Here is a 57671-nt window from a genome sequence, read left to right on the forward strand (position 1 = left end):
ATATTACACAAAGAGTCCATGCCAATAAAGGCACTTGTGGATACTTGGCTATGGAGAGCACGTTTGTATTTTTCAAAGCTTTGCTCTGCAATTGCCTTATCTATTATTCATGTAAATAAGGAAAGACCATCTTGACATTGTCACGTGGTAACCATTTTCTCATCAGTTGCTGGAGATCATTTACTTCATAGGGTTTTACTAGAAAATCGTCCATGCCTACATCCAAGCATTTCTGTTTATCTTCTTTCATCGCGTTGGCTGAGAGTGCAATTATCGGAATGTAGTTTAAACAGCCATTCTTTACTTCTAATGCCCTAATCATTTCAGTCGCCTGAAACCCATCCAGACAGGGCATCAGGCAATCCATCAGTATAAGATCAATTTGTTTAGTACTCCACAGCCCAATAGCCTCTTTTCCATTTTTTGCAATCTCCACATCTAAACCCATTTTATTAAGCATCACCGTTGCAACCAATTGATTAGCTAGAATATCTTCTGCCAGTAGAATTGCTCCTTTAAATTCATATGATTGATCTACTTCACCGTTCATGAATCCAGACAGCTTTTTAGCGGATATGAACGGCTGTTTCCTGACTTCTCTTTTTTCCATCGAACCTAATACCGATTTCATCATATCATACAACTGTTCAGTAATAATCGGCTTTTGTAGAATGCCATTGATACCAATTTTCTCAGCATACCCAGAAACACTCCCCTCATAAGAGGAGGTCATAATAATGATAGCAACCTGACAAATCTTTTCGTCTTTTCTAACTAATTGTACAAGTTCTTCTCCTTCCATATACGACATCTGAGAATCAGTCAAAATTAGATCAAAGGGTTTCCCACTCAGGGCAGCTTGTTTTAGCAGAGAAATAACAGACCTAGGATCTTGTATAGACGTCACCTCTGTACCAAACTTTTCTAACATCGACCTTATAATGCTTAAGTTCACTTGATTACCACTAATCACCATAACATTGCTGGATAATAAACTTTTCTTAGAAATTATTTTTATTACGCCTACCCTAGGCAAAGTTAGCCTAAACCAAAAGGTGGCGCCAAGCCCAAGTTTACTCCTAACACCAATTTCTCCATCCATCAAAGAGATTAGTTTGTTACAGATAGACAAACCCAGACCAGTTCCTCCATATTTACGTATCGTTGAAGTATCAGCCTGAGTAAATTTGTTGAAGATTTTTTTCTGCTGCTCCACTGATAAACCTATACCTGTATCTATGACTTTGCAGTCAATATTTACGTTCTCTTCATCCATTTCCGTAACTACAGCTTGCACAATGACATACCCTTTTTGTGTAAACTTAATAGCATTCCCCACAAAATTTACCAATATTTGTCGGATACGAACAATGTCACCTTTGATCATCCTCGGACTGTCTGCATCATAATGCAAAATCAGCTCTACATCCTTAGCGGTGGCTTGAATCATCATGGTTTTACATACCTCGTAACACAACTTCTCAAGATTAAAGTCAATGGCTTCTAATTCCATTTGATTTGCTTCAATTCTCGAGAAATCAAGAATATCATTGATAATGGTGAGCAATGATTTACCAGAACTCGCAAGAACAGTGAGATACTCTCTTTGGAGTCCGGATAGTTCGGTGGCTTCAAGCAGTTGAACCATACCTAAAACACCGTTCATTGGCGTGCGAATTTCGTGACTCATTATCGCTAAGAATTCACTCTTTGATTTCGTACTCGCAATCGCATTTTCTCTGGCAACCTCGAGTTCCTTAGTTCTTTCCCTCACCTTGTCATCCAACGATAACTTTTCTTCTTCTAGGCGGTTAATCGAGTATTGTAATTCTGCTGCAATAGCATTAAAGCTATTATCGAGTTTGCCAATAGCATCACCAGCCAGATCAGCCTCTATCAATTTAATATCACCGCGTTCAATCCGTTCTGTTCCTTCCATTAAAACTTGTATCCGCTTAAACAGACTCAATTTCAACGCAAAGGCTAAAATTATCACCATTAATAAAATACCCACGGTAATAGCTACAAACATCATATTTCTAGCCTCATGTTAGTACTTGATACGTCTCTTTACCGTCATTAAAGATTATCTTCTTTGTTTGGAATTTATTAAACGTCACTGGCAATTTGTTTTCTATGACCGAATCATTTAGCACGATCCTAGATCTTACTAGTTTTGGCTGACTACTCACAATCACCTGTTTTTTTCATCCACTCACAGAATTTCAACAATCTCACCTCCTAGGTGGTATTGTTTTAAGACGATCTTTTCCAATATTTCTTGTATCAAATTGTGCCAAAAAATACACCACAAGCCACCCAAGCAATCACCCTTATTTAACAATTTATTTGATAACCCATTATAATTTTATTTCTGCATTCATTGCTACAGAGCCATAAGGATCGATCTTGGTCAAAACTACAAAAGTAATTAATGCATTGGATTGAGTATTGATCTGATTAATAAGAATAAACTTACCTAGTAGGTTTTCACTATTGATTAGTATGTCTTCTTTTTTGTGACGTTTTCGCAAAAATATTTTGCGTACTGTATCAAAAATAAGAAAGTAATTGATATATGGATCACTTTCCATTAAGCGGTTTAATGTTTGACTAACACTGCGCTTGATCTGCAAATACAAAAACTTGGCAAGATCAGGATTTTTAACAAAAATTTCCAAAGTATCTTCGATGTATTGCTTACGCATTTCCAGTTCATCTGCGAAAAAGTTAATGTAACTTTTTTGACGTAATTTTATTTCTTTTATAAGTGCGAATTGCATTACCATATTAGTGTAGGATCCTACACTGACCATCACAACCACCTCAGTAATCCTGATAATCAGTATTACCTGTGCTGCTAACGGCAGCTTTCTCAAAGAAAAACATCTAATCGACATATTTTACGTTACGACTCCAGTCCTTCGACATTTCAATACCCAGCTTTTTTATGCTGATTCGATTAACAATCGTCAGTGGTGCATCAATTAAACAAGACTTAATTTTGTAAAGCTTAACACCGTCTTTCAGAGATATTTACCAGAATTTTAGCCAATAAAGCACCCAACGTATAGAAATACTATTACAGATCTAAATATAGACTTAGCCTCAATACCTTTTCTCTTAGAACTCAGAATGGATGTACTTATTGCAAATGATATAGGAATAATAGCAGCTTCTTCTCCCCTTGGTATAAGGTATCAAGAGTGGTCATGAATAAGCTCAGATCTGCATAGGCGATAAGCCACGCTTATGCAGATCTGAGCTTAATTAAGTCTTGTTGGTATCTATTTAGCGAAAACCTGTAGCTTAATACTCTTAGGCTACGCTGTTCAAATAAGCACAGCCTATATTAAATGCTTGTTCCTGAAATTGCTTCAAGCCAACATCTTTCCCCATCACCATCACTGGAGTTTCTTTTATCGATTGTTTCATTTCTCTTGATGTGAAAATGACACTATCAAAATTCTCGATCAATTGTAGTGCTGCTTCGAGCTTGAAACTAATAGCACCTCCTGAGAATTTACCTTTCATAGGCCGTTCTCGAATAACAATCTTATCAACTTTGTAGTCATCCATTAGTTTTGCAAAAGACTGCTGGAATTGTCGTATTTGTCCTGCGTTAGCTGCGTTCATAACAGTAAATTTACGTGTGCGACAATCAGGCACGTCAAACAGGCCATGGGTCAGTTCAATCAGACAGATGTTCGCCTCGTTGCTTTTGAAATCGACAGCACAAATTCGCATATTTCTTATTCCATAGGTAAATGAGTGCACTATTATAGTTAAATCACAAGTTATGTTCATGAAGAAAAATAGAATGGTTGGATGTTTTATTAATTTATATAGGTATTGTCGCAAAAAGTGTTTCATAAAACTAAATTCTGTAAATGAGATTTTAAAGTTGATTCCAATTAAACTCGGAACGGTCTTCAGATCAGGTTGTTTCCTCAGAAAAGATGGCCTCTACTTTGCGAAAAGGGTCATGTAATCAACTTACTGGATACATTACTGAAAGTAAGATAATGCTCGGACTCGGCGAAAAAAGCCGTAAAAATCCTGTCTAACATAAATTATTTAGAATTGAACTTACTAAATGTAAAAACAAGTTTTGAGGCGAAAATAAGGAGATAAAAAGAGAGGCGGAGTGGAACTCAAGCTACTTTGCATTGGTTCTTATTGGGCAAGGTACTTCGTAAGTTTTCCCTAAATATGTATATATAATATCTTTCGTTTATGATAATGAAAGCTGGAAGGATCATCTGTTCAATCAGTTGGTTTTCGTACAGAAAAGATAAATCTTTGACGAACCACCACCACTATTTTTTCATATTTTCTCCTAGTGCTGGGTGGTTATCCCAGTACCGAGTTGATGTGTTCGCACAATTAAATCCTCAATAAAGATCCATTCAAAGTCGGCAATTTTAGATAACTCCTTAGAAAATTTTACGGAAATTCCTTTTTTAGACCAAAAATTAAATCGTCGATACACGCTGCTCCACTTTATAAATGAACGTAGTAAATCTCACTATGGAAGACTAGTTTCCCCTCCGTCAGGTAAAATGCACAACCTAGAGGAGACTCAGACAGACTAAAGTGCACTTTCCGCGTCCTCTTTTAGTTTGGAGATATGCATGGTTCATAACCAGTTAAATGACAATGACCAATTTTATATTAAGCAACGATTTGCTGAAGGTTATTCCTTTAGTCAGATTTTTCGAAGAGTTAGCTGTATTCACTCAACTATCAGTCGAGAAATAAAGCGCCATATCCCAAATAATTTTTACGGCATATACTGTCATCACCTTGCATCAGCAACATGCCCAATAAACAGGCGAGTACAGAGTTCGCCGGTCATGAATAAGTTGCTGAAATAACAGACGATATTTTTCATTTTGCTAGACCTTATCGGTCAAGTAATCGGGGACGGAATGAGTAAACCAAGGATCTGACAAGGCGACGTTTATTCAATGGAATTGACCTCAACGAGGTCAGTAATGAGAAAATTACCAAGATAAAACACATACACAATACATGTGGTAGAGCGCGTCTCAGGTATATATCTCCTAACGCGATTTTTTAGAGTATTTGATGGCGGCTTAAGATATAACACCTGTACATTTCACCTAACGGAGGGCGGTTTACATCCGATAAATAATACCTTAGAAAGTCATCATATGTTTTAGCTTGTCATAAACACGACCAGTGCCCTTCGTTAATTAGATTAACAGTTTCCAGTAAATATCAGTTCTCATGGTTCTAGGTATGGTGTTATAGGATAGGTTATTTTGGCGAAGTGGTATAATACTTCACCCTCCTGTTCAGAAGATACTCATCACAGATCAACACGTCCTAACACTTTGATAAATACAGCTTCCAAGAAAGTCAACAAATGTGAGTTCGTTATGTTCAACCAATTTCGGAAACATGGAGATTGGTGTCATTCCTGGGAAGGTATTTATTTCGTTCAATAGCACTTCCCCGTCTTCGGTCAAGAAGAAATCAATCCGAGAGAGGTCTTTGAGTTTTAAATGCACGAAAGCTTTTTTTGCGTATTTACGCATTAGCGTGATCTGTTTGTCTGTTAGATTTTCAGGTTTGACGCTCGTTGAGCTGTGGCTTCTAGCACTATACTTCTCCTCATATGTGTAGAAAGTTCCTTCAGACCAGCTGATTTCACCTGGATTTGTTACGACTACATTGCCATCATAATGATATACTGCAATTTCTAATTCACGCGGTATTACATTTTTCTCGACCAGTACTTGCTTTGAAAATGTAAATGCGTTTTCTACGGCTTCTTGAATCGCCTCTTTATCGGTCACTTTGTAACAGCCAATAGATGAACCTTGGCATGCAGCTTTTATAAATATTGTACCCCAAGATTCAAGAGCAGCTTCCACCCTAACCATATTATCATTATTATTTTCAGTCAGGAAAACATAAGGTGTATTTGGGATACCAATTGCGTCAAACCAGAGTTTTGATGTTATTTTGTTGAAACACAAGATGCTGGCTGATGCATCACAGCCCATAAAAGGCAAACCAGACAACTTAAGCAATGATTGGATGTCACCCGTTTCTCCAGGAAATCCGTGAATGCATGGGACAACATAGTCAATGGCAATAATGTTATCGCCAACATCCAGAGTTTTATTAAGATTCAAACGGCAACTTCTCCCATATGTATCCGTCCACCCAGAGCATTTGGTAAGCTCCACACGTATAACAGATACCGACTGCAATTTATTTAGTTCAGATTCGATATAATCCGCGGAAATCAAGGAAACTTCGTGTTCTGCACCGCCACCGCCACACAGTAATAATACTTTAGTTGGGTTCATGACCTTTAACGCTCCATATGAGAAACTACCTAAGTATAACAAAATCACAATTTATAAATTAGATGAATAATATGGAAATCGAGAGGGTAAAACAAAGAATCGAGTGTACATTTCCATCTAGCCTGAAGACAAACATCCCTAGAAATTATGGGTTGTTGATCTTTGCTATACAAAATGCGTGCAACAATATGACGGCAGCAACATTAACATGAATGACAGTGATACTATACTTGTCGTAATGCCTTTACGATTTGTCATGGAATTGTGTCCCAAACATCTGAACTAATCGCAATTCCTACGATTAGATCATCGATGGAGTTAAACAGGAGGTGATGATGGGAACGGCCAAGCACAAGATCAGCAACTGGAAACGATACAAACAACCTGAGTTGCGCATAGAAAATAAACTTAATACCAAAGTCGTAAGATAATCGTTTAAAAAACTATCGACTGCATAAAGACTTTGGCATGAATAACTTAGACGCTGTTTTCGTTGATGTCGACGACTTCTGCCAGATTTCCCGCCCTGCATGGGAAAAACTTAATGTCTTACGGTATTAAACAAAGAAATAAACCTTCTCGCCTCTCAGTTAGCAAAGTGATGACGATAGTGATATCTTTCCATCAATCTTGGTATCGAGACTTCAAAACCGATTATCCTGAATTCGTCAGCTAAACTCGAATGCTCAGGCTCATGCAAGGTATTCTGGTTCCGCTTTTTTTTACCTCACTCACCGACAGGGATTGCCTTCTTTGATTCGTTCAAGCTACAGGTTTATCATAACCTATGCATTCTCAGACATCAGGTTTTTAAAGATACCGCAAAGCAAGGAAAAGGAACGATGGGCTGGTTCCACAGCTTTAAATTATACCTTATTATCAAGGACCAAAGTGACATTATCTCAGTCAAAGTGACGACGGCTAACGTGGATGATAGGAAGCCTGCTCCGGAAACGATTTATTATTGAGACCATTTTAACCAACTAAAAAACATATCCCAAATCGAGCATTTTCGGCACCGTAGTTATATCAACTTTATGGTCAATTTGCTGGGGGGCTTATCACGTATTCATTTCAACCAAATAAACTGAGCAGCAAGATGATTCGGCTTGATAAGCAAGCTCTTATACAGATCTGAGGTTGATTAAATCAGGCCTATGACGCACTGATCACAATCTTTTTTATAGTCTTAATTTCTCTGTTGATGAACATGAATACCAAATCTTATAACTTTGTTCATCGCTTTCACATTTGCAGTACTTCACCAACTTGAGTATTGTAATCACGAAGAGTGCGTTTAGGGTTAAACAACTGTTTATAGCGAAAAATTGCTGTCTCTGCTAATGATTGTTTGTGATAACCCCTGTCCTTCTTCCACTCCACCAATTTATCTTCTTCTAACGCCTATACAGCTTTATTTCTAGGATGCCCTTCCTCCCAATACCCCGCGTTGCTTCAAGGTGGAATACTGGGCGTTATTCTTTTGTTTTTCAGTCCGTGGGAACATATTTTTGTGTCATAGGTTTCCTCAGCACTGACTTGATGTATCTTTCGTCGTAATGGATTAAGCAATTTAGGTAAAAACTCATTGTCACCCACAGAAACTAGACTAACTTCTGCAGCAATAACCTTATAAGTAGGCACATCAACGACAAGATGAAGTTTGCACTAGATGCGCTATTTCTCCTTACCGTATTTACGCGTTCTCCCTTCGCCTTAGCCGTATACCTTTAGGCCTCTAGCGTCAATAACAACATGGGTGACAGCTTCTAGATTTGGCAAACGGTACTTAACTTCTACGGTCTTCGACCGTTTACTAATGCAAGTGTATATAGGGAATTTCAGAGGGATATTCATCAACGTAAAAACAGAATAAGAGAAAGCCTTCTAATCCACTAAGAGTGAGTTTAAAAATACTTTTCACCATCAGTGCCTTGTTAATCGCGGTATCCAAAAATATAAACCCACGTCCACGATGACCCTTATGCTTTAGATAATGAAATACCTGAATGGCAGCGTCATTTCTCCAAAAAGTGACTGAGCCTCGGTTTACTAATGCTTGATTATATTGTTTCCAGTTTCTTATCTTATTCTTGCCCTTTTCCATCATAACCTCCCACTTAACTCCATGAGGATCTGATCGTAGAAATTGCCATTAGTTCAGATGTTTTGGAAATAACGCCTTTTTCAACTGATGTTTTGATTCACATGATTAAATCTCGACTTAGGCATTTAGTTCATTTCTCATGCGCAGCTCAGGTTGATTACGAATCCAGCATTGAATAACAAAGGCATGTTCAAAATGCAAGAATTTTAAGGAGTCCTTTGATAGCCACGAATTTACACTGTAAAATGACACGTATTCGTTCCTTGAACTAATAAGTTTACCTCGTTGCGTCGTAAAAACACTCTATTTGTTTTGACATAGATATGTAAATAAATGTTATTTTTTATCATGACGCGAAATGGTATCCAAGATACAAAATACGATTATTTTTATATTTTTTAGTGCTCTTAAATTTAGATAATAACTGCAACACTTATGGTCTAGCGTATTAAGGAGGTAGCTAACTATCGAAAATGGTACGCTCTTCTTTCTAAGAAAATATGCGACGGTACCATGAATTATCAACAACAACCATGGTTAGTGAGTGACCACTTATATCAGCAACCCCTGAATTGCTAATTTTGCAGTTCTAAATTGGATTTGGTTCATATATTTTCTGATGATTAATGGTAACCGAGTAGATAAATTCACTTGAGAAGTGAAGTAACCTGCAGCAAAATGTCAAAAAATATTAGTTGGAGCAATACGTGGATTTGTTCGATATTCGTAGAGAATATAACAAAGGTGGACTGAGACGCAAAGACCTACCTGAAAACCCTGTTCAATTATTTGAACGTTGGCTTAAACAAGCCATTGATGCTGAATTACCTGACCCGACGGCAATGACAGTTGCTACTGTCGATGAAAATGGTCAACCATTCCAGAGAGTCGTTTTGCTTAAACACGCCGATACAGATGGATTCGTATTTTATACCAACCTTGGAAGTCGTAAGGCTAAGCAGCTAGCAGACAACACACGTATCAGCCTGCACTTTCCTTGGCATCCATTAGATCGTCAAGTCCACATTACAGGTATAGTAGAAAAACTAAGCAAGATAAAAGTAATGACATACTTCCTTTCACGACCAAAAGAAAGCCAACTTGCTGCGTGGGCGAGTCGTCAAAGTGAGCGTATGACCACGCGTTCTGTACTTGAAAGTAAATACATGGAACTTAAAAAACAGTTTGATAAGGGTGAAGTACCATTACCGACATTTTGGGGGGGATTCAAAGTCAAAACTAATTCTCTTGAATTTTGGCAGGGTGGCGAATACCGACTTCATGACCGATTTATTTATCAGATTGAAACAAATGGAAAATGGAGTATTGAGCGCTTAGCGCCCTAGTCGATATTTTCCATTCATTGAACCATATTCTGAAACAGACTAGTCCTACTTTTCTAAGTTCTGTCGCAAAGTTAACGAAATGGGCTAACCTGTTCATGATGCTCCAATATTTCCAAGGCGCATTGCACCCCATGGAACTCAATTTCAACGGCAGGCAATATCATGACATACTGATCCTCCACTGCGGGCTTTTGGCATATGCACCTCAGTTGGAGAAGACTTTCAGGAAAAGAAAAAATGCTGTATCGACTTCCTAGTGAATGGATGAAACCTAGGTGAAAATCAAGGGTGTATAGTATTACCTGTATCGCGCTGTCGATAAGCACTGAGACACTGTGGATTTCTATCTCTTTGAAACCCGCGATGAGTCTACCGCCTTGGCCTTCTTCGACAAGATCATCGGATCTGCATGGAGTCCCTAAAAAAGTGCTCATAGACCAGAGCGATGCAATGCATTGGCACTGTTCAACCTCAATTGCGTCATCTGGTTTTAGCGTTGACCGAGATGCTCTATCATAGAGGCAATCGAGTTGAAATATCTGAACAATTTCGTGGAATAACGCCATCATCCGGTGCAATTGAAGAAGCACCAGTGCCTAGGATAAAGATCCGTTGATGATATCAAGACCATGATAGCCGTCGTCACTTTGACTGAGATAATGCCACCGTGTTCATTGATAATAAAGTATAATTTGAAGCCGTAGAACCATCCCAGAGTTCCTTTTTCTCGCTTCGCAGTACCTTTAAAAACCTGATGTCTAAGAATGCGTAGGTTGTTACAAACCTGTAACTTGGCCGAATCAACGAAAGCAATCCATGTCGGTGAGTGAGGTAAGAGTAAAGCGGAACTAGGATACCTAGCATGAATTCGAGCATTCTCGTGTAACTAACTAATTTAGGAAATTCATGGGTGAAGTAACGGCAAACAAAGTGAATGTAATAAGTTTTGAAGTCTCGATACCCAGATTGATGGAAAGCTATCACTATCGTCATCACTTCGCTAACTGAGAAGCGAGAAGGCTTGTTTCTTTGTTGGATACCGGAAGCGATTAGGTGTTTTTCCCATGCAGGGAGGAAAGTTTGGTAGAAGTCGTCGACATCGACGAAAACAACGTCTAACTTATTCACGCTCAAGTCCTCATGCGGTCGATAGTTCTTTTCAAACGATCAGATCGAGACTTGGCATTCAGTTTATTTCTTATTCGAATCTCAGGTTAATTAAGTATAAAATGATCCAATGGCCCACATCCGGAACCAAGTCGTTGGTTTTGTGCTCGGAGTAAGCAATCACTGAGGTAATGTTTTGCCTTTGTGACTGAATCGAGCATGTTTTGACCGTGTGCGAGATAAGTAGCAATTGCTGAAGAGAGGGTACAACCAGTACCATGGGTATTCATTGATGTAATTCTTGGTGATGTTATTGAATAAACCCCAGATGTATGAACTAATATGTCTGTGCAGTACTTCTCATCATCACTATGACCACCTTTAACCAACAACCATTCACAGCCAAACGTTGTAAGAGCAAGGTTTAAAATATCTCGCTTAATCTTGATGTCGTTACTTATAGATAAAGCGTAAAACTCTGGTAGATTCGGGGTAACAAGGACAGAAAATGGGAAGAGTTTGTTTTTACAGAGGGTGATGGCAGCCTCACTAAGGAGCACTTGACCTTTAGTTGATAATAGGATGGGATCAACAACAATGTTTTTGGCATGATATTGGATTAACTTATCTATCACGACCTGTGTAATTTCAGGGGTCGCTAGCATCCCAATTTTCACAGATGAAACATTAAAGTCATTAAAAATTGCATCGATTTGCGCAGCAACAATTGAAGTATCAAGTGGCGTGATATGGGTTACACCTTGAGTATTCTGAGCCGTAACAGCAGTAATAGCAGTACATGCATATGCGCCATTAGCAGTAATGCTCTTAAGGTCTGCTTGAATACCGGCACCTGATGAACTATCAGACCCTGCAATGGAGAGTACAACTGGGGGGGTATTGGTGCGAAAGTCCGTCATCGTGAGGATGATCCGTCATAAGTGTGTTTGGTAAACCTTGGTGATTATATCACGGATATAGCTAGTTTATCGATGTTTTACAGGTCCTGACGGTGTTGTTGATTAAATCAGGCCTATAGAACCCACCAACAATGTATTTATTTTCGGGAAGATATATCATACACATAGAAACCGACTGTGCTCCAAAATACAACATTAAATATGGATAACAGATTAAAAAGTAGATTGAAGGTTTTTTCTACGATAACCAAATTAATGCTGATGTGTAGTAGTCAAGAGGTGTCACGGATACCAGCATTATTAACAGCCCGTTTAACAATTTGCTTTTCCTCCCAGCCAAGCAAGCCATGTGTGTGTATTAAAGCTGAAAGGTTCGGCAACATGCCTAGCATGTTTCCCCCATGGTTAATATTAAGCGCTTTAACTGTTCTTGTGTGCGGGCAACATCGACATTTAACGTCAACGGTAGCTATAATGATCACAAAGCCCGCTGCACCAAGTATGAAACTACTCCATTTATTGACGTCGTCAATTTAACACAAGCGACAAAAATCATCCATAAATGGATACGCACGGGACAATATAACATACTTAAAAATCACAGGGAGCCTTAGTCGCCTGAATGTTATGGACGTGATCAATTTTTCTGATATTGAAAGTATGTACCAGAATAACTGGAAGTTACTCAATTTTAGAGGTCATAAATGTGTTTAGTTCAAGGTAAGTCCTCATAGGAATAATCAGTCCCTTTTACGGAATTTTCACGTCAAAATTGGCGCATTGATGCCCTCAAATAGGGTGAGTTTGCTAACACCATGCTCGGTGCTATCCTTTTTTGATGGAATTCACTACATCTACAAAGGAATGCCACAATCATGACACCAGTAAAGCTCGCTAAAACCTGCACCTTTAATTTGTTTAATTATATTAGTCTCCTATTTTCATAGCGGTTGGCGAGTAAATATAACTCAATGACTCCCTTTATAAAAAGAACACATTGGAGTATCACCTTGAAATTCGAAGACTTAGGTTTAAACAGGCGCCTGATTAAAACGATTGAACATTGGGGATTTGACACCCCAACTAAAATTCAAGTTGTAGCCATTCCTGTTGTTAATTCAGGACAAGATCTGCTTGCATCTTCTAAGACAGGTTCAGGTAAAACACTAGCATTCCTTCTTCCAGCGATGCAACGCGTCATGCGTAATAAAGCTTGGAGCCGTCGTGATCCACGTGTTGTAGTTCTTGCACCAACTCGTGAGTTGGCAAAACAAGTTTTTGGCAAACTTCGTCAACTTACTGGGGGCACACAGTACAAAGGAATATTAATTCTTGGCGGTGAAAATTTTAACGATCAAGCAAAAGATTTTCATAAAGATCCAGTGTTTGTTGTTGCGACGCCAGGTCGTTTAGCTGACCATCTCGAGCATCGACATTTGAGACTATCTGGAGTAGAGCTGTTAATTGTAGATGAAGCTGACCGATTATTTGATCTTGGCTTTGAACCACAACTAAAAATCATTAATGTGGCTGCAAACCACCGCTGTCGTCAAACCTTAATGTTTTCTGCAACTCTTGATCATCAGCAAATAAATAATTTTGCTGCAGATATGTTGAAGAATCCGCGCCGTATTGCAATTGGCTATGTAAATGAAGAACACAAGGATATTGAGCAACGTCTGTATCTTTGTGATCACCTAGGTCATAAACAAGCACTTCTTGACCGTATTCTGGACGATGAGAACTATCAGAAAATGATGGTATTTACCGCAACACGTGTAGATACTGAGCGTCTAGCAGCTTTATTTCTTGAACGTGATATCAAAGCGGTTGCATTGAGTGGCAAAGTGAACCAAGCTTCACGTAGCCGTATCATGAGCGAGTTTATGTGTGGTGTGCATGCAGTATTAGTCACTACCGACCTAGCTTCTCGTGGTTTGGATATTTCTAACGTATCACACGTTGTAAACTTCGATATGCCGAAACATCCTGAAGAGTATGTTCACCGTATCGGGCGTACTGGTCGCGCAGGTAACAAGGGCACTGCAATTTCATTTGTAAGTCCGAAGGACTGGAATAGTTTTAAAGCTATCGAAAGTTTCCTCGAAAAGAAGATTAAATTGGTAATGTTTGAAGGGTTAGAAGGTAAATTTAAAGGCCTTGTAACAAAACCTAAAAAGATCTTCACGAAAATATCACCACAATCGGGAAAATTTCAAAATAAATCTGCGAAGAAACCGATACCGAAAAAACGTAATAAGAGTTTTTATAAAGGTGTGTCGGTGGGTGATCACTTGTTTGCTTCTAAAAATAAATGGACGGACATCGGGGAATAATATCCGCAAAACGCGAAAAAAGTTCTCCGAATAAGTATTCCTTTGTCTGTTTATAATTCCACAACTTAAACGTGGCATTCAGATAATAACTGAGACACTTATAGTTTAACCTCAGATCTGCATAAGCACTTGCTTATTAAACCTAATAAGGTTGATGCTCAGCTTCTTTGGTTGAAATGAATACGTGATGAGACTAGCCAGCAAGTTAACCATAAAGATGATACAACTACGGTGCCGAAAATGCTCGATTTGGGATATATTTTTTGTTGATCAAAAACGGTTTCAATAATAAATTGTTTCCGGAGCATCAAACGATTCCAAAGTTTCACCACTTTGGATTTCATGTTTTTTCATACCAGTTATCTGTGTCACTCCCTTGTCTGCAAGTTCCCGCTCCAATAGACCAGAGATATAACCTTTATCTCCGTATAAACACCCCCAAAACTCGTCAACCCTTTCTGATACAGGCTTTCTATCATCCACGTTATCCTTCGTCACTTTGACTGAGATAATGCACCTTGGTCATTGATAATGAAGTGTAATTTAAAACCGTAGAACCACCAAATTGTTCTCTTTTCTTCACTTCTCGGTACCTTTAAAAACCTGATGTCTGAAAATACGTAGGTTGTGACAAACCTGTAGCTTGGACGAATCAACGAAGGCAATCACTAACGGTGAGTGAGGTAAGAGTAAAGCGGAACTAGAAAACTTTACATGAACTTAAGCATTTTCATGTAGCTGGCTAATTCAGGAAATTCGTTGATGAAGTAGTGACAACTAAAGTGGATGTACTAGGTTTTAAAGTCTCGATACCCAGATTGATGGAAAGCTATCACTATTATCATCACTTCACTAACATAAGAGGCGAGAAGGCATCTTTCTTTGTTTGATACCGGAAGCAATTAGGTATTTTTTCCATGCAGGGAGGAAAGTTTGGTAGAAGTCGTTGACATCGACGAGAACAGCGTCTAAGTTATTCATGCTCAAGTTCTTTTGTAGTCAATAGTTTATTTCCAACGATCAGATCTCGACTTGGACATTTAGTTCATTTCTTATACGCAGCTCAAGTTAATGTCAAGCCTCGTAAGCTATACCAATTAACCTAAGCGGTTCACATCAGTTTGAAGGCCATTTCCAGTGTCGTTTTTTTGACTTTCACAATTCTTAGTTTTGTTCGTTCTTAACCTCCCCGTTGCAAACATTGATTCAATAGGGTTTATTTTTTGAATATATGTCCAGTGCTCAGCGTGAAAATTGTAAAATGCTAGCATTTCCACTTTGTCTTTGGTCAGGCACTCCGCTGCTTTGGGATATTTAACACCATATCGTATTTCGAACTGTCTGAAGGCTTTATGTGCCTCTTGTTGTGTCTCCGCCATCCCGATATCGTGAAGCGATTCTTTCATTTTTAGTTGAATAGATTTTGGGACTTTCTTTAATAAATTGGCCGTTTTGTGTACCCAGTAGCGCTAATGACGCGTCGTTGGCCAATACTTTGTCACTGCATTCCAAAAATAGAAAGCGCCATCACCAATGGCAAGTTCAGGAGCGGTACTGATACCTTAGTACGTTAGCGGTGACAGAACTTCAAGCCAACTAACCTCTGACTCCCTATACCCATCGACAACAGATAGCACTTCCTTGCGACCGAAATCCTCGATACCGATGACAACAAGCAGGCAAAGTTTATCATCCATTCAAACTTTGCAGTAAATACCATCAGCCAAAATCTAGACATACCTCCGTTTATTTAGGTTGCGCTTACGCCACTAATCGTATTTTTCCTCCCACTGCTGCTTGAGTCAAGAAACACTGTTTGCTAATAACCACTTGGCTTGCTTACCTAAGATCAATTCTAGGGCTGGCTGCATATTGCCCGTGGAGATCCCCCGCAGGTAAAACCAAGGGCTAATCTCTTCTATGTTTTTGGTTTGCTTGAGATAGGGTGGAACAAGTCTGTTATTTAATTTGATTCCGCTCCCTGTTTTATCTCGAACTTTTGGAACCTTGACGGTAATGTCGCCGAGCCAAGTTTATTGGTGATGCTCAGGCAAATGATCATTGCGAACCACTCCCTGCTTTCCGTTAGCTTGGAGTGATGTAAAATTATCGAGCAAGGATTAAACCTCAGCTTCTATAGCTTGAGCCTACAACTGATGTACGCCTTGTTTCAGCAGTTAATTAAGCGGGTTTTCTAGTTTATGCAGCTCGGTAACGTTATGATTATTGTCCATGCGGTGTATTCCTTGTTGGTTGTTGGTATGGTGAGATCAATTAACAGGTTACACAGCATTATTTCCTACCCATACAACAGAAATCACTATATCTCACGGGAAATTCCAATCACCTATATCGCAAAGACAATCAAGTATCATCGTTCTTCAGTTTAGCGAGAGTTAAAAAGATACCATCATAACAGCACTTATTGTCCTAAAATTGCTCAAGATCTATCGGCTCGCAATCTAGCAAGTAAGTAGGTGCTTTCGCAAACAGGAGATCTGAGGTTAATCAACGAAATTTGAGTTTTAAAATACCTTTCACTATCAATGCCGTTTCAATCGCGGTATCCGAAAATATAAACCCACGCCTACGCTGACCATGATGATTTAGACAATGCCATGCCTTAATAGCAGAGACATCTATCCAAAAAGTCACTAAACCACAGTTTCACTAATGCTTGATTGTATTGTTTCCAGTTTCTGACTTTGTGCTTGGTCTTTCCCATCATCACCTCCCGATTAACTCCATGATAATCTGATCATAGGAATTGTGATTAGTTCAGATATTTAGGGAAAAAATGCCCTTCAGACTTGAATTTAAGATTTCTGAGAAAACAGTAGGAATCACACTAATTTCAATTAGGCTAAGAGGTTCCAAGAATTTTATGGGATTACAATAAGGATACTTTACCCGCCATGATATTTGGTCGTAATAAATCAAAAAAAATAGATTTACTGGCTGCTGCTGATTTTCTTAATAGATTTAAACATCCGTCCTTAATCAATCTCTGGGCGAATAAACCAGGTATTGTTACTCAATCGAGTACTAGCACCAAGGAAGTAACAGTTATCTTTCCTTTTGCAGCTGGTACATTGATCTCCGAACTTAATATGTGGCTTGAAGATAAAATGGAACAAAATACCTCATTACCTAGTTTTAATATCATTCAACGCGTAGCGATAATAAAGACTGGAATGAGACCACACCTCAAAGGTGTAAAAAATATCATTGTCGTTAGTTCAGCGAAAGGTGGCGTTGGTAAATCAACGACGTCCGCGAATCTCGCTCTATCCCTTCACGCGCAAGGAGCAAAAGTAGGATTGGTCGATGCGGACATTTATGGACCATCTTTACCTTTAATGCTTGGAACTAAAGGTAAGCAGCCTATTACATTAGATGGAAAAACCATGGAGCCAGTAGAGGCATATAATATCTACAGTAATTCAATTGGTTATTTAGTATCTGATGAGAAAGCCATGGTATGGCGTGGGCCAATGGCATCAAAAGCCTTCGCTCAATTAATCAATGAAACCAATTGGCCAAATCTAGATTATCTTATTGTCGACATGCCACCAGGCACTGGTGATGTTCAATTGAGCTTGGCACAACAATTCCCAGTTAGTGCTGCGATTGTTGTTACGACACCGCAAGACTTAGCGCTTGCTGATGCGATTAAAGGTATAGTAATGTTCGAAAAAGTTTCGGTACCCGTATTGGGAATAGTCGAAAATATGAGTTATCATATCTGTAACAAGTGTGGTCATCATGAAGCTATTTTTGGTGAAGGGGGCGCGCAAAAAATTGCATCTCAATACGGATTGTTACTTCTGGCTCAAATACCGTTGCATATAGGTATTCGTGAAGACATTGATGCGGGAATGCCGACTGTTGCGAGTAGACCGGACAGTGAACATTCTGCAATATATCGTCAGATGGCGTTACGTATAGCTAGTCAGCTGTATTGGAACTGTGAAGGTGTATCTACGCAAATATTGATTACTACTATAGAGTAAATGATCGTGAGGGAGCTATACTAAAACAAGTTAAAATACAGCCCACAGCTAGCTTTACTGATCGCATGATCAAGGCATCCCTTTGTAGGTTTAGTGCGTTCCATTAAAAATGGATAACGTCGAGCATAGAGTCAGTAAACACTCCCTACTGGAGTGTAGGGGTGTGCTTATTTCATCGTTAAATCCCTGTAAAATAGACTGATTAACCTTTGCATATGTATAAACTCGGCTTTCTTTTGGTGGAACATATCAGTAACCTCAGATCTGCATAAGTGTTTGCTTATGCAGATCTGAGGTTCATAAGGTGTAATTTGAAACCGTAGAACCACCACATCGTTCCCTTTCCTCGCTTTACGGTACCTTTAAAAACCTAATGTCTAAAAATACGTAGGTTGTAACAAACCTGTAACTTGGACGAATCAACGAAGGCAATCCCTGACGGTGAGTGAGGTAAGAACAAAGTGGCACCAGAACACCTTGCATGAGCTTATCCTCGTGTAGCTAACTAATTCAGGAAATTAGTTGGTAAGGTAGCAGAAAATAAAGTGGATGTAATAGGTTTTAAAGTCTCGATACCCCGATTGATGGAAAGCTATCACTATTGTCATCACTTCGCTAACTAAGAGGCAAGAAGGCATCTTTCTTTGTTGGATACCGGAATAAATTAGGTGTTTTTCCTATCTAGGGAGGAAAGTTTGGTAAAAGTCGTCGGCATCGACGAAAACAGAGTCTAAGTTGTTCATGCTCAAGTCCTTGTGTAGTTAATAGTTTATTTCCGACGATCAGATCTCGACTTGGACATTTAGTTCAGATCTTTTGGAAATAACACCGCTGTGGATGACAATGAGGTTATACCTATATTGCTTAACCCATTACGACGAAAGATATAGCAAGTCAGTGCTTATGGAGCCTATGACACAAGAGCATGTCACCCAGTACTGAAAAACAAAAGAATAACACCCAGTATCCCACCTAAAAGCAACGCGGTATACTGGGAGGAATGGCATCCTAGAAATCAAGCTGTAAAGGCTTTAAAATAGGACAAACTAGCGGAGTGAAAAAGAACAGGAGTTATCACAAATGATCATTAGCAGAGACAGCAATGTTTCGTTATAAACAGTTACTCAACCTTAAACTTACTCTTCGTAATTACAAGGCTCAAGTTAATGAAGCGCTAGCAAATGTGAAAGCGATGAATAAAGTTCTAAAACTCAGTATACCTGTTCGCCAGCAGACAAATTAAGACATGTAAAAAATTGGGATTAGTGCATTATAGGCCTAGTTTAATCAACAACGCCCCGTAGATGCATAAAATACACATTCCAACGCTCTGGGGTGTATGATGTTACCTTTAATCTAAAAAGGACATATGATTCTCAGCATTGTCGTTCATATAGCACAAATCTAGAAAACATAAGGGAGATTGAAAGCACCATGATCGAGACGGAATTACAGATGAAAAAACGGATTGATTATCTTGAAATGAAACTAGCGTTTCAGGATCTGACTATTGAAGAACTGAATGGTGCAATGATCCAACAGCAAATATCTCTAGACAAAATAAACGAGAGAATTACCTTCATCATTACTGAGTTGAGAACAATGGAACCTGAGAATATTGCAAATACGAATGAAGCTCCTCCACATTACTAAAACAACTATATTATGATCTTAAAGATCAGTAGCCTATTATCCATTCTATATCCGTATTAATTTTACATCCACAAAAAACACCACTAATATATTAACTTGATCTGCGCAGAAAAATGAACTAAATGTACAAGTCTCAATCTTATAATTTAATTAAAACTATTAGTCAACCTCAAATCTACATAAGCGCTTGCTTATCAAGCTGAGTTATCTTGATGCTCGGCTTCTTTGGTTGAAATGAATACGCGATGAGCCCTGCCAACAAGTTGGCCATAAAGCTGATGCAACTACGTTGCTGAAAATGCTTAATTTGGGATATATTTTTAGTTGGTCAAAAATGGTTTCAATAATAAATCGTTGCCGGAGTATCAGGCGGTCCCAAAATTTCATCACTTTGGGTTTCATATTCTTTTTTACACCCGTTATTAGTGTTACTCCCTTAGTCTGCAAGTTCCCGCTCAAATGGATCAGAGATATAATCTTTATCTCCGTATAAACACCCAGAAGTTCATCAGATATTTCAGACACAGGCTTTCTATCATCCACGTTAGCCCTTGTCATTTAGACTAAGAGAATGCTACCTTAGTCATTGATAATTAGGTATAATTTGAAGCCGTAGACCCACCACATCGTTCCTTTTCTTCACTTCTCGGTACCTTTAAAAACCTGATGTCTGAGAATACTTAGGTTGTGACAAACCTGTAGCTTAGACGAATCAACGAAGGCAATCACTAACGGTGAGTGAGGTAAGAGTAAAATGGAACCAGAAAACCTTACATGAACTTGAGCATTTTCATGTAGCTGACTAATTCAGAAAATTCGTTACTGAAGAGGAGATAAGGCTTGTTTCTTTGTTTGATACCGGAAGAAATTAGGTATTTTTCCCATGTATGGAGGAAAATCTGAAAAAGTCGTCGACATCGACGAAAACAGTGTCTAAGTTATTCATTCTCAAATCCTTGTGCAGTCAATAGTTTATTTTAAACAATTAGATCTAGACTTTGTCATTTAGTTCAGATCTTATGTGCAGCTCAGGTTTATTACAATGTTTAAGTTGGTGAAGCGTTGGCAAATATGAAAGCGATGAATAAAGTTATAAGACTCGATATGCCTATTCGCCAGCAGATAAATTAAGACTGTAAAAAATTGGGATCAGTGCATTATAAGCCTGATTTAATCAACAGCGCCATATATTACCATTCACAATTAGAAAACACCCTCCATCAAGTAAAATACACAACCTAGCGGAGAGTCAGCCAGATTAAAGTACATTCTCCGTATCCTATTTTGGCTTGGAGATCTGCATGGCTCATCAACAGTTAAATGACAATGACCGATTTTATATTGAGTAACGATTGGTGAAGGTGATTCCTTTAACCAGATTTCTCGAATACTTGGCGTAGCTCACTCTACTATCAGTCGAGAAATAAATCACCATATCCCAGATAATTTTCATGGCATATACTGTCATTGCCTTATATCAAAACAGGCTAAAGAAACCTGCTACAACACCAAGAACTTGTGTATTTCAGAAAGAACTAAAATGTTCATTCATGAATGTCTCAGCACGCATACGTCACCCAATATGGTTAGCCAAAAACTGGCTCTAAAGCACGATATACTGCTAAGTTAAAGCACGCTTCCCGGTATATAAAATGACAGGGGTAATGGTAGAATTCTCTACAAGGATCTTCCCCATCATGGCACACCCTACAGAATTATAAGGTTATAAATAGATTGCTGAAATCACAGACGCTGATTCCTATTTTTTTAGACCTTATCGGTCAAGTAATCGGAAGCTGAATCAGCAAACCAAGGGTCTGATAGGGTAATTTTTACCCAAGTAAACTGACCTCAACGAGGTCAGTAATAAGGAAATTACCAAGATAGAACATCTGTGCATTTCAGATGACGGAGGGCAATTTAATATCCGTAAAAGTAAGTTTGCACTCGATGTTGATTGGCGATAAGTTAGCGGCACATGTAAGTAGCCTGCATTACTTGGTAGAAACAAAGCAGTCGTGAGTAAAAATAGTAAGGTAAAATGATGAGTATTTATAAAACAGACGACATCCGTATTAGAGACATTAAAGAACTTTTGCCACCGGTAGCAATTTTAGAAAAGTTTCCGGCTACATACAGTGCATCTGAGACTGTGTTTAATGCTCGTCAGACTATTCACGATATCCTAAACGGTAAAGATGACAGATTGTTAGTTATTATCGGCCCGTGTTCTATACACGATCCAAATGCTGCTATTGAATACGGGAAAAAGCTTAACGTATTACGTAAAAAACTAAGCGCTCAACTAGAGATCATCATGCGTGTTTATTTTGAAAAACCACGTACAACAGTAGGATGGAAAGGTTTGATTAATGATCCGTATATGAACAATAGCTTCAAACTCAATGACGGTCTTCGTATGGGTCGTAAATTACTACTTAATATTACGGATATGGGTTTGCCTACCGCGGGTGAGTTCTTAGACATGATCACACCGCAGTATATGGCTGACTTAACCAGTTGGGGGGCAATTGGTGCCCGTACTACGGAATCTCAAGTCCATCGCGAGCTGGCATCAGGTCTATCTTGTCCAGTAGGTTTCAAAAATGGCACCGACGGTAATACAAAAATTGCTATTGACGCCATTCGGTCTGCGGAGTCACCTCATCATTTTCTGTCAGTGACGAAACATGGACATTCAGCAATCGTTAAAACTGCAGGCAACAAAGACTGCCATATTATTCTACGTGGTGGCAAAGAGCAGAACTATTCCGCTAAACATGTATTTGCAGTTTTGGAAGAACTGCATGCAACAAAACTGCGGAAAAAGCTAATGATTGATTGCAGCCATGGAAACAGCTGCAAGGATTATAAACGTCAATCTGTCGTGGTGAATGATGTTGCAAATCAGATTGAAGGTGGGAACAACGCGATTTTTGGCGTGATGATTGAAAGCCATCTGGTAGAAGGTCGTCAAGATTTAGTTAATGGCAAAGCGCTTGTTTACGGTCAAAGTATAACTGATGCATGCCTTGGTTGGGAAGATACCAAGAAGGTATTGCAGCGCCTGACTGATGCTGTTCGTGAGCGTCGCGCATCAAAATAACGATACCATTTTAATTCTTATACTGTCTCTTATCAGAGAAAACATCTTGGATACCTCGTCATTTCATCGTTCATTTTTTATACTTAACCTAGGCGGCGTATAAGAAATGAATTAGGTACCCAAGTCGTGATCTGATCGTTTAAGTCGAACTATTCGTTGCATAAGAATCTTCGGATAAACAATTCAGACGTTGTTTTCACTGATGTCTATCAAACTTTATTTCCTCCTTGGAAAAAATCCCGGATTTCATGTTCCAAAACAAAAAATAAACCTTTTCGCCTTGCATTCAGTGAAATAATGACAATTATTATATCTTCTCATCAATCTAACCTCAGATCTGCATAAGCGCTTGCTTATCAAGCCGAGTTATCTTGATGCTCGGCTTCTTTGGTTGAAATGAATACGCGATGAGCCATACCAACAAGTTGGCCATAAAGCTGATGCAACTACGTTGCTGAAAATGCTTGATTTGGGATATATTTTTAGTTGGTCAAAAACGGTTTCAATAATAAAGCGTTTCCGGAGTATCAGGCGATCCCAAAGTTTCATCATGTTGGGTTTCATATTCTTTTTTACACCCGTTATTAGTGTCACTCCCTTATTTGCAAGTTCCCACTACAATAGATCAGATATATAACCTTTATCTCCGTATAAACACCACAAAGCTCGTCAGACATTTCAGATACAGGCTTTCTATCATCCACGTTAACCGTTGTCACTCAGACTGAGATAATGCCACCTTGGTCATTGATAATAAGGTGTAATTTGAAGCCGTAGAACCACCACATCGTTCCTTTTCCTCGCTTCGCGGTACCTTTAAAAACTTGATGTCTGAAAATACGTAGATTGTAACAAACCTGTAGTTTGGATGAATCAACGAAGGCAATCCCTATCGGCCTTGCCTGACGGTGAGTGTGGTAATAGAAAAGAGAAACCAGAACACCTTGCATGAGCCTGAGCATTTTCATATAACTGACTAATTCAGAAAATTCAGTGGTGAAATAGCAGAAAACAAAGTGGATGTAATAAGTTTTAAAGTCTAGATACCCAGATTGATGGATAGATATCCCTATAGTCATCACTTCGCTAACTAAGAGACGATAAAGTTTGTTTCTTTGTTTGATATCGGAAAGAATGAGGTGTTTTTCCCATGTATGGAGGAAAATCTAGAGAAGTCGTCAACATCGACGAAAACAGCGTCTAAGTTATTCATACTCAAGTACTTATGCGGTCGATAGTTTTTTTCAACGATCAAATCTTGACTTGGGCATTTAGTTCATTTCTTGAGCGCAGCTCAGGTTAGTTATTGGCAATAATGTTGGGAAATCCAATCTCGAATCATCATTTCCGTATCCCTACGTCCCTGACAACCATACTGTCGAGCTACTTTTTCCCAGCCTTGTCGTTGTAACAAGCGCTTCACTAATAGCAGGCACTCAAGGTCGTATGTATACTCTCTATCTCTATTCATTAGCCAATGTTTAAACCAAATAACGAGACTACCAACAACCAGATCATACCCCAACACCCCGTGTGCAAATAACTCAACTTGTCGACGTTCAGGTTTTAACAGCAGCAACGCATCAGCATCCATATTCGTGAATAACATAGCAACGAGACAGGCATCCATATTTTCAAACTGTTCTGATACTTGATATAGGAAATTCGTTGAAAATAACGTAAATATATCATCAAGCCAATGAGGTGCATGGATGAGATATTTCACTAATTGAAGTGAATAGGTACCACTCGCAGCATTTCTCTGGACGCCCATGCGAGCTGGACGATAACCTTTAGATAACCAAAACCGCAAAAGTACTGGCGTTGCACCAAAGCTCGTACCAACCATAAATGTTCCACATGCCTTAGCTATACGTTCTAACGCGGAGATTAAGGCAGATCCTGCGCCTTGTTGTTGACACTGTTTCAACACCGCGACACGAGAAATTCGTAACAGAGGTGATGACAGAACCTCAACAATTCCTGTGTGGAAAGCTAAACTTTGCAAAAGCAAATGCCCTCGTATACGCCTTTTTCCCATCACCACATCAGAAGCCAACGCCATATCATCTCCCCCTTCTTGTTTAGCCAAGAGAGCACCTACCAATATCTTCCCAGAATACGCGCCTAATATGCTCATAGAATCGTCATCAAGTAACGGCATCAAATCGTTAGGCGATGTTTGATAGTGCGTCGAGACAAGAATTCCGAATAACTGACGCAGTAACACTTCATCTTGAATAAGAACATCTTGGTCTATAATACGTATATCAATGTCATTGCAACCTGAAGGAAAAGTAGGCTCCACATCAAACAGAAACGCATCAAATAACCAATTTTCAAGGGGATCTCCTTCCTCCCAACGTACTGGATGAACAAGCTTTATTTCTTTCCAGCCTTTGGTTTTTTCATTCAGTAGAGTACGAAATAGGGTACTGAATGCACGCCCAGTTCCCTCGTAGCCATGTTCAGTTGAGGAGAAACAAATACGGCTATACTTCACGACCATACGATCCAACATTGGCATTGGTATCGCGGCGGCTTCATCGACAAGCAATAAATCACATTTTGGTAGCTCTCGTAATAACGCATCAGGTGCTACAAATTGGAGCACACTATCATTATTAAAGACCAGCCGATACTTGTTTTCACGTCGGCAAGGAACGTTAGCGGCAGCATGCTTAAACACAGTCTCAACATTTGAGATTGTTGGCGACGTCACCAATATCCTTTTCTTACCTGACTGTAGAATTGATTGCGCCACCATCCCCATCGCAGCCGACTTACCACGACCACGATCCGCAATTAACAAAACAGGTCGACGTCGATGTCCACTAAACACATGCTCCACTGCGGCAATCGCTTGTGATTGACATAAGGTAATACCAGCAGATTTTGTTGAGGTTAGGACATTCTTACTACGGATTGTTTCCTCGGTAGAATATCGACAGAATTCTGGTAAATGAACATCACCATCTTCGTTGATATATGCGGTGCTCGGGTGACGGAAAAATCGCATAAACCGCTGATAAAATCGGCTTGGACAAAGAGAAAGATCAGTACCAAGGATAAAGAACAACAAAGCCCCTCCCCTAACACATCCCACTAGTGCACAGAGTTTTTCAACATCCATCCCTTGTCGGATATCAAGCGCAAGCGATCCCGTTTCTTGACCAAGAAACTTCTTTACCTGCCACCATGGCAACGCATCAGAAAGGGTATTGCTCACCAGTGTCACGTTATTGCAGCAATTAATTAATAACAAGGAAAAATCAATGCTGCCTTCTATAAATACTGGGAAGCGGATATGATATTGTGTTGCTGTATTCTGCAGCGTATTGAGGAAAGAGTTGGGAGTCATAGTCATTACCAATACCTGTTATCTATCACTTACATTATGCCGGATTTATGATTAACAAGAAAACTGTAAAAAATATTTATGCAAGTTGTGCTTGAATAAAATCTAAGATTGCTTGAACATCTACATCACTCACTTTCTTCAAGTTAATCGATAGATAATCGCCTTTATGACGATAGTTAGCGCGACCTTTCACAAGATCTACCGCTGACGTGGTATGTTCTACTGGTGACTTCAGTGAAGCATGCCACTGTTCAATATTAATTGTGACTTTGCGAGTGATCCTGCTAACTCCCTGTAAATCTACGGTTTCCCACAGAGGTTCTTGTTCTAACTTAGTAAAAAGTTGGGATTTCTCATCATCCGATAACGAAAAGAAAAGACGATGCAGCTTCACAATAGTCGGACGACCAAGTTCATCTACGCTTGGATAAGCCTGTAACAATTGTAATGGTAATGCCGCCGCTTTCAAGGCTCCGCTGACCAAGGCTTCACTACATAAACAGACTTTTGCAAGTTCTTTTTGGTCGAGTACTTCTTTACGATGAAGCATCGCTTGCATTTCTTTTCCACGTTCAAACAACGACAACGGTTTATGTGCATTGGCGACGTCAGATAGGAATTTAGCATGCTTGCTATTGATACCACTAGCAACGTAAATAAGAAAATCTTTCTTGGTAAAAATACAGGCCATACGACGGCGACTACCATCGAGGACTTCTATCTTGTCACCATCAACCCAGCGGCCAACTGCTGGATATTGTTGACCGTGTTCTCTGAACGTCACCAATATATCTGACAGTGCGAATTCATTGAGGAACGATTGCTCTCGGGCGTTTTCAATAAACACTGACGTTCGAGACACCACTTCTCCTGCAGATACGCAGATCAATTGGAACTCAACGGTCTGCTCACCTGCCACAGCAAGTTCGATAACGGCAGCTTTTTCAGACACAGCTTTCTGCGCCTCCAGCACTGTTGTAGCTCGACGCTTGTCTGCTTTTCCAAACAAAAGCGCATTTAGTTCAGAGGTTTTAATAGCCATTTATCACTCCTGATTGAGTTGCAACCAATGACTGTGAAGTACTCGCTCAAGTTCCAGTCCTGCACGGTAAACGGCTTCTTGTGCGGTAGATAGGGTTTTTTTTCCCCCTTCAAAGTCTTGTGAAGTTAGATCAAATACAGTGCTATAAGTATCGGCACAGGTTTCAAACGCGCGGCTACGAGGAATTGTAGCCATCATAACCTGATCGCTAAGCAGATAGTTCATTTCTGTTAATACTGAGATTTGCTTTTTGTTATCATCTTCGAACATGGTTGGAAGCATGCGTACAAATTCAAGGCCAGACCAATTCTCCGGAAACATCTTATAAACGGTCGGTAAGTGCTGGAAAAAATTTACCGTCGATGTCCAATCTAAACGTTTTGCAGCGCACGGAATGATCAATGCATTTGATGCATACATAGCATTCCACACGAGAGGATCAATGTGAGGTCCGGTATCAATCATAATGATATCGAATTCACTGGAAATAATATCTATAACTTTATTTTTCAGTAATTTAACTAGATTCAACGACCCGTTGATAGCCATATTTTGCCACGCTTCCGCATTGAACATTGCATCTTCTGGAAAGGCAGCTATGGTTTTCAAATTTGGATATTGTGTCGGTAAAAGTACATTCCTCAGCATAAACTCTTTGTCAGCTTTTTGTGGTGTATTTTCAAGCATCACATCAACCGCTGAATATATCCCTTCTTGTTCAGTGACACTGATTAGTGGATTCAGAAAAAGACGCAACGATCCTTGAGGATCAAGGTCAATCAAGCAGATTCGATAGCGCTTTTCAATGTTTAATGCTAAGCAAGCGGCTAAATGCACTACACTCATCGATTTACCAGTCCCTCCTTTCTGATTCTGTATGTTGATAACCCAAGACTTATACTTTGTGGCTTTACCCTCATGAAACGCAGGCATTCGCGCGTGTTCCATAATCTGGTGAGCTTCTTCCAACGTAATGGAATAATGGTTTGCATTGTTCTTTGTGAATTGATGGCCAACTTTTTCCATACGACCAATCGCTTCGTCAAGTTTGCGGCGTGTTAAACCTGAACGTATTTCCATCAGTGCTTTTGACATTGGAGGAAACAATTGGTCATGACGTTCTTCCATCACGATCTCAATACGGTCTGATTGAACTTGTTTCGTTTGCTTTGCAATAGACAGCAGGTTTTGTATCGTCTTATTCCTATTCATATTTCTTTTCGCAACAAAAGAGAATCAAGGCACACTGTACAGCATTTAGAATATTGTTCAATAAAATGCTGAAATAATGGTAAATAATGAGTATTTAGATCACTTTATGACCCGTCAAGGCGTTGTTTCCCAACTATCTGAACTAATTACAATTCCTATGATCAGATCATCATGAAGTTAAGAGAAAGGTGATGATGGGAAAGGCTAAGCACAAGATCAGCAATTAAAAACAATATAATCAACCAGAGAAATTAAGCTAACTTCTGCAGCAATAACCTCATGAGTAGACACATCAACGGCAAGATGCCGTGTGTTCCTCATCAATATTATTGACAGTTTGTAGTCTGTTTATTTTTGCATAAGCAGCTATGCAGATAGTGAAAATGGCAGAGGTTCTTTTCTTCGGAAGGATGATCAAGTTACCGTTATTGCAACACGTAGAATATACGATTAAATTAAATCAAATTAAAACAGTTAGATAGGTGATTTTAATTCGAAAAATAACGATATTTTGTACAAAATTATTTTAATAAATGGAAGTATGTATGTTGAAACCTTGCACATTTTCCTTATCGAAATTACATTGACCGTAGTTTAGCCTCTTCTTGATCATCATTCCTATGTTATTTTATATCTTACTCATCTAAAAGTAAGGTGAGGACATATGTGCTTAATTCCTACCCAGCGCTTTAAATCTAGGCTGTAGAGCCAGAGCTATAGTCAAGTCTTGTGTACAGCTTCCAGAACAGTATCCTGATGATTGACATTTGTTTTATGAATACCATCTCTGAATTTCACACCTTTGATGATATCCACGAGAAATTTAAAGCCTTGCAGGTTACACCAGTTAACCTCAACAGTTCGCATCAGTTTACAGGCCATTTCCAGTGTCGTTTGTAGGTTTCCACAATTCTTGATTTTGTTTGTCCTTAACCTCACCGTTGCAAACATTGATTCAATGGGTTTGTCGTTCGAATATATGTCCAGTGCTCGGTAGGGAAATCGTAAAATGCCAGCATTTCTATTTTGTCTTTGGTCAGGCACTCCGCTGCTTTAGGATATTTAGTACCATATCGTATTTCGAACCGTCTGAAGGCTTTTTGTGCCTCTTGTTGTGTTTACGCCATCCAGATATCGTGAAGAGTTTTTTTCATTCTTGGTTGAACAGATTTTGGAACTTTGTTTAATACATTGCCCATTTTGTGTACCCAGCAGCGCTGATGACGCGTTGTTGACCAATGCTTTGTCACTGCATTCCAAAAACCGAGAGTACCATCACCAATGGCGAGTTCAAGAGCGATACTGATACCTTGGTACGTTACCTCTGACAGAACTTCAAGCCAACGGATCTCTAATTCCCTGTACCCATCGACAACGGTTAAAACTTCCTTGCGGCCGGCATCATCTACGCCGAGGATAATAAGCAGCTAAAGCTTGTCATCCATCCGAACTTTGCAGTAAACACCATCGGCTAAAATGTAGACATACCACCGTCTACTTAGGACGCGCTTACGCCACTGATCATATTCAGCTTCCCACTGCTGCTTAAGTCGAGAAACTCTGTTTGCTAACAACCCCTTAGATTACTTATCTAAGAGCGATTCCAAGGCTGGCTGCATATCGCCCGTGGAAATCCCCCACCGATAGAGCCAAGAGATAAGCTCTTCTATGTTTTTAGTTCGCTTGAGATAGGGTGAAACCAGTGTGTTATTGAACTTGATCTCGCTCCCTGTTCTATCTCGAACTTTTAGGACTTTGACGGTAATGTTAACTAACCCAATTTGTAGGTACCACTCAGGCAAATGGTCATTGCGAACCACTTTCTACTTTCCGTTAGCTTGGAGTGATATAAAATTATCGAGTCAGGATTGAACCTCGGCTTCTATATCTTGAACAAACAACTGCTGTGCGCCTTGTTTCAGCAGTTCATTAAGCGGATTTCCTAGTTTATGAAGCTCGGTAACGTTATTATTATTGCCCATGCGGTGTATTCCTTGTTGGTTGTTGATTAGGCGAGACCAATAAATAGGTTACACCGCATTATTTCCTACCCATACACCAGAAATCACTATAGCTATGTAGAACCCTATTCAACCTTAGATCTGCATAAGCGCTTGCTTATCAAACCTAGTCATCTTGATGCTCGGCTTCTTTGGTTGAAATGAATACGCGATGAGCCCTACCAACAAGTTGGCCATAAAGCTGATGCAACTACGTTGCTGAAAATGCTTGATTTGGGATATATTTTTAGTTGGTCAAAAACGGTTTCAATAATAAAGCGTTTTCGGAGTATCAGGCGATCCCAAAGTTTCATCATGTTGGGTTTCATATTCTTTTTTACACCCGTTATTAGTGTCACTCCCTTATTTGCAAGTTTCCACTACAATAGATCAGATATATAACCTTTATCTCCGTATAAACACCACAAAGCTCGTCAGACATTTCAGATACAGGCTTTCTATCATCCACGTTAACCGTTGTCACTCAGACTGAGATAATGCCACCTTAGTCATTGATAATAAGGTGTAATTTGAAGCCGTAGAACCACCACATCGTTCCTTTTCCTCGCTTCGCGGTACCTTTAAAAACTTGATGTCTGAAAATACGTAGATTGTAACAAACCTGTAGTTTGGATGAATCAACGAAGGCAATCCCTATCGGCCTTGCCTAACGGTGAGTGAGGTAATAGAAAAGAGAAACCAGAACACCTTGCATGAGCCTGAGCATTTTCATATAGCTGACTAATTCAGAAAATTCAGTGGTGAAATAGCAGAAAACAAAGTGGATGTAATAAGTTTTAAAGTCTAGATACCCAGATTCATGGATAGATATCCCTATAGTCATCACTTCGCTAACTATAGAGACGATAAAGTTTATTTCTTTGTTTGATACTGGAAAGAATGAGGTGTTTTTCCCATGTATGGAGGAAAATCTAGAGAAGTCGTCAACATCGACGAAAACAGCGTATAAGTTATTTATACTCAAGTACTTATGCGGTCGATAGTTTTTTTCAACGATCAGATCTTGACTTTGGCATTTAGTTCATTTCTTATGCAAAGCTCAAGTTGGTAAAGCGTTGGCAAATGTGAAAGAGATGAACAAAGTTATAAGACTCAGTATGCCTGTTCGCCAGAAGACAAATTAAGACTGTAAAAAAGATTGGGATCCGTACGTTATAGGCCTGATTTAATCAACAACTCCCCTTGCCGAAGTCAATACAATAATTGCTGGCAAAGGTTGTTACAGCACGTCATTCATAGAACATGGAGAGTCTAAAGGTAGGAATGCCGGAATTTTCAAGCGAAATCATGGGGAAAAATATCGATAGAAGTAGTATAAACTGGTCCTTATATATGTATCATAATTTAGTGAAAAATGCCTTTGGCATAATTAAATTATGTCATTCAATTTCAAGTAGATATGACAGATTTACAAGAATTCAAGTTAGCATAGTATCACGGGCATTTACGTTAATATGGCCACCGTTGTATTGTTGAACGAGTTTTATGCAGCAAAGTTCAACAGACACTAGTAGATCTAGATGACCTACTGAAATCATGATCAAGGGCTGACGCAATCAACTCGCTAGGACTCGGATGTCGGAACAATATCAAGGGTCGTCCAGATTACGATTAATGCCTTTTCAATACTAGATTGAATCCAATAAACTAATATAATAAATCATAATTTCACTGCACAGCAAGGATTTACTAAGTAATATTGAAAGACAACGTACCCTACTTGATCATCGTTTCGATGATCGGACACATATTACCTACCGGCTATAATACGTGGGTTGTAGGTTCAATTTAGAACCTTAGACTTACCACAGAGCATTGATTATACACTCATTTAGTGAAAATTTTATATTTTAATCGGAGTTGCGCACAAGAACTTGAGAATAAATGATTCAGACGCTGTCTTCTCCGATGTCAACGGTTTCTGTCAAGCTTTCCTTCCTATTTTTAGGAGAACATTTAGAAGAACAAATGAATCATGTATTCAATGGGTTCATTATAATTTAAAGGCAATACTCATATTCAATGAATGTACCGATCATTTTATCATAAATTTACTTGACGGAGGGCGCTTGCCAACAATGTGTTTATTCTCGATAAGAGATAGCCTACACATTATAAATGTCCGTGTACCACACTATTATATATATAACAACTTGAAAAGTAAATTGAATTTCTTCTCTCACGACAACCTAATGCGTAAGCATTGATTTTCTTCAATCGAGGCTCCCAAGCATAGTCAAGCCAGCGCTGGTTATTTTTGTTACCCATGAAAGACCATTGCTCATCTACTTCACAGATAAACACCACTTCCTGTACATCAAGAGGGAGTGTGGTTACACAGAGAGTGTAAGTTTCTTAAAACCCTGATAACTGAATTAATACTGATGTGTAGCCCTAGAGAAAAATCTTGGATACGCACATGGTTCATAGCAAGTTCAACAATTTACTCTTTTATCCCCAATTGATAAGCCGTCTATGTATATTCAAGTAGTATGCTTCGATAACATAACTGGAAACGATAGCGGGGGCTCACTACGAACGATAGTATGCTTTTCAACCGTTTCTATGTACTGGTGAAACCACATTTAACGTCAACGTTAACTATAAATGATCTCCATGCAAAAATAGGTATTTTACACGAAGCAAATTCTATTGAATACATGACCTTGTTTAGCATAGTGAAAGTGATATGTTACGATGTTCTTTCCCAGATATCTGAACTAATCGCAATTTCTACGATCAGATCATCATGAAGTTAAGCCGGATGTAGTGATGGGAAAGGAAAAAAAAGCCAAGTACCAGATCAGCAACTGGAAACAATATAATCAAGCATTAGTAAACCGTAGCTCAGTCACTGTTTGGATGAATGACGTTACCATTAAGGCATAGCATTGTCTAAAGCATCACGGTCATCGTAGCCGTGGGTTTATCTTTGTCAATACCTCGATTGAAATAGCACTGATGGTGCAAGGTATTTTCAAACTCCCACTTCGTGAATTAGAAGGCTTTCTCAATTTGGTTTTTACATTGATGAATGTCCCGCTAAAATTCCCTAAATAAACTTGCATTAGTAACCCTTCGAAGACCGTAAAAATTAAGTACCGTTTGCCAAGTCTAAAAGCTGTCACCCACGTCATTTTTTATGCCACAGTCCGAAAGGTATACGGCGAAAGTGAATGGAAAACGCGTAAACACGGGAAGGAAAATCGGCGTATTTAGCGTAAACTTCATCTTGCCGTTGATGTGTCTACTCATGAGGTTATTGCTGCATAAGGTAACCTAGTTTCTATGGGTAACAAGGAGGTTTTATCTACATTGGTTAACCCATTACGACGAAAGATATAGCAAGTCAGTACTGATGGAGCCTATGACACAAAAACATATCACTACGTACTGAAAAATAAAGGAATAACGATTAGTATTCCATCTCGAAGTAACGCGGGCTACTGAGGGAAAAGACATCCTAGATGTTAAGCTATAAAAGCGTTGAAAGAGGACAAACTGGCTGACTGGAAAAGGATAGGGCTTATCATAGACGCTCATTAGCAGGGACAGCAATGTTTCGCTATAAACAGTTGCTCAACCCTAAACTTACTTTTCGTTATTAGAAGGCTTAAGTTGGTGAAGTGTTGACAAATGTAAAAGCGATGAACAAAGTTATAAGACTCGGTATGCCTCTTTACCAACAGACAAATTAAGGCTATAAAAAAATTAGGATCAGTGCGTCATAGCCCTGATTTAATCAACAAAGTCCGTCAGTACGACTTGCAACCAAGTTGTCTACTACTGCAAATATCATGTATCCTAACAGGGTTTGTAACCATGTAAAATTTATTTTTTAGACAGATCTGAGTTTAATTTTATAGTCAAAAATACATTCCTTTGATCATATTTCCGCATACTATTTCCCCTAAAAAGATAAAAATAAGCAGAAACCATAGAAATAGCAGTACTGATAGCTGTGGATAAGTTGTGTGATATCTATGATCATGCTTTCATAGCTTATGATGATCACACTTTCAATCCTTCTATGATCATTGTTTCGCTACATCCATGATCATGCTTTCAGCAATTAATGATCATGCTTCCATCTAATCCATGATCATTGTTTCGAAATCTCATAAGAACATTCGTATATAAATCAATATTTTATACTAAAGACAGTTTCCAGATCATAAGATCATATAATCAATAAGATCATTATTAATCAAATAGATCAATTAATAACAAAACACCAAAAATATATTCCATTATTATTTTTCCCTATGAATTTTATCGGAAAAATGGCTTAATTACGGAAATAGTATGCTGTATAATTATATAAAGTTAATGCAAGGAGCAGTCACAAAATGGCTTTAACTTCCTCGGATAAAATCCTGATCCCAGCTCCTCGATCACACAAGGATGGTCACCTTTTTGAAGTTCATGGGAAATTAATTGACTGGTTACCCCAATACGAACATTTTAAAGGTGTAACTAAAAGTATCCTTGAATTAATTAATCTTATCTCACTCCGAGGTTTTACATCAAAAGACGGTGTAGTATCCACGACGGAATTAATTACGGCCACAGATGGACTTCTTACACGTGCTGCTATTCAGCAACGTTTACGCGCCGCTGTACAAGTAGGCTTGTTTACTCAACAAGGTGTTCGTTTTGAAAAAGGGCTGGCCGGTAAATCCATGCTGCATCGCTTTGTCAATCCAAGTAAATTAATTTCGGTATTAGGTTCAGCAGGTTTACAATCTGAGAAAACTAAGGTGATCGCTAGACAAAAACGCTCCAAAGCGTTAGCTCAAAACCATGTAAATAAGCAATTGCTTAGCGAACATGGCTTAGGTACACCGCCAATTATGCCCGATGAGAAAGATCAAATATTAATTTCTCCTACTAGTTGGGCAGGTATTATCGATCAAGCATTAGCCCCACCACGCACGAAAAGGAACTATCAGAAATCCATGGTCGCGATCAGTGGTACCAAAGCCATTATTGAAACACGATCCTCTAAGTCAATAATGACAGTGGATGATCTCATGACTCTGTTTGCCCTTTTTACGCTTACAGTGCAATACCATGATCATCATTTACCAATCTATGAATTGCAAACGCAACGAATTGGTAACAAAACCCCAGTCTATATAACTGATATTTTGTCCTTACGTGGTAAAAAAGACAGTGGACCTGCTCGTGATTCCATCAGGGAAAGTATAGACAGAATTGAATTTACTGACTTTCAGCTACATGAATTGACAGGACGTTGGTTAAGCAAAAATATGCCTGAAGGCTTCAAAAGTGATCGTTTTCGTTTTATTGCTCGAACAATAACTGCATCTGAAGAGGCACCAAGAGAAGGTTACGATGGTGAAATCCGTATTAAACCTAATCTCTACATTTTAGTATGGGAGCCATCGTTTTTTGAAGAATTAATGACACGAGACTACTTTTTCTTATTTCCTCCTGAAACCCTGCGTCAACACACTTTGGTATTTCAACTCTATAGCCTCTTTAGAAGCCGTATGTCCCGTCGTCTAGAAGATTCCCTAACATTGAGTGATCTCAACCAGAAAATAGCTAGAAACATCGAATGGCGACGTTTCTCCAGTGATTTAGTTCGTGAATTACGAAAATTAGCAAAAAAAGAATCTTTGACTAAAGATGTATTAGCCGTCAACTTATGGGGTTATCACTTGACCGCTTATCGACTTGACGACGATAAAAAATATCCTGATTATCGTTTTGATACTAAATGTAATGTTGATGAAGTGATCCGTTTCTCTCGAGCTAAAACATATAACAAGGGTAAACGCTCCTTAGCACCTACTATGCCGAATCCACTACGTAATGAAATTTTTCCAAAACAAGATCTTGATTATCTTGCTCAAATCATTGATGGCGAGTTTGAACCTATTCAACGAAAAGATAAACGACATGGCCGTCTAGGGCGTCGTGTAAAATTACGTAAGCATTTGGTAGAAATCAACGCGGATGAATTAACCATCACCTTGTCTAAGTATACCTCACCTGAAGCAATGCAGCGAAGCATTGCAGCTCTATCCACTATGACAGGACATCCGGTGGTAACGATCACTGAAGAGTGTCAAAGCTATATGGATAAACTTGATTGGTTGCGTGTCGATGGCGAGATCATGTCGTATGAAACCTTAAGTAGTACTATCGAGTTTTATAATAGCCAATACGATTCAAGGCATCTCTCAATTGAGAGATTAATCTCAGGCCTAGCAGTAAGACGTAAAATTTGTCGTCAAGTGTTTGATGGGCATCTTGATAGTACAGTACTGGTAGTTCTTAATGAGGTCGCCTCTGGCGGATAAGATAATTTTTTTAGAAACTACTGCAATTTGATATCAACAGCTTGTAGCTGATAACTAAACGGTAAGGAATTTAAAAGTTTTTTCTAAAAGCATTGATATCGTATCCCTCTCCTGTAATCCTATTTTTTGACTATTGACTATGATGTTTATAGCTAGATCAAAATAAACTAGCATAATCCACATGTTGATAAAACAAGTTATCAATGGAACAGCACTCTTTCCTTCTAAATGAAGTTGTAAAGGTGTTAGAAGAAGATAAATTGGAGGAGTGAAAAAGGATAGGTTTATCACAAACACTTATTATCAAAGACAGCAATATTTCGCTATAAACAGTTGCTCAGATCTACACTTACTCTTCGTAATTACAATGCTCAAGTTGGGGAATCGCTAGTAAATGTGAGAACAATGAACAAAGTCATAAGACTCGGTATTCCTGTATGCCAGCAGATAAATTAAGACTGTAACAAATATTGGGGTCCGTGCGTTATAAGCCTAATTTAATCAACAATGCCACGCTAAGTCATAAGTGTGGCAGTTAGTATCTGAATTAAGCTATCAAAACAACTAGAAAATGCTCGTTCTCAGCAGTCATCAGTACGTTCAGCTGGAGATCATTCCTAATAGGAATGACGCATTCTATTTCAAGGGGATGTGACAATGAAGTTAAACTCACAAATGCCTTGATCATGATATCAGTAAAGCTCACTGGAACCTACATCTTAAAGTTATTTTGGCATATGTAGTCGATGATTTAGAAGTTACGCTTGAATGACGTCTAACTAGATAATCTTGGTAGGCTGAGCGCATGAGTTCTTAGTGTTTACCTAGCACTTTAAATTTATCCTGTAGAAACCTATCTAACCTGAACTGCGCATAAGCAATGAACTAAATGCCAAACTTTCTTCCCTGCATGGAAAAAATACCTAATTTCTTCTGGTATCAAACAAAGAAACAAGCCTTTTCGCCCCTCAGTTAGCGAAGTGATGACGATAGTGATAGCTTTCCATCAATCGGGGTATCGAGACTTTAAAACCTATTACATCCACTTTAATTGCCTCTACCTGACCAACGAATTTTCTGAATTAACCTCAGACCTGTATAAGCGTGACTTTTTTAAGTTGAACCAGAGTGCTTTTATAAATATGAGGTTAAAAATGGTCACGGATAAAGAGATTACCTTAGCTCAAGCAAGGATCAATTATCGATCTAAGAAATGTTTAGGGTTTAAGTAGCCTGTGGTCATTTTTAAATAAAAGGCATTAGTATCTTGTTTGGATCGTATCGCACTTCAGATCTGAATTTAAGTGTCAGCCTATATTAAATATAAAATTAACTTGTAAATATATTATATTTACTATATCGTAATTTTTTCTTCTTTTTTAAAGAGAGGATATGTTAGCTGTAGGGCAGTCAAATGGTGTGGTTTCACAAATATCTGAACTAATCGCAATTCCTATGATCAGATCATCATGGAGTTAAGCGGGAGGTAATGATGGAACCCATGACACAAGATCGTGTCACCACGTACTAAGGAACAAAAGAATAACCTACAGTATTCCACCTTGAAGAAAGGGGGATCTTAGGAGGAAGGGCATCATTAAAAATGAAGCTTTAAAAGAGGACAAACTGACAGAGTAGAAAAAGGACAGAGGTTATCACAAACGATCACTAGCAGAGACAGCAATGTTTCGCTATAAACAGTTACTTATCCCTAAACTTACTCTGCGTGATTATTAATACTCAAGTTAGTGAAGTGCTGGCAAATATGAGAGTCATGAACAAAGTTATAAGACTAGGTATACCAAGTCAAATATCAAATTTATGTTCGTAGGTATTGAATACCTTTAGTTGAACCAAGATGTTAGGATATGTTGGTATTAAATAGAGTGCTATAATTTGTTGATTTTATGACCATCAAGCACATTGATAGAAACGTGATTTAATAAAGTTTGTTATTTATTGGTGTTATAACCCTTTTTGCCTAAGTTCTATTAGGGGTCGTATGCTACGCACTTTTTATCAATTTATCAGAACATTAATCAGCATCTTCCCTTTATTCTCGACTGAAGGTTATACCGATGAAAAACACTCCAGAGACAAAGTGTTGGTTTTTGCTGCTTCTTCTATGGCAACCGCCTTAAACAAAATTGTCCAAACCTATCAAGACGAAACAGGTCATGTGATTTTACTTTCTTATGCTTCCTCTTCGGCTTTAGCCAGACAACTTGCTTATGGTGCACCCGCAGATATTTTCATTTCAGCGCATGAGAAATGGATGGATTATGCCGTCAAGCAGGGTGTAATCAATGTATCGACACTCACTCCATGGGTAGAAAATTCGTTGGTTGTTGTGGCAGATAATCGTCAATCATTACCATTTAGATTGACTCCTGATAATATGTTAAAGGTCATTGGACAAAGACGGTTGGCTATTGGCGACCCTCGCCACGTACCCTCAGGAATTTATACAAAAGAAGCGTTGGTATCGCTCAATCTATGGAACGCCTTGAAAAATAAATTGGCATTCTCGAATAGTGTTCGTGCGACATTGGCGCTAGTGGAACGTGGTGAAGCACCTCTTGGTATTGTTTACCGATCAGATGCACTCGCATCATCTTTTGTTGAAGTAGTAGCTGTAATCCCTGATGGCACCCATACTCCCATTATATTCCATAAAGCCATAACATGTAATGCCTCTGAATCTACTGTTGCTTTTTTTGAATATCTTACTTCTACTTATGCAAACAGCGTTTTGACTGGAAATGGTTTTATCTTGATTGGGATAAAGAACCAAACTTTTTTACAACACGAATCTTCTCAGAAAAGTTTATGTCTGGAATAAATATAAGAGAAAAAATATAACCCATGTTCTTAACTCCTATTGAATGGCAAGCTTTGATACTCAGCTTAAAAATAGCGCTTGTTTCGGTAACCGTAAGTTTACCCATTGGTATTGTGTTAGCATGGTTTCTTGCGCGGAAGAAATTTGTGGGGAAGTCCTTGCTTAATGGTTTTATTCATTTGCCACTCGTATTACCTCCAGTGGTAACTGGTTACCTGCTTTTAGTCGTAATGGGGCGTCGTGGGATCGTTGGACAATGGTTGTATGATAATTTTGGTGTATCATTCTCGTTTAGTTGGAAAGGTGCAGCATTGGCATCTTCCGTAGTGGCATTTCCACTACTGGTGCATGCTATTAGATTGTCGATTGAATTGGTAGATAGGGAACTAGAAGATGCAGCGCGTATATTGGGTGCGTCTCCATGGCGGGTCTTCTTTTCGATAACTCTACCGTCGATTTATCCTGGTATATTATCTGGGGTGGTTCTGGCATTTGCACGTAGCCTAGGGGAGTTCGGGGCGACGATTACATTCGTTTCAAATATTCCTAGTGAAACCCAAACCATCCCTTTGGCCATGTTCTCTTTTCTTGAAACTCCGAATGCGGAAGAAAGTGTGGCACGCTTGTGTGTAATATCTATTATGATATCGTTAGTTTCACTATTTGGGTCTGAATGGTTGAGTTGTCGAATGAAAAAAATGGGTATGAAATGATCGTACCGCATTTTTAATTAAGCCTATAAATATCTCCTTATCTATCAATAATAAATATCCCCTCGTATTGTATTCAATAGGTTTTTCTTCGTATGAAATACCTATTTTCGTATGGTTCACATACATACTAGTTATACCAAATTGACGTAATTTATTTCTAATTTATCATCTAAAGTTGAAACTAAATGATATTATTTAATTAGTATAAAGACATTTTCTACTAAATAAGGGAGTTGTTGATTAAATCAGGCCTATAATGCACTGATCCCAATCTTTTTTACAGTCTTCATTTGTCTTTTGTTGAACAGCCATACCGAGTATTAGAACTTTATTCAATTACTTTTCAACCTGTTACCAACATCCAATGTGGTAGTTTAGTGCACGGACGATTTTAATGTGTAAGATATCTCTTCCCGAGAATAAATACATTGTTGCATGCTATATAGGCAACGCCTTGAGAGGAAAAAATTACCCTACGTACACGCTTGAAACGACTCAATCGGAAAATAATTAGGTACTAAAAATCAACGGAAATATACGATGAAGTGGTCGGTACATTCATTGACTGTGAGTATTAGCTTTAAATCATAATCAAGCTATCGCATACATAACCTTCAAGTTATTTTAGTAAATAAGTACTTCAACAAAGTCCCTTATCTCTACAGGAAGTTCCTCATAGGTTATTGGTAATGTGCACTGATTAAAGGACTCATTATTTTAACATTCCAACAAAAAATGAGCAATAAAAGTAGGGTAATATGCAAAAATCACATTGTATGAGAATGGATAGTATTAACTATAAAGCCACAAGACAAAAATCAATAGTGAACTGAAGGCTGCGATAGTTTCAATGTGGGGGAGCCAACGCTTGATTTCATGACTAACTGAGCGATCCTTATTTTTTATATCAATATTTTGACGCGTCCAACGTTGGATATTGGGATGAAAAAACAAATACATCTTTACCAATGAACCTATAAACTGTTCGTACCACAGTAATACCACAAAAATGGGGTGGAACTGTCCAGATTGTACTGCAATTAGACCTACATTTAGACTCCGAGTTAATACCACCCAAAAGATATATGCGATTACTACCTTGACACCTAAATAGGTTGTAACGACCAACGCTAAAGATGGACCAATGAGGGTTGTCCACATGCTGATACGTTGATCAATTAAACATAACCACAAAAACCACCCTGCTTTCTTCGGCCCAAGTTGGATAGCACGAATGTTGCTACGCAACATGTTTCCATACCAACGCGTCATTAAGGATATGCTAGTGCTAATAAAGCTACCAGATGGTGTATCTTCCAAGCATGTTACTGATATGTTAGGAAGATATAGCATTTTCCACTGTTCTTTCAGTATGTAAAACCACGTACTCTTATCATCTCCAGTAAGCATTAAAATTCGTCCATAGCGCCAGTGTGTTATCGTATCCTTACGAAGGCTTTCAATGAAATCAGGTGACAGAGCGAGAGAAGCTCGGAATGCAGAAAAACGGCCTGTTAACACTAAAACACGGTAAGTTAAACTAAGTGAACTCATATAAAAATGGCGCTGACTCATGCGCTGACGATACCATTGTCGTGTTAACGAATTTCCTTTGACAACTGGCTTGTTGTGGACGGTGAGAGCACCGAGATCATGATAGCGCATTAGGAAACCTGACACTTTTGTTAGAATACCCAGAGGCAATATGGTGTCACCATCCATTAGAATGAGAATACTGTCCTTGGAAACTGGACGATCATCGGCAAGCAAAGTTAAAGCATCCGCCATTGTGTTTCGTTTACCACTGCCATCTTGATCGATAATGAAGAGGCTGACAGGAACCTGTTGCTGTAATTTATTGAATTGTACCTCGATGATGTTTAAATCAGCTTCATCCGTAATACAGGCCACGACACGGCATGCGACACCAAAATTACCAATCTCATCGATGAGTGCTTTGAAGACGGGGGCGCTAACTTCAGGTGTGGTTTGGTAACAGGGAATGACTAATAATATTTCACTGGGTTTATGGCTAAGTTCTGCCAAACTCGAGAGTATAGGGTAGCGAATGTATTGGTAATACAAGCCTCTGATGAGATGAATAAATTTCCAACTGTACCGCCATAAACCGATAATACCAATTACGTATACTGTTTCATAATTAAGATCAGAGCTGGGAAGAGTAGTATAAAATGCCCATAGACAAAGCAACAGTGTAAAAAATAACAACCACCATAACAGAGTAATGTGAAGTGGATCATCCCTGTGGAAGTTTTTGACTACTAGATCTTTTACATTCATAGGCTAAACCAGTACCTAAATACATCTCCCCATCCTATTGTAGCAACTACAATGACGGGTTCATTTACGATAGAGTTCTTATCCTCTTCATCAGGCGTAATTTTTATCAGCATATATTGCTGCATGCGAGGCAATGTTTTAGGCAAACCGCTGAGTGATTCACCTTCCTTGTTGTAGATGTCACTGTTAGCTGAACTATAGAATTGAAGACCTTCAATGATACCGATCATTTCCTCGTCATAACTGGCTAATCTATACTGAACTGGCATGCCAATTTTTAGCAGCTCTGAGCGTTCAAGCGGCATCAAGGCAAGAATAGATCGCTCAGTACGATTTTCGTTGGAGACAGGAGAAAGTTCATAAATGGAAGAGCCAGATTGCACTATTTGCCCATCAGAGGCATTGATAGCAACGATATAACAATTGCAAGGTGAAATGGCTAAACCGCGACCTTTTAAGCGTTCGATTTCTTCTAGTGTCGTATTTCTTTTTTTTGTTAGAATATTGAGTTTACTTTGTGTCTCAAAAGTGGATTTTATATCGACTTGTGCTTCACGAGGAGCTACTCCGAGTGAGATTTGGTCGAGTTGATTTTTAATCAACTCCATTTTTGAATCGATATTTAATCGAGCTCGTTTAAGCTTAAGCACTTCAAGTCTCTGATTTTCCCGTGTTACAATATCGACAGTTCCTTTATTTACCCCTGTTGAATACCAAGATAATACACGCTGACGTGTTGTTACCTCTTTATTAAGTAACTCCCGTTTTTTTGACAGAATTTTTAATTCTTTAAATAGGCTAGAGTTATAACTGGCAACCGCTTCCTTGCTTTGACGCAGTAAGTTCTGGTAGTATAGTATTTCACTGTTGATACTGCTTAAAAGTTGTTTGTTTTGTGCGAGAAGGTCCGTGGATTCTTCCGTGTAGACGGTAAAAATAAGTTGTCCCTTTCTCACCAGTTGTCCCGGTTTTACATCTTCAAGTCTTAAAACACCATTACTGTAACTGCGTAATGTAAGTAAGGGTTGACTGACTGCTGCATGTACAGAATTGATTGATAGAATACGGGATTTTACCATCAGTGCAGCAAGAATAATGAGTGATACTGAACACACAGCGACAATGGTGAAGCGCCACCAGTTTTGTTGCATACGATTTACTTCTTCTTCATGCAGCTGCGCCTTTACGCCATACGAGGTTACACTTTCAAGGGAAATAGTTTCGCCTGTGAGGTAGGTATCAACGATTGATTGTAACGTCTTTTGGTGACCGGAATTGATGGAGTCAAATTTGCAACCAAGTGCGCAACTACTTTCACTGACTCGCATCACTTCAAACATAACTGGTGTGGAAAATCGACCAACGGGGAGCTCAAAGCACAAGTTCCCACTGTTTTTGTGGCCTTTTTTACTCTGATACTTACCATCAAGGAGTGAAAAGCCACCCACACTCCATTCATTGGTGGGGTACATTATACCGTCAATTTCAACTAATGCAGGGAATTCAATCCGAGGAAATTTTCTAGCACCGGAACGAGATTGAAACGTATGAATCGAACCGTTGTTGATTGCTAATACTCCCATGCTTGCCTCAATGTCGCACTCTATCTGACATCTAGGGCATAATATTACGTCAATGATACACTGTCTCAGCCTATACTCTATTTATAACTATATTAGGTTAGTATATAAATCAGGGGTAAGCGTGAACTTTATATTTCGAACAAAGTTATTCCTGAATTTAAGTCTGGAGTGTGACACTTTACTATCAACCTCTAATTCAATTTTATTGAAAATAACGGGAGGATATTTGCATAACAAAGTGGAGTTATTGATTCAAAGTATGCCCATAACGCATTGATCCCAATCTTCTTTACCGTCTTAATTTATTTGCGAGCGAAAATATAAACGAGCTATGGTTAAATCTAGATTACAGCTTTCAGATAAGTATCCTAATGATTGATATTTATTTCACGAATGCCATCTCTAAATTTTACGCATTTGATGATATCATAGAGTAATTTAAAGCCTCTCAGGCTACGCTAGTTAACCTCAGCTATTCGCATTAGTTTACAGGCTATGGCCTGTGTCGTTTTCCGATTTTCACAATTCTTGGTTTTGTTCATTCTTAGCCTCACCGTTACAAACATTGATTCAATGGGGTTTGTCGTTCGAATATGTGTCCAGTGCACGGCGGAGAAATCATAAAATATCAGCATTTCTACTTTGTATTTGGTCAGGTACTCCGCTACTTTGGGATATTTAGCACCATGTCGTATTTCGAACTGTCCGAAGGCTTACTGTGCCTCTTTTTATGTCACTGCCATCCAGATATCATGAAGCGGTTCTTTCATTCTTGGTTAAACAGATTTTGGGACGTTGTTTAATACATTGACCGTTTTGTGTACTCATCAGTGCTGATGACGTATCGTTAGCTAATGATGTGTCACTGCATTCCAAAAACTGAAAGCGCCATCACCAATGGCGAGTTCATGAGCGATACTGATACTTGGGGACGTTAGCTGTGACAAAACTTCAGGCCAACTGATCTCTAACTCCCTGTACCCATCGATAACGGCTAGCATATCCTTGCGGGCTGCATCATCGACGCTGATAACAACAAGCAGGTAAAACTTGTCATCCATCCGAACTTTGCAGTAAACACCATCAACCCAAATGTAGAGATACTGCCGTTTATTTAGGTCGCGCTTACGCCACTGGTCGTATTTTGCTTCCCCTTGTTGCTTGAGTCGATAAACACTGTTTGCGAACAACCCATTGGCGTGCTTACCTAAGAGAGATTCTAGGGCTGATTGTATATCACTCGTGGAGATCTCCCGCAGATAGAGCCAAGGGATAAGCTCTTCTATGTTTTTGGTTTGTTTGAGATAGGGCAGTACCAGTATGTTGTTTAATTTGATCTCGCTTCCTGTTCTTTTACCTAGTAATTTCCTCCCAGAAACTATATGTGGTGGGGTTTAAGTCATGTCCTTTTACTTCTCCTAAGCAGATTTGCGTTTGGCGTTCTTAAATTCTAACTGACAAGCTTTGCACCAACTCTGCAATACATCGGGAATTCTCCTGCATAGCGACCAGAATAAGGTGTCTTGAGGCCAACACTTTTGGTAGTGGGGACACCCTTTCTGCAAGGATAGTTCAGCATCTAGTCTGGCTTTACCATTCGCTAAGCAGCGTTGTAATAAACCTACTTTCATTAGTGGTGTGTATTCATCAAACATAATAAAAACCTCCTTAATAGCTTTGTGTCGTAATGGCTTTTTTCATTATGTCGACAACTACGTCATCCCGCCGCAAATCAATCTCTTTAATTTAGCTTACAGGTACTTGATGGCCTTGGCCGTTAAATCGAAAACCGTCTTGTAGTTGGCTTTGATTAGTCATTGTTTTTCTCCACTATATTGAATGTAAAAGCGCTGTCTTTTTCGGTAACCTCAACTTCAGTGAAGCCTAGTATATCTAGATCTTCAATGGCAGTTTCAATAGTGAATAAATCATCTTTAACTACTTCTACTTTCTTCTCTAAGTGCTGACGTTGCGCTTCTAAAAGTTTTATGTATTTTTCACGAATGGTTTTCATTTAGTTCTCACTTATTAGAAATCCTTAACCGACACAACAATAAGCTATGGTGAGTATGAGTTTAAGACCTAAGTCATTTGCTTCGCTTTAAAAATTATGTCTCACCTTAAGAGTTGGTTTATAATTCAGTAAATTCTTTGCGTAGCACTTGCTCGTTAATAGTTTACCCTTTGGTAAATATCATCATCAGTTTGAGTGTTTTGCTTAGTAATTTAATGCCACCTGAGAGTTCACTAATTTGTAGCATTAGTATGTGGTTAGATTCGACATTTACGTGCCATGCATCGGCAAGGGTGCGAACGTAAACCTGTTTGGTTTTGTGGGTACCACGCTTCTTGGCAATGCCAGATAACAAGCGCGCAAAATCTTCATTACGGCGATCACCTGTAAGCTGTATGTAAACCTTGTTGTTACCCACCAACACTATAACTAACGCCTGTTTCTTCTTGTAGAATTCTTAGCTCTTCTACTGTTGGATAGTCAAGGTGATCCGCTTCATCAATAAACACCCAAGCTGTACTTCCAATTAGATGATTTCGGATACCGCGAGATAGTTGGCCTTTGCGGCACGGCGTATCATCCATGCCTAGCTCCATTGCTAGTTTATATAAGTTTTCTATTAGGCGTGAACGGCTAGGGCTTTAAGTGATAATTCACACGTTATTGTTGCTTCGTTTGTATTTTCACCACGATTCCGATTTATCTACACCAGACGTCTCAAAAATAACAACGATTAACTCGGTTACTTAGACATACATCATGTCATCGGTAAGATGTTTAGCTGTTGGTGTCATCACAAAGCAAGGGGCTTTAAATGAAGTGGCATGACGTTGTTCATGCAGGAAGTCTTGTAGACCACCTTGTAGAAGTGAATATGATCGTTGCTGACAAGGGTTTTGACAGCACATCTTTCAGAGAAGGATGTAAAACTTGAAGGGGGGAATACCGTCATTGCTAAAGGAAGTTATGGAGGAGATATCGATAAAAGTGGTATAGACTTGTCTTTATTATCGGTATCGTCATTTAGGAGGAGACCCCTTTGGGGGGATTGAACAATATCGTTCTATTTCAAATAGACATGATAAATTTAAAAGGAATTACGTCAGCCGAGTGTCACTGGCATTTATGTTAATATGGCTACCGTTTTATTGTTAAATCGGTTTTATATAGAGAAGATCAACAACACCCTTCTACGCAAAACCATAGGTGTCTCAGTTATTATCTAGATTCAGGTCTAAAATATTCTTGTTCTCGAGAAGTCTATCGTAGAGACTTAAAGTATCAGTACACTCAAAAGGCATTTTGAATCTGGATAAGCGTTTTGAAGGATGATTGAATGTCTTGTGGCTACGAAGCATCTAAAGCGTGAGTAATAACCGTTTTCAATCCTGGCTCCCAAGCATACCTGAACTAACACGGATCGTTCTTGTTACCAATGAAAGAACATTGCTCATTCACTTTGCAAATAAGCACCACTTTTTACACGTCAAGAGGAGTGTTGTTAGGCACTAAGGTTTGAGTTCTTTCAGACGGATACACACACATTGTGAATAGCAAGCGCAACAATTTCAGCTTTTATCCTTGCCTGACACGTTGTGTAAATATATCCAACCTTAGAAGATTTTGTCGCATAATTGGCAATGGTAATCTTGGTACGGATCAGTGCCAATTCCATATTTTGAACAGCACTAGTTTACTGATAAAAATAACATTTAACATCAACGGTAGTTACAATGATATCTTTGAAAGATAAGGATCTTACACGAAGACTAATCTATTGGATGCATGACAGCATATACCGCCTAGTATGAGGGCGCAGGCATCTGAGGAAGATACACAGTCAATAATGCCCCACGTTATGTGAGAGGGGTAATTTTGAATCTTGATATGGAGTTAAGACACTACAATCAAACGATGAAGGTATAGTGATGAGACTCAATACAACATTCACAGATAATAACTGATGAAATCTGGAAATCCTCTAATCGAGGACATTGATATTCATTGCAAAAATAATTTGATAATGCCTATGAACCTTTTTTTATGGTTACAACCAAGAAGAATGACTTGTTGTAACTTCCGCAAGGCTATACCTTCACGCTCTTTCATGCGACACCGTGGATATGGAACTGGATCCGTAGAATAGCACTTAGAATGTGTACAAGATCATGTTGATTATTCAATCAACTGTTAGAACTATGATCGTATCTCCCTTGCAAGGAGGCTATTGTTTCCACGAGTATGTGTTAATGATGGATGCTACCACTCCATTTATTCACAATCTTTTATCTGGAACATTGACAATGATGACTGACAACCACATATCTCGTGCATCGCGTACTGAGCATTCTGATCTACTTCCTGCTAAGTCAATGATTTTGGTTGGTTGGCGTGAATGGGTAGGCTTACCAGAGCTGAATATCCAAGCAATAAAAGCAAAAGTAGATACAGGGGCAAGAACATCATGTCTGCATACTTTCGGTATTGAAGAATACAATAAAGATGGAGAAAAATGGGTGAAATTCATGATTCACCCGAAGCAAGATAACACCATTACTAAGCATGAGTGTCACGCTAAAGTATTTGATATGCGTACTGTGCGTGATTCTGGAGGGCATGAAACTTATCGATATGTCATTGAGACACAACTTTCAGTTGGCAATCTATGCTACACGATTGAAATAACACTGACAGCCAGAGATAACATGCAATTTAGAATGTTGATGGGACGTACAGCAATGGAAGGTCGACTGATTGTTGATCCAAAAGCATCTTTCATCCTTCAGGTGCTACAAGGTTAATTTTATGAGAATTGGAATTTTATCCCGTAGTAGGAATCTCTACTCTACTCGCAGGCTGATGGAAGAATGTGAACATCGTGGCCACGAATATAAAATTATCGATGTATTACGTTGTTATATGAACATCAATTCTACCCAACCTTCGATTCATTTAAAGGGTGAAGATTTGGTTGAGTTCGATGCCATTATTCCGCGTATCGGTGCCTCTGTAACATTTTATGGTTGTGCGGTGTTACGCCAATTCGAGATGATGGGTGTATACACAGTGAACGATTCGGTGGCGATCTCACGCTCACGAGATAAACTTCGTTCACTTCAACTTCTTTCTCGTAAAAATATTGGAATGCCGGTCACAGGTTTTGCAAGCAAACCGGGAGATATTAAGGATCTCCTGAGTATGGTAGGTGGAGCGCCAGTAGTAATAAAACTACTGGAAGGTACACAAGGTATTGGAGTAGTTTTAGCCGAGACGCGTAAAGCTTCTGAAAGTGTGATTGAGGCATTTATGGGTCTGAAAGCACATATCATGGTACAAGAGTATATTAAAGAAGCGAGTGGCACGGATATCAGATGTTTCGTCATTGGCGATAAAGTGATTGCTGCGATGAAACGGCAAGCATTGCCTGGTGAGTTTCGTTCTAACTTGCACCTTGGTGGTAGTGCATCGCTGATTCGTATTATGCCAACAGAACGTAAAACGGCAGTTGCGGCAGCTAAAGCTATGGGTCTTCACGTGGCTGGTGTAGACTTATTGCGCTCTGAGCGCGGGCCGTTGGTAATGGAGGTTAATTCATCACCTGGTCTTGAAGGAATTGAGACCGCTACTGGTAAAGACGTTGCGGGTCTCATTATTAATCATATCGAGAAAATAGTCTCCTCTTTGAAGACAAGGATACGTGTCAAAAATGCACAAAAATAAAAGTTTCCACATTGGAGGGGTTACGATCTCACCAGGTCAGTGTGCAAGCGTTGATTTTGAAATCGCCAAGCTTTATACACATTCTCCGCTGTCAGTAATAGCGGAAGTGATTCATGGGAAGAAACCTGGTCCAGTGTTAATGATTAATGCAGCTATTCATGGTGATGAACTTAATGGTGTTGAGGTGGTTCGTCAGATACTCGGACGCATTAATCCAATCACTCTGATAGGAACAATAATCGCAATACCAGTTGTTAATGTCTTCGGGTTTATACACAAATCTCGCTATCTACCTGACCGTCGTGATTTAAACCGTTGTTTTCCTGGTTCAGAACGGGGATCCATTGCAGGTCGGATGGCTTATCAGATCTCCGAACAAATTGTTCGCCGATGTACCCATATTATCGATCTGCACACAGCCGCTATTTATCGCGCTAATTTACCACAAATACGCGCAAATCTTTCTAATGCAGAAACAAACGAGATGGCAATCGCATTTGGTACCCCAGTGGTAATTGATGCTGCACTACGTGAAGGATCGTTGCGTTCAGAAGCGGAGAGTATTGGCATCCCAGTTATCACATATGAAGCGGGCGAAGCGCTGCGGTTTGAACCGTATGCGATTACGGCTGGAGTAAAGGGTGTGAAGCGTGTTATGCGTCACCTTGGTATGATTCGACAGAGCAAACGTAGATCGACGGTAGAACCTGTTATCGCTCGTGCCACCCGATGGGTTCGTGCAGAAACAGACGGAATTTTACGTTCACACGTATCATTGGGTCAACGAGTTAGCAAGGGTCAAGTGCTTGCGTCGATTAGTAACCCTTCCGGAAGTGAGGAGATCCAGACTTATGCACCGCAAGGTGGGATTATTATTGGTCAACAAACTTTACCGTTAGTTAATGAAGGAGATGCTATTTTCCACATTGCTTACTTCGAAGAACCGGATAACTTGGTAGAACGTCTAGTCGAAAACTATTTGGATGAAGTGGTTGATGATGAAGGTAACGAAATTAGATTCGGTATAGGCACTATTTAATTAATATGTGAGATTAGTGATTTTTTAGGCGCTGACTCTTATATGATAATCAATTGTATTAATAATACTGATTTAAGTTGTGATGGTCAATCTAGATAACCACTTGTCTGTATAAGCGCGTCTTTTTCGAGCTGATCACCAAGATGACTAGGTTTGATAATCAAACGATTATGCAGATCATGAGGTTAAGTTATTCATACCAAAGTCCTTATGTAGTCAATAGTTTTTTTAAACGATTAGATCTCGATTTAGGCATTTAGTTCATTTCTTGAGCACAGCTCAGGTTAAATAGAGAGCATCGAACTAAAATACCTGAATAACATCGTGGAGCAGAGCTATTTTCCGGTAAAATGGAAGATGCACCAGTGCCTAGGATGGAGATCCGTTTGAGGGTGCCGAGGCCACGATAGCCAGTGTTGCTTTGTGGTAGATACCTAGGAAAGGCCAGATTGAAAAAGCGGGAAAATGCCTGTCTGGAAGCCATTTTATTTACGGGTAAGCATAAGTATGTCCGTAGAAAGTCGATTCCACCTCTTTTCAAACTTTGCGACAAAACTGTAAATGTACTCCACTTGAGGGCATCATTTCACTCATTCTGTCGTTAAATTTACGTAAAATAGATTGATTATTCCTATGAGAATTTTCTCCGAACTGAATGCACTTATGTACTCTAAAATTGAGTACCAACAAGTTGTTTTGGTATAGGAAATGATATTGCAACAAGACTGATAAATCTGGTTCCGATGCTCTTGGATCAGATGTTGGTAAAGGGTTTTGTGTGATTCATAACAGACTTAAGTTTATGTGTGAGAACTCAATTATTCATAAGTTCACTTGCTTGTCAAATTTTAGTTTTTCTTACTCATAGTATTATTGCAATGACAGCATTCTAAATATTTGATTATTAATGTAATTATATACTTCATTCTTAAAACCTAGATATGTATCACTTTCTTTTCTCTGAAATGAGACTACTTTTAAAAAGTGCGTAGTATCGTAATTCCGTGAGTTTCACTGCATGATGATACAGTACGCATAACCTCACTCAGAGGCGCTTTTTGATTTATATATTTATATGTCGATGAGCCTCTGTTGTACAGTCGTTCGGTCTGGTTAATAGAGTTCATAATGCTGCAATTGAATACATAATTAGTCACACGCTATCTTCGAAAGAGTAAGTTGTCCTGAAGATATTCGTTAGATTTGCTAACATAAGTGATTCATTAATTTGGCTATACGCAAATATAAATACCCAACGTAATCGGGGTTGCTGCTAAACGACAAGTGAACAAAATCCGTGAACATAGGCAGCCTATGTTATTGGGTAGATAGGACGCAGTCAATAGTGCCACAACTTCAAGTAAGACGGGTATAAATAGTAATATATTCAGGAGATAACATGTCTAGATCTACTGGTACCGTGAAGTGGTTTAACGAAGAAAAAGGTTTTGGTTTCATTCAGCAAGAAAGTGGCCCTGACGTTTTCGTTCACTTCCGTGCTATCACTGGCGATGGATTTAAAACACTAGCTGAGGGTCAACAAGTATCATTTGAAATTGAGCAAGGCCAGAAGGGTCCACAAGCTGCAAATGTAGAAAAGACCTAATCCTTCCTCTCAGTAGAAGATTCAAAAGGATGCCTCATGACATCCTTTTTTCTTTTCTAACGCATTCTAGCCTTGGTTTGGTTGCAATAGTAGGACATCCGAATGAGTATTCATCACTCCCTCAGTCAGGTGAAATACATAACCTCTCGGAGAGTTAACTAGACTAAAGTACACTCTCCGCATTCTCTTCTAATTTGGATATGTGCATGGCTCATAAACAAGTAAATGATAATAACTGATTTTATATTGAGTAATGATTGGCTGATGGTGATTCTTTTAGCCAGATTTCCTGAAGATTTCGGTTGTACTCATTCCACTATCAGTCGAGAAATGAAGTGCTATATTCCAAATAATTTTGACTTCTTGTTTGTTTCAGAGATACATAAATTTACAATGTCTTCGTGATTATCGACAGCTCGGTACAGGTAATACCGTACACTCTTGATTTTCACGTAGCTCTTATCCATTCATCAAGACGTCACTACAACACGTTTTTTCCTGAAAGTAAGCTTCAACTGAAAAGCATATTCCAGAATCCATCGGTGGATAGTTGCGTGATCCATGCCCAATCCTCGGTTTTTGAATATTTCCTCGATGTCCAGATAGCTAAGTTGATAGGAGATATCGTAGTGGACAACTTGAAAGATCCGTGTGTCCAGATATTGTTTGTCGTTAAAATAAAGTGCTATAGGGTTAATGCTTCTTGGAAATGTTGGATTACCAACAACAGGTAGATCCACTCCCTCAACTTTGCAACAAAAGCAGAGAAATCTATTGAATAAATGACTAGGAACCTGAAATAAGCAGACTGACCGTTTGATTATAATCATTCCTCCAAATGGATCTAATATGTAGATCCATTACTTTTAATTGCATATTTTCCCCGACTTATTTTACATTTGTGATCGTTATACATAGTTTGTAGTTAAGGCACGCCAGTTTCTTTCTTGTCGTTGGAAATTTTCTTTAAGAATTTTTAACTGTTGAATGAGGATTACAGCTTCGTACTTTTTTAGCAAGTTTTGTTTTGTTAAATCGATTAAGTGTTTCTTCGCACCATAATAATCACTCATACGTAGTACTAATGCATCGTACTCTTGTTCCAGAATTTGTAAACGGTGCGATGCATTGGGTATTTCATTCAGGCGTATTTTGATGTTTTTCAGTACCATTGTGGCACGAACTTTTTCAATACGGTCCGGTTGTGTGATACGGAGTTTCTGGGTTAAACCGATCATGCTTACTGATTTTATTAGCCATTTTGTAGGGTCAAACTGCCACCAATAAATACCATTACGGTAATCGTTTTCAAAAATATGGTGGAAATTATGGTAACCCTCGCCAAAGGTAAGTAAAGCGAGAACGCCATTGTCACGCGCTGTATTTTTCTCAGTGTAAGGTTGGTTACCCCACATGTGTGCTAATGAATTGATGAAAAAGGTGGTGTGGTGGTTAAGTACCAAGCGTGTAAAACCGATAAGGATTATCGAACCCCACAGATCACCGTGAATAAGACCAAATATAACGGGTATAAGCAAATTGGTAATAAGTGCTAATGGCAGATAATACTTATGCTGTAAAATAACAATTTTATCTTTTTTCAGATCACGACAGTTGCTGTAATCATAATAGCGCTGTTTTTGATATTCTCTTAATATCCAGCCAATATGAGAGTACCAAAAACCTAGTTTTGCGGAGTAAGGGTCAACGTCATTCTTGTCTACATGTCGATGATGCATACGATGGTCTGATGACCAGTGAAGAATGCTGTTTTGCAGACTGTATGCACCTCCGAGTGCAAAAGTAAGCTTAAGCACGGGATGTGCTTCGTAAGTTTTGTGTGACCAAAGTCTATGGTAACCTGCGGTGATGGACATTCCGCCAAAAGTAAACCCAGCCACTAACATGGTAAATTGAGCCCAGTCGAACCCGTGATACCAAGCCCAGAATGGTGTACCGATTGCGGCGACCGCAAACGTGATGGTAAATACCAAGACGTTTATCCAAATTATTGGTGGCTTTTGTTTTTGATTTGATTCCATTTTAAATATCAAGATCCTACATATACGCACATACGTTAGAATAAGAAACTCTTCGAGACTGGTCAAGAAGCCTGTTAATAGTTTGGCATAATTTAATGAAACTAATTCGTACGAATTATCCAAGGAAAGTTAAACTCATACAATTTTAATAAGCATTTCTCATTAAGGCAGGAATGGCAGTAATTTCCTTGCCTTTTTTATTCGTTTTCATTTTTCACAATAGCAGCTGACTGATACTCATATAACCACTAATCATATGAATAGTACTATGGCGGTTATTTTTATTAAAGAAGCTACATAAGATCTTGCCATCCATTGTAATCACTTCTCCATGTGTAGTGTAACCCATGAACGGTATTCTGCCATGGTGTTTTTTATTAAATTATGGATATAACGCACTGATTACAATCTATTTTATAGTATTAATTTATCTGCTGGCGAATAGAAATATCGAGTTTTATAACTTTGTTCATTGATTTCACATTTACTAGTGCTTCATAAACTTAAACAGTGTAATCACGAAGAGTGAGTTTATGGCTTAGTAACTGTTTATAGCAAAACATTGCTGTCTCTGCTAATGAGCATTTGTGATAACCCCTGTACTTTTTCCAGTCCACCAATTTGTCTTATTTTAACTCTTTTACTGCTTCATTTATAGGATACCCTTCCTCTCAGTATTCCGCGTTGCTTAGAGGTGGAATAGCGGGTGTTATCTCTTCATTTTCCAGTACGTGGTGATATGGGTCATGTATTCAATAGGTTATGCTTCGTGTAAAAAGCCTGATTTGGCATTGAGTTCATTTCTTATGCGCAACTCAGGTTAGTTAACGGAACTCATCACGATCTCCGCCGTCAGACTCCCCCGCAGCGAGAGACGCGCGAAAAAAACTCAATACCCTCGCAGCCGAAATCGGGTGGGTGCTCAGCCTAACTATGAGGGATATAAAAGACCAGTAAGCGATCTCAAAGAAACCGATTCGATTGTGTGTTGTCAGCTAGATACCTGCTGCACTCAATGCGGTGAGAAGATTGTTCCGAACACGGAGCCTACCCAGGGTCATCAACTCTTGGAGTTGTAAGCGTTCAGCAGAGGTGGTTTGACTCGATGTTTATGAGATTAAACACGTTGGGATAGGCTTGCTTGCGGATCACTGATGATACTCCATTGCTAATGATATCCAATGCAGACGGCCCATGTTTCTTACAGGTTTTCACCACGAACAGAACTGTTCTCCTCGGTAAGAGTTAGTCCCGAAGCAGATTTTCTACATGATAACGCTGCCCAGAATACACCGCTCAGCTTCCTTATTGGTCAACGGTACATCTTCATGGTGAAGGAAAACCCAGAGTCCCTATTTGTGCTTCAAGATATAGGCCATGCCTTCTGGCATACCGAGATGTTGGGACATGTTCGCCTTTTCTTAGCCAAGATGAAGGGTTTCGTCTAGGACGATATATTCATCGTCATCATTCGAGGGCGATGATTTTTTCTTGCTCATAGCGGTGCTAAAGTTGGAATACCGCATGGCAGAGCAGAATAAGACGTTTGCCAATATGAGAGGTTACACCTCTACCGCTGTATTCCACCATTTGTTGTAAATTACAAGTGACATGTGCCCAATAGAAGTGGTATCGCGTAGGATCCAGTCAGTTATAACTACCACATTTGTCGGTTACCACTATCGCTCGGCACTGTTTATCCCGCATTGATCCATAAAAAGGTGCTGTCTTTTGCGGATACTCAGATGATACTGGCTAGATATAACGGCAAGGTGGCTAAGCAGCCGAGGATCTAACTGACCTGATGGGGCGTCATCGGGCAAACTGGCTCTGACGGTATGGTTACAGTGCTGGCACTGACCATGGAATAACTGATATTCAGTAATATCCAACGATGCTTTTGGTAACTCAAAGAGTTGATGACCCTGGGTAGGCTCCGTGTTCGGAACAATCTTCTCACCGCATTGAGTGCAGCAGGTATCTAGCTGACAACACACAATCGAATCGGTTTCTTTGAGATCGCTTACTGGTCTTTTTTATCCCTCATGGCCAAGTGGGCGCCTATCTGATTTCGGCTGCGGAGGGTGTTGATCTTTTTTCTCTCGTTCCTCTCTGCGGGGGAGTCTGACGGCGGAGATCGTGATGAGTTCCGTAAATTAGCAGACAACCTATCTTCGTACTCCCGAAGCTTGTTCTGTAGTTTACGGGTAAGTGCATTGGCTTGATCGGAGCCTAATTGTTCCATCGTGGGTGGTTAATTTTCAAAATGCTTCTTTTTCATGAAGCCAGTTTAGTAGGCTGAGAAGATCACTTAATAGGAAATTGTCGATCGTGAGATTATCATCACTTATTGATTCTCAATGGGGGACTGGTGAACGACTACAATAGAGAAAGGTTACTTTATAAGCACTGGTTGTTTAGCTTCAAAATCAACGTGATATTTACCTCCGCCGATCACAACCATTTTTGCAGCTTGTCGATTATTAGAGGGTTTGTCAGTAAATCCTTTTCCTAGTTTTAGACGGTTCTCCTGTTTTATCAGGTTAGCCCAAATTACAGAATCTTTATTCATGAATATCTGACGGCTATACGGTTCAAAACCTACTTTTTCTACGGTTAACTGATGTCGACCAGCTGGAAGCATGATTCCCACAGGGGTTGAACCATAGGTCACACCGTCAATAGTGACATTGTCATCATAACGGTTAGAACGGATGCTCATGTTAATCCAACGTTTTACTCGCTGTTTTGGTACAGTTTTTGCCGTTGTAAATGAATCCTCAACACAGTATTGCTCTGCAAAGTTGAGTAGTTTACATGCTGCATTTTCATCAGGATGACTCTTCATTTCTGCTTGTATACGCGTGACGTAGAGGTTATCGCCACTGAATCCGCTGTTAATCACATTACT

General features: G+C 39.1%; 42 protein-coding genes and 15 pseudogenes (1 of these 57 running past the window's edge). 24 read left to right on the plus strand and 33 right to left on the minus strand.

The features are described from left to right. Positions 1 to 103: 103 nt before the first annotated feature. From BTN49_RS09740 to BTN49_RS09750, 3 genes are all read right to left on the minus strand, one after another. A complete protein-coding gene (locus BTN49_RS09740) occupies positions 104 to 2032 on the minus strand; it encodes a response regulator (protein WP_158523726.1) in 1929 nt (642 codons plus the stop codon). Positions 2033 to 2360: 328 nt separating this feature from the next. Continuing rightward, complete coding sequence (locus tag BTN49_RS09745; protein ID WP_097357026.1) at positions 2361 to 2816, minus strand: hypothetical protein; 456 nt, start codon at positions 2814 to 2816, stop codon at positions 2361 to 2363. Positions 2817 to 3318: 502 nt separating this feature from the next. Beyond that, entirely contained in the window at positions 3319 to 3747 is a 429-nt protein-coding gene (locus BTN49_RS09750; protein WP_097357027.1) for a DUF3010 family protein, read from the minus strand. 887 nt (positions 3748 to 4634) lie between these two features. Here BTN49_RS09750 and BTN49_RS21155 point away from each other — a divergent pair. Then, a complete protein-coding gene (locus tag BTN49_RS21155) occupies positions 4635 to 4877 on the plus strand; it encodes a helix-turn-helix domain-containing protein (protein ID WP_097357028.1) in 243 nt (80 codons plus the stop codon). 465 nt (positions 4878 to 5342) lie between these two features. On the opposite strand, the gene BTN49_RS09760 is transcribed toward BTN49_RS21155, so the two are convergent. Beyond that, complete coding sequence (locus BTN49_RS09760; RefSeq protein ID WP_097357029.1) at positions 5343 to 6344, minus strand: D-alanine--D-alanine ligase; 1002 nt, start codon at positions 6342 to 6344, stop codon at positions 5343 to 5345. Between the two features lie 544 nt (positions 6345 to 6888). Between BTN49_RS09760 and BTN49_RS19360 the strand changes: the two genes are divergently transcribed. From BTN49_RS19360 to BTN49_RS22515, 3 genes and pseudogenes are all read left to right on the plus strand, one after another. Beyond that, positions 6889 to 7020 carry a hypothetical protein gene (locus tag BTN49_RS19360; RefSeq protein ID WP_263363882.1) on the plus strand — a complete coding sequence of 44 codons (132 nt, stop codon included), beginning with the start codon at positions 6889 to 6891 and terminating at the stop codon, positions 7018 to 7020. Positions 7021 to 7135: 115 nt separating this feature from the next. Further along, positions 7136 to 7312: a transposase gene (locus tag BTN49_RS18260; protein WP_241896501.1), complete on the plus strand. Its 177-nt coding sequence runs from the start codon at positions 7136 to 7138 to the stop codon at positions 7310 to 7312. Further along, positions 7284 to 7405: pseudogene (locus tag BTN49_RS22515) on the plus strand (transposase); the annotation flags it as partial. The gene BTN49_RS18260 and the pseudogene BTN49_RS22515, both read left to right, overlap by 29 nt. A 128-nt stretch (positions 7406 to 7533) precedes the next feature. On the opposite strand, the pseudogene BTN49_RS09770 reads toward BTN49_RS22515, so the two are convergent. Beyond that, positions 7534 to 8451 (minus strand): annotated as a pseudogene (locus BTN49_RS09770) (IS5 family transposase). Between the two features lie 707 nt (positions 8452 to 9158). On the opposite strand from BTN49_RS09770, the gene pdxH reads away from it, so the two are divergent. Continuing rightward, the gene (pdxH, locus tag BTN49_RS09775; RefSeq protein WP_097357030.1) at positions 9159 to 9797 is read left to right on the plus strand and encodes a pyridoxamine 5'-phosphate oxidase; all 639 of its coding nucleotides are present in this window, start codon (positions 9159 to 9161) and stop codon (positions 9795 to 9797) included. A gap of 71 nt (positions 9798 to 9868) precedes the next feature. Here the strand turns inward: pdxH and BTN49_RS09780 are convergent, their stop codons facing one another. The 3 genes and pseudogenes from BTN49_RS09780 to thiD all read right to left on the minus strand — a co-directional run bounded on the left by BTN49_RS09780 (position 9869) and on the right by thiD (position 11824). Next, positions 9869 to 10387, minus strand: a complete 519-nt coding sequence (locus BTN49_RS09780; RefSeq protein ID WP_146679355.1) for a hypothetical protein — start codon at positions 10385 to 10387, stop codon at positions 9869 to 9871. Between the two features lie 44 nt (positions 10388 to 10431). Further along, positions 10432 to 10925 (minus strand): annotated as a pseudogene (locus BTN49_RS22520) (transposase); the annotation flags it as partial. 86 nt (positions 10926 to 11011) lie between these two features. Further along, entirely contained in the window at positions 11012 to 11824 is an 813-nt protein-coding gene (gene thiD / locus BTN49_RS09790) for a bifunctional hydroxymethylpyrimidine kinase/phosphomethylpyrimidine kinase (protein ID WP_097357033.1), read from the minus strand. Positions 11825 to 12834: 1010 nt separating this feature from the next. On the opposite strand from thiD, the gene BTN49_RS09795 reads away from it, so the two are divergent. Beyond that, entirely contained in the window at positions 12835 to 14160 is a 1326-nt protein-coding gene (locus BTN49_RS09795; protein WP_097357034.1) for a DEAD/DEAH box helicase, read from the plus strand. Between the two features lie 111 nt (positions 14161 to 14271). On the opposite strand, the pseudogene BTN49_RS22525 reads toward BTN49_RS09795, so the two are convergent. The 3 genes and pseudogenes from BTN49_RS22525 to BTN49_RS19370 all read right to left on the minus strand — a co-directional run bounded on the left by BTN49_RS22525 (position 14272) and on the right by BTN49_RS19370 (position 15857). Beyond that, positions 14272 to 15141, minus strand: a pseudogene (locus BTN49_RS22525) (IS982 family transposase). Positions 15142 to 15257: 116 nt separating this feature from the next. After that, complete coding sequence (locus tag BTN49_RS09805; RefSeq protein WP_241896498.1) at positions 15258 to 15566, minus strand: transposase; 309 nt, start codon at positions 15564 to 15566, stop codon at positions 15258 to 15260. 156 nt (positions 15567 to 15722) lie between these two features. After that, positions 15723 to 15857: a hypothetical protein gene (locus BTN49_RS19370; protein ID WP_263363880.1), complete on the minus strand. Its 135-nt coding sequence runs from the start codon at positions 15855 to 15857 to the stop codon at positions 15723 to 15725. 504 nt (positions 15858 to 16361) lie between these two features. Here BTN49_RS19370 and BTN49_RS13335 point away from each other — a divergent pair. Continuing rightward, positions 16362 to 16550, plus strand: coding sequence for a hypothetical protein (locus BTN49_RS13335; RefSeq protein ID WP_146679356.1), 189 nt, complete (start codon positions 16362 to 16364; stop codon positions 16548 to 16550). 121 nt (positions 16551 to 16671) lie between these two features. Here the strand turns inward: BTN49_RS13335 and BTN49_RS09810 are convergent. Next, a pseudogene (locus tag BTN49_RS09810) lies at positions 16672 to 16885 on the minus strand (transposase); the annotation flags it as partial. 190 nt (positions 16886 to 17075) lie between these two features. Here BTN49_RS09810 and apbC point away from each other — a divergent pair. Next, complete coding sequence (gene apbC, locus BTN49_RS09815) at positions 17076 to 18173, plus strand: iron-sulfur cluster carrier protein ApbC (protein WP_097357036.1); 1098 nt, start codon at positions 17076 to 17078, stop codon at positions 18171 to 18173. Positions 18174 to 18471: 298 nt separating this feature from the next. Here the strand turns inward: apbC and BTN49_RS22530 are convergent. Next, positions 18472 to 18916, minus strand: a pseudogene (locus tag BTN49_RS22530) (transposase); the annotation flags it as partial. Positions 18917 to 19003: 87 nt separating this feature from the next. Between BTN49_RS22530 and BTN49_RS18270 the strand changes: the two are divergent. Together BTN49_RS18270 and BTN49_RS09825 are read left to right on the plus strand one after the other, a co-directional pair. After that, positions 19004 to 19416: pseudogene (locus tag BTN49_RS18270) on the plus strand (transposase); the annotation flags it as partial. Between the two features lie 212 nt (positions 19417 to 19628). Further along, a complete protein-coding gene (locus BTN49_RS09825; RefSeq protein WP_223823815.1) occupies positions 19629 to 19826 on the plus strand; it encodes a SlyX family protein in 198 nt (65 codons plus the stop codon). A 204-nt stretch (positions 19827 to 20030) separates the two neighbouring features. Here BTN49_RS09825 and BTN49_RS13345 read toward each other — a convergent pair whose 3' ends face one another. The 3 genes and pseudogenes from BTN49_RS13345 to BTN49_RS22535 all read right to left on the minus strand — a co-directional run. Further along, positions 20031 to 20384, minus strand: a complete 354-nt coding sequence (locus tag BTN49_RS13345; RefSeq protein WP_146679358.1) for a transposase — start codon at positions 20382 to 20384, stop codon at positions 20031 to 20033. Between the two features lie 81 nt (positions 20385 to 20465). Then, positions 20466 to 20555, minus strand: coding sequence for a transposase (locus tag BTN49_RS18275; protein ID WP_223823814.1), 90 nt, complete (start codon positions 20553 to 20555; stop codon positions 20466 to 20468). 107 nt (positions 20556 to 20662) lie between these two features. After that, a pseudogene (locus tag BTN49_RS22535) lies at positions 20663 to 20772 on the minus strand (IS982 family transposase); the annotation flags it as partial. Between the two features lie 405 nt (positions 20773 to 21177). Between BTN49_RS22535 and BTN49_RS21175 the strand changes: the two are divergent. After that, on the plus strand, positions 21178 to 21456 hold the full coding sequence (locus BTN49_RS21175; RefSeq protein ID WP_097357060.1) for a helix-turn-helix domain-containing protein: 279 nt from the start codon (positions 21178 to 21180) through the stop codon (positions 21454 to 21456). Positions 21457 to 21876: 420 nt separating this feature from the next. Then, on the plus strand, positions 21877 to 22932 hold the full coding sequence (gene aroG / locus BTN49_RS09840) for a 3-deoxy-7-phosphoheptulonate synthase AroG (protein ID WP_097357061.1): 1056 nt from the start codon (positions 21877 to 21879) through the stop codon (positions 22930 to 22932). Between the two features lie 331 nt (positions 22933 to 23263). On the opposite strand, the pseudogene BTN49_RS22540 reads toward aroG, so the two are convergent. The 7 genes and pseudogenes from BTN49_RS22540 to BTN49_RS21195 form a co-directional block, all read right to left on the minus strand. Then, a pseudogene (locus tag BTN49_RS22540) lies at positions 23264 to 24145 on the minus strand (IS982 family transposase). Positions 24146 to 24235: 90 nt separating this feature from the next. Then, positions 24236 to 26299 carry a tRNA(Met) cytidine acetyltransferase TmcA gene (locus tag BTN49_RS09850; RefSeq protein ID WP_097357038.1) on the minus strand — a complete coding sequence of 688 codons (2064 nt, stop codon included), beginning with the start codon at positions 26297 to 26299 and terminating at the stop codon, positions 24236 to 24238. A 70-nt stretch (positions 26300 to 26369) separates the two neighbouring features. Next, positions 26370 to 27335 (minus strand): ParB/RepB/Spo0J family partition protein, encoded by a 966-nt coding sequence (locus BTN49_RS09855; protein WP_097357039.1) that lies wholly within the window; start codon positions 27333 to 27335, stop codon positions 26370 to 26372. A 3-nt stretch (positions 27336 to 27338) separates the two neighbouring features. Then, positions 27339 to 28547 (minus strand): ParA family protein, encoded by a 1209-nt coding sequence (locus BTN49_RS09860; protein ID WP_097357040.1) that lies wholly within the window; start codon positions 28545 to 28547, stop codon positions 27339 to 27341. Between the two features lie 720 nt (positions 28548 to 29267). After that, positions 29268 to 30529 (minus strand): annotated as a pseudogene (locus BTN49_RS09865) (IS256 family transposase). Positions 30530 to 30643: 114 nt separating this feature from the next. Then, a pseudogene (locus BTN49_RS22545) lies at positions 30644 to 31526 on the minus strand (IS982 family transposase). Between the two features lie 1154 nt (positions 31527 to 32680). Further along, the gene (locus BTN49_RS21195) at positions 32681 to 32875 is read right to left on the minus strand and encodes an IS1 family transposase (RefSeq protein ID WP_394336677.1); all 195 of its coding nucleotides are present in this window, start codon (positions 32873 to 32875) and stop codon (positions 32681 to 32683) included. A gap of 465 nt (positions 32876 to 33340) precedes the next feature. Here BTN49_RS21195 and BTN49_RS09880 point away from each other — a divergent pair. From BTN49_RS09880 to modB, 6 genes and pseudogenes are all read left to right on the plus strand, one after another. Further along, a pseudogene (locus tag BTN49_RS09880) lies at positions 33341 to 34266 on the plus strand (IS5 family transposase). Between the two features lie 651 nt (positions 34267 to 34917). Continuing rightward, positions 34918 to 36900, plus strand: coding sequence for a replication initiator protein RctB domain-containing protein (locus BTN49_RS09885; RefSeq protein WP_097357042.1), 1983 nt, complete (start codon positions 34918 to 34920; stop codon positions 36898 to 36900). A gap of 285 nt (positions 36901 to 37185) precedes the next feature. Continuing rightward, a pseudogene (locus tag BTN49_RS18280) lies at positions 37186 to 37356 on the plus strand (IS5/IS1182 family transposase); the annotation flags it as partial. Between the two features lie 527 nt (positions 37357 to 37883). After that, positions 37884 to 38132, plus strand: coding sequence for a hypothetical protein (locus tag BTN49_RS21200; protein ID WP_190319268.1), 249 nt, complete (start codon positions 37884 to 37886; stop codon positions 38130 to 38132). 770 nt (positions 38133 to 38902) lie between these two features. After that, positions 38903 to 39742, plus strand: a complete 840-nt coding sequence (modA, locus tag BTN49_RS09895) for a molybdate ABC transporter substrate-binding protein (protein ID WP_097357043.1) — start codon at positions 38903 to 38905, stop codon at positions 39740 to 39742. A 23-nt stretch (positions 39743 to 39765) separates the two neighbouring features. After that, positions 39766 to 40455 (plus strand): molybdate ABC transporter permease subunit, encoded by a 690-nt coding sequence (gene modB / locus BTN49_RS09900; RefSeq protein WP_097357044.1) that lies wholly within the window; start codon positions 39766 to 39768, stop codon positions 40453 to 40455. 792 nt (positions 40456 to 41247) lie between these two features. On the opposite strand, the gene BTN49_RS09905 is transcribed toward modB, so the two are convergent. The 6 genes and pseudogenes from BTN49_RS09905 to BTN49_RS18295 all read right to left on the minus strand — a co-directional run bounded on the left by BTN49_RS09905 (position 41248) and on the right by BTN49_RS18295 (position 46949). Further along, on the minus strand, positions 41248 to 42756 hold the full coding sequence (locus tag BTN49_RS09905; RefSeq protein WP_097357045.1) for a glycosyltransferase: 1509 nt from the start codon (positions 42754 to 42756) through the stop codon (positions 41248 to 41250). Further along, a complete protein-coding gene (locus tag BTN49_RS09910) occupies positions 42753 to 44339 on the minus strand; it encodes an HlyD family secretion protein (protein WP_097357046.1) in 1587 nt (528 codons plus the stop codon). Before BTN49_RS09910 ends, BTN49_RS09905 begins: the two co-directional genes overlap by 4 nt. A 368-nt stretch (positions 44340 to 44707) precedes the next feature. After that, positions 44708 to 45691 (minus strand): annotated as a pseudogene (locus tag BTN49_RS22550) (IS256 family transposase); the annotation flags it as partial. Positions 45692 to 46149: 458 nt separating this feature from the next. Further along, positions 46150 to 46353: a hypothetical protein gene (locus BTN49_RS09925; RefSeq protein ID WP_097357049.1), complete on the minus strand. Its 204-nt coding sequence runs from the start codon at positions 46351 to 46353 to the stop codon at positions 46150 to 46152. A 163-nt stretch (positions 46354 to 46516) separates the two neighbouring features. Beyond that, the gene (locus tag BTN49_RS18290; RefSeq protein ID WP_223823817.1) at positions 46517 to 46771 is read right to left on the minus strand and encodes a hypothetical protein; all 255 of its coding nucleotides are present in this window, start codon (positions 46769 to 46771) and stop codon (positions 46517 to 46519) included. Then, a complete protein-coding gene (locus tag BTN49_RS18295) occupies positions 46764 to 46949 on the minus strand; it encodes a TniB family NTP-binding protein (RefSeq protein WP_223823813.1) in 186 nt (61 codons plus the stop codon). Before BTN49_RS18295 ends, BTN49_RS18290 begins: the two co-directional genes overlap by 8 nt. Before the next feature lie 1710 nt (positions 46950 to 48659). Here BTN49_RS18295 and BTN49_RS09935 point away from each other — a divergent pair. The 5 genes and pseudogenes from BTN49_RS09935 to BTN49_RS09950 all read left to right on the plus strand — a co-directional run bounded on the left by BTN49_RS09935 (position 48660) and on the right by BTN49_RS09950 (position 52718). Then, the gene (locus tag BTN49_RS09935) at positions 48660 to 49154 is read left to right on the plus strand and encodes an ATP-dependent zinc protease family protein (protein ID WP_097357062.1); all 495 of its coding nucleotides are present in this window, start codon (positions 48660 to 48662) and stop codon (positions 49152 to 49154) included. Positions 49155 to 49158: 4 nt separating this feature from the next. Further along, on the plus strand, positions 49159 to 50073 hold the full coding sequence (rimK, locus tag BTN49_RS09940) for a 30S ribosomal protein S6--L-glutamate ligase (protein WP_097357050.1): 915 nt from the start codon (positions 49159 to 49161) through the stop codon (positions 50071 to 50073). Next, positions 50051 to 51112 (plus strand): succinylglutamate desuccinylase/aspartoacylase family protein, encoded by a 1062-nt coding sequence (locus BTN49_RS09945; protein WP_097357051.1) that lies wholly within the window; start codon positions 50051 to 50053, stop codon positions 51110 to 51112. Before rimK ends, BTN49_RS09945 begins: the two co-directional genes overlap by 23 nt. 288 nt (positions 51113 to 51400) lie before the next feature. Further along, positions 51401 to 51530, plus strand: a pseudogene (locus BTN49_RS21210) (IS6 family transposase); the annotation flags it as partial. A gap of 981 nt (positions 51531 to 52511) precedes the next feature. Beyond that, the gene (locus BTN49_RS09950) at positions 52512 to 52718 is read left to right on the plus strand and encodes a cold-shock protein (protein ID WP_097357052.1); all 207 of its coding nucleotides are present in this window, start codon (positions 52512 to 52514) and stop codon (positions 52716 to 52718) included. Between the two features lie 338 nt (positions 52719 to 53056). Here BTN49_RS09950 and BTN49_RS21215 read toward each other — a convergent pair whose 3' ends face one another. Further along, a complete protein-coding gene (locus BTN49_RS21215) occupies positions 53057 to 53185 on the minus strand; it encodes a DDE-type integrase/transposase/recombinase (RefSeq protein ID WP_146679359.1) in 129 nt (42 codons plus the stop codon). Positions 53186 to 53626: 441 nt separating this feature from the next. Then, positions 53627 to 54760, minus strand: coding sequence for an acyl-CoA desaturase (locus BTN49_RS09960; RefSeq protein WP_097357054.1), 1134 nt, complete (start codon positions 54758 to 54760; stop codon positions 53627 to 53629). 1181 nt (positions 54761 to 55941) lie between these two features. On the opposite strand from BTN49_RS09960, the gene BTN49_RS22555 reads away from it, so the two are divergent. Beyond that, the gene (locus BTN49_RS22555; RefSeq protein ID WP_423248236.1) at positions 55942 to 56208 is read left to right on the plus strand and encodes a hypothetical protein; all 267 of its coding nucleotides are present in this window, start codon (positions 55942 to 55944) and stop codon (positions 56206 to 56208) included. Positions 56209 to 56783: 575 nt separating this feature from the next. Here the strand turns inward: BTN49_RS22555 and BTN49_RS22560 are convergent. Together BTN49_RS22560 and BTN49_RS09970 are read right to left on the minus strand one after the other, a co-directional pair. Beyond that, positions 56784 to 57005 carry a DUF6444 domain-containing protein gene (locus tag BTN49_RS22560; RefSeq protein ID WP_423248237.1) on the minus strand — a complete coding sequence of 74 codons (222 nt, stop codon included), beginning with the start codon at positions 57003 to 57005 and terminating at the stop codon, positions 56784 to 56786. 150 nt (positions 57006 to 57155) lie between these two features. Beyond that, a protein-coding gene (locus BTN49_RS09970; protein WP_097357055.1) for a PEGA domain-containing protein crosses the window boundary here: on the minus strand, positions 57156 to 57671 show its 3' end. 726 nt of this gene lie beyond the right edge of the window; only the last 516 of its 1242 coding nucleotides appear in the window; the start codon falls outside the window, past its right edge — the gene reads right to left on this strand; it ends in the stop codon at positions 57156 to 57158.

The organism is Candidatus Enterovibrio escicola (assembly GCF_002464935.1).
Lineage (GTDB): Bacteria > Pseudomonadota > Gammaproteobacteria > Enterobacterales > Vibrionaceae > Enterovibrio > Enterovibrio escicola.

Excerpts from the sequence above, each read along its gene's own strand:
- BTN49_RS09740 (WP_158523726.1), bottom strand. The coding sequence starts at position 2,032 with ATGTTTGTAGCTATTACCGTGGGTATTTTATTAATGGTGATAATTTTA.
- BTN49_RS09745 (WP_097357026.1), bottom strand. The coding sequence starts at position 2,816 with ATGGTCAGTGTAGGATCCTACACTAATATGGTAATGCAATTCGCACTT.
- BTN49_RS09750 (WP_097357027.1), bottom strand. The coding sequence starts at position 3,747 with ATGCGAATTTGTGCTGTCGATTTCAAAAGCAACGAGGCGAACATCTGT.
- BTN49_RS21155 (WP_097357028.1), top strand. The coding sequence starts at position 4,635 with ATGGTTCATAACCAGTTAAATGACAATGACCAATTTTATATTAAGCAA.
- BTN49_RS09760 (WP_097357029.1), bottom strand. The coding sequence starts at position 6,344 with ATGAACCCAACTAAAGTATTATTACTGTGTGGCGGTGGCGGTGCAGAA.
- BTN49_RS19360 (WP_263363882.1), top strand. The coding sequence starts at position 6,889 with ATGTCTTACGGTATTAAACAAAGAAATAAACCTTCTCGCCTCTCAGTT.
- thiD (WP_097357033.1), bottom strand. The coding sequence starts at position 11,824 with ATGACGGACTTTCGCACCAATACCCCCCCAGTTGTACTCTCCATTGCA.
- BTN49_RS09805 (WP_241896498.1), bottom strand. The coding sequence starts at position 15,566 with ATGAAAGAATCGCTTCACGATATCGGGATGGCGGAGACACAACAAGAG.
- BTN49_RS19370 (WP_263363880.1), bottom strand. The coding sequence starts at position 15,857 with ATGGATGATAAACTTTGCCTGCTTGTTGTCATCGGTATCGAGGATTTC.
- BTN49_RS13335 (WP_146679356.1), top strand. The coding sequence starts at position 16,362 with ATGCAGCTCGGTAACGTTATGATTATTGTCCATGCGGTGTATTCCTTG.
- apbC (WP_097357036.1), top strand. The coding sequence starts at position 17,076 with ATGATATTTGGTCGTAATAAATCAAAAAAAATAGATTTACTGGCTGCT.
- BTN49_RS09825 (WP_223823815.1), top strand. The coding sequence starts at position 19,629 with ATGAAAAAACGGATTGATTATCTTGAAATGAAACTAGCGTTTCAGGAT.
- BTN49_RS13345 (WP_146679358.1), bottom strand. The coding sequence starts at position 20,384 with ATGACAAGGGCTAACGTGGATGATAGAAAGCCTGTGTCTGAAATATCT.
- BTN49_RS09850 (WP_097357038.1), bottom strand. The coding sequence starts at position 26,299 with ATGACTATGACTCCCAACTCTTTCCTCAATACGCTGCAGAATACAGCA.
- BTN49_RS09855 (WP_097357039.1), bottom strand. The coding sequence starts at position 27,335 with ATGGCTATTAAAACCTCTGAACTAAATGCGCTTTTGTTTGGAAAAGCA.
- BTN49_RS09860 (WP_097357040.1), bottom strand. The coding sequence starts at position 28,547 with ATGAATAGGAATAAGACGATACAAAACCTGCTGTCTATTGCAAAGCAA.
- BTN49_RS09885 (WP_097357042.1), top strand. The coding sequence starts at position 34,918 with ATGGCTTTAACTTCCTCGGATAAAATCCTGATCCCAGCTCCTCGATCA.
- BTN49_RS21200 (WP_190319268.1), top strand. The coding sequence starts at position 37,884 with ATGACGATAGTGATAGCTTTCCATCAATCGGGGTATCGAGACTTTAAA.
- modA (WP_097357043.1), top strand. The coding sequence starts at position 38,903 with ATGCTACGCACTTTTTATCAATTTATCAGAACATTAATCAGCATCTTC.
- modB (WP_097357044.1), top strand. The coding sequence starts at position 39,766 with ATGTTCTTAACTCCTATTGAATGGCAAGCTTTGATACTCAGCTTAAAA.
- BTN49_RS09905 (WP_097357045.1), bottom strand. The coding sequence starts at position 42,756 with ATGAATGTAAAAGATCTAGTAGTCAAAAACTTCCACAGGGATGATCCA.
- BTN49_RS09910 (WP_097357046.1), bottom strand. The coding sequence starts at position 44,339 with ATGGGAGTATTAGCAATCAACAACGGTTCGATTCATACGTTTCAATCT.
- BTN49_RS09925 (WP_097357049.1), bottom strand. The coding sequence starts at position 46,353 with ATGAAAACCATTCGTGAAAAATACATAAAACTTTTAGAAGCGCAACGT.
- BTN49_RS18295 (WP_223823813.1), bottom strand. The coding sequence starts at position 46,949 with ATGGAGCTAGGCATGGATGATACGCCGTGCCGCAAAGGCCAACTATCT.
- BTN49_RS09935 (WP_097357062.1), top strand. The coding sequence starts at position 48,660 with ATGACTGACAACCACATATCTCGTGCATCGCGTACTGAGCATTCTGAT.
- rimK (WP_097357050.1), top strand. The coding sequence starts at position 49,159 with ATGAGAATTGGAATTTTATCCCGTAGTAGGAATCTCTACTCTACTCGC.
- BTN49_RS09950 (WP_097357052.1), top strand. The coding sequence starts at position 52,512 with ATGTCTAGATCTACTGGTACCGTGAAGTGGTTTAACGAAGAAAAAGGT.
- BTN49_RS21215 (WP_146679359.1), bottom strand. The coding sequence starts at position 53,185 with ATGGATAAGAGCTACGTGAAAATCAAGAGTGTACGGTATTACCTGTAC.
- BTN49_RS09960 (WP_097357054.1), bottom strand. The coding sequence starts at position 54,760 with ATGGAATCAAATCAAAAACAAAAGCCACCAATAATTTGGATAAACGTC.
- BTN49_RS22555 (WP_423248236.1), top strand. The coding sequence starts at position 55,942 with ATGCAGACGGCCCATGTTTCTTACAGGTTTTCACCACGAACAGAACTG.
- BTN49_RS22560 (WP_423248237.1), bottom strand. The coding sequence starts at position 57,005 with ATGGAACAATTAGGCTCCGATCAAGCCAATGCACTTACCCGTAAACTA.